Source organism: Stenomitos frigidus ULC18, assembly GCF_003003795.1.
GTDB classification, from domain to species: domain Bacteria; phylum Cyanobacteriota; class Cyanobacteriia; order Leptolyngbyales; family Leptolyngbyaceae; genus Stenomitos; species Stenomitos frigidus_A.
Window position 1 is genome coordinate 1 of record NZ_PVWK01000102.1, and the last position, 46,554, is coordinate 46,554.

At 51.8% G+C, this 46,554-nt stretch carries 40 protein-coding genes; 17 read left to right on the forward strand and 23 right to left on the reverse strand.

Annotation, left to right across the window (positions count from 1 at the left end; all coding sequences use genetic code 11):
• The 3 genes from C7B82_RS19160 to C7B82_RS19170 form a co-directional block, all read right to left on the reverse strand.
• Window positions 1–977, reverse strand: a 977-nt coding sequence (locus C7B82_RS19160; protein WP_146141198.1) for an energy transducer TonB family protein, incomplete at its 3' end; no start/stop codon positions are given.
• On the reverse strand, window positions 974–1,417 hold the full coding sequence (locus C7B82_RS19165) for an ExbD/TolR family protein (protein ID WP_106257884.1): 444 nt from the start codon (window positions 1,415–1,417) through the stop codon (window positions 974–976). The genes C7B82_RS19165 and C7B82_RS19160, both read right to left, overlap by 4 nt.
• Window positions 1,395–2,057: a MotA/TolQ/ExbB proton channel family protein gene (locus C7B82_RS19170; RefSeq protein WP_106257885.1), complete on the reverse strand. Its 663-nt coding sequence runs from the start codon at window positions 2,055–2,057 to the stop codon at window positions 1,395–1,397. The genes C7B82_RS19165 and C7B82_RS19170 overlap by 23 nt, the downstream gene beginning before the upstream one ends.
• A 140-nt stretch (window positions 2,058–2,197) precedes the next feature.
• On the opposite strand from C7B82_RS19170, the gene C7B82_RS19175 reads away from it, so the two are divergent.
• The 5 genes from C7B82_RS19175 to C7B82_RS19195 all read left to right on the forward strand — a co-directional run bounded on the left by C7B82_RS19175 (window position 2,198) and on the right by C7B82_RS19195 (window position 7,669).
• The gene (locus tag C7B82_RS19175; protein ID WP_106257886.1) at window positions 2,198–2,407 is read left to right on the forward strand and encodes a TonB-dependent receptor plug domain-containing protein; all 210 of its coding nucleotides are present in this window, start codon (window positions 2,198–2,200) and stop codon (window positions 2,405–2,407) included.
• Window positions 2,408–2,557: 150 nt separating this feature from the next.
• Window positions 2,558–4,981, forward strand: coding sequence for a TonB-dependent receptor domain-containing protein (locus tag C7B82_RS19180; RefSeq protein ID WP_219904586.1), 2,424 nt, complete (start codon window positions 2,558–2,560; stop codon window positions 4,979–4,981).
• Window positions 4,978–5,589 carry an MptD family putative ECF transporter S component gene (locus tag C7B82_RS19185; RefSeq protein ID WP_219904587.1) on the forward strand — a complete coding sequence of 204 codons (612 nt, stop codon included), beginning with the start codon at window positions 4,978–4,980 and terminating at the stop codon, window positions 5,587–5,589. Before C7B82_RS19180 ends, C7B82_RS19185 begins: the two co-directional genes overlap by 4 nt.
• Complete coding sequence (locus C7B82_RS19190; RefSeq protein WP_106257888.1) at window positions 5,576–6,301, forward strand: energy-coupling factor transporter transmembrane component T family protein; 726 nt, start codon at window positions 5,576–5,578, stop codon at window positions 6,299–6,301. Before C7B82_RS19185 ends, C7B82_RS19190 begins: the two co-directional genes overlap by 14 nt.
• A gap of 9 nt (window positions 6,302–6,310) precedes the next feature.
• Window positions 6,311–7,669 (forward strand): ABC transporter ATP-binding protein, encoded by a 1,359-nt coding sequence (locus C7B82_RS19195; protein WP_106257889.1) that lies wholly within the window; start codon window positions 6,311–6,313, stop codon window positions 7,667–7,669.
• 20 nt (window positions 7,670–7,689) lie between these two features.
• Here the strand turns inward: C7B82_RS19195 and C7B82_RS19200 are convergent, their stop codons facing one another.
• The 11 genes from C7B82_RS19200 to C7B82_RS19240 all read right to left on the reverse strand — a co-directional run bounded on the left by C7B82_RS19200 (window position 7,690) and on the right by C7B82_RS19240 (window position 23,942).
• Window positions 7,690–8,064, reverse strand: a complete 375-nt coding sequence (locus C7B82_RS19200; protein WP_106257890.1) for a VOC family protein — start codon at window positions 8,062–8,064, stop codon at window positions 7,690–7,692.
• Between the two features lie 124 nt (window positions 8,065–8,188).
• The gene (locus C7B82_RS19205) at window positions 8,189–9,100 is read right to left on the reverse strand and encodes an alpha/beta fold hydrolase (protein ID WP_106257891.1); all 912 of its coding nucleotides are present in this window, start codon (window positions 9,098–9,100) and stop codon (window positions 8,189–8,191) included.
• A gap of 3 nt (window positions 9,101–9,103) precedes the next feature.
• Window positions 9,104–10,105 (reverse strand): cobaltochelatase subunit CobN, encoded by a 1,002-nt coding sequence (locus C7B82_RS34355; protein WP_219904588.1) that lies wholly within the window; start codon window positions 10,103–10,105, stop codon window positions 9,104–9,106.
• Complete coding sequence (locus C7B82_RS34360) at window positions 10,102–12,948, reverse strand: cobaltochelatase subunit CobN (RefSeq protein ID WP_219904589.1); 2,847 nt, start codon at window positions 12,946–12,948, stop codon at window positions 10,102–10,104. Before C7B82_RS34360 ends, C7B82_RS34355 begins: the two co-directional genes overlap by 4 nt.
• A gap of 367 nt (window positions 12,949–13,315) precedes the next feature.
• The gene (locus C7B82_RS19215; protein WP_106257892.1) at window positions 13,316–13,660 is read right to left on the reverse strand and encodes a type II toxin-antitoxin system RelE/ParE family toxin; all 345 of its coding nucleotides are present in this window, start codon (window positions 13,658–13,660) and stop codon (window positions 13,316–13,318) included.
• Complete coding sequence (locus C7B82_RS19220; RefSeq protein ID WP_245939990.1) at window positions 13,657–13,977, reverse strand: type II toxin-antitoxin system ParD family antitoxin; 321 nt, start codon at window positions 13,975–13,977, stop codon at window positions 13,657–13,659. The genes C7B82_RS19215 and C7B82_RS19220 overlap by 4 nt, the downstream gene beginning before the upstream one ends.
• A 230-nt stretch (window positions 13,978–14,207) precedes the next feature.
• Window positions 14,208–14,990, reverse strand: a complete 783-nt coding sequence (locus C7B82_RS19225) for a hypothetical protein (RefSeq protein ID WP_106257893.1) — start codon at window positions 14,988–14,990, stop codon at window positions 14,208–14,210.
• Between the two features lie 27 nt (window positions 14,991–15,017).
• Window positions 15,018–15,287 carry a hypothetical protein gene (locus C7B82_RS19230; protein WP_106257894.1) on the reverse strand — a complete coding sequence of 90 codons (270 nt, stop codon included), beginning with the start codon at window positions 15,285–15,287 and terminating at the stop codon, window positions 15,018–15,020.
• Window positions 15,284–15,424 carry a hypothetical protein gene (locus C7B82_RS32495; RefSeq protein WP_181357569.1) on the reverse strand — a complete coding sequence of 47 codons (141 nt, stop codon included), beginning with the start codon at window positions 15,422–15,424 and terminating at the stop codon, window positions 15,284–15,286. The genes C7B82_RS19230 and C7B82_RS32495 overlap by 4 nt, the downstream gene beginning before the upstream one ends.
• Window positions 15,425–15,535: 111 nt before the next feature.
• Window positions 15,536–16,234 carry a hypothetical protein gene (locus C7B82_RS19235; protein ID WP_146141199.1) on the reverse strand — a complete coding sequence of 233 codons (699 nt, stop codon included), beginning with the start codon at window positions 16,232–16,234 and terminating at the stop codon, window positions 15,536–15,538.
• Between the two features lie 94 nt (window positions 16,235–16,328).
• Window positions 16,329–23,942 carry an Ig-like domain-containing protein gene (locus C7B82_RS19240; RefSeq protein WP_106257896.1) on the reverse strand — a complete coding sequence of 2,538 codons (7,614 nt, stop codon included), beginning with the start codon at window positions 23,940–23,942 and terminating at the stop codon, window positions 16,329–16,331.
• A 987-nt stretch (window positions 23,943–24,929) separates the two neighbouring features.
• Between C7B82_RS19240 and C7B82_RS19245 the strand changes: the two genes are divergently transcribed.
• Both C7B82_RS19245 and C7B82_RS19250 read left to right on the forward strand, forming a co-directional pair.
• On the forward strand, window positions 24,930–28,301 hold the full coding sequence (locus C7B82_RS19245; protein ID WP_106257897.1) for an RNA-binding domain-containing protein: 3,372 nt from the start codon (window positions 24,930–24,932) through the stop codon (window positions 28,299–28,301).
• A gap of 299 nt (window positions 28,302–28,600) precedes the next feature.
• A complete protein-coding gene (locus C7B82_RS19250) occupies window positions 28,601–29,143 on the forward strand; it encodes a hypothetical protein (protein WP_106257898.1) in 543 nt (180 codons plus the stop codon).
• A 150-nt stretch (window positions 29,144–29,293) separates the two neighbouring features.
• Here C7B82_RS19250 and C7B82_RS19255 read toward each other — a convergent pair whose 3' ends face one another.
• The 4 genes from C7B82_RS19255 to C7B82_RS19265 all read right to left on the reverse strand — a co-directional run bounded on the left by C7B82_RS19255 (window position 29,294) and on the right by C7B82_RS19265 (window position 34,050).
• Window positions 29,294–32,431 (reverse strand): plasmid replication protein, CyRepA1 family, encoded by a 3,138-nt coding sequence (locus tag C7B82_RS19255; protein ID WP_181357570.1) that lies wholly within the window; start codon window positions 32,429–32,431, stop codon window positions 29,294–29,296.
• Window positions 32,431–32,697, reverse strand: a complete 267-nt coding sequence (locus C7B82_RS31555; RefSeq protein ID WP_146141200.1) for a hypothetical protein — start codon at window positions 32,695–32,697, stop codon at window positions 32,431–32,433. The genes C7B82_RS19255 and C7B82_RS31555 overlap by 1 nt, the downstream gene beginning before the upstream one ends.
• 524 nt (window positions 32,698–33,221) lie before the next feature.
• Window positions 33,222–33,806: a Uma2 family endonuclease gene (locus tag C7B82_RS19260; RefSeq protein WP_106257900.1), complete on the reverse strand. Its 585-nt coding sequence runs from the start codon at window positions 33,804–33,806 to the stop codon at window positions 33,222–33,224.
• A gap of 46 nt (window positions 33,807–33,852) precedes the next feature.
• Entirely contained in the window at window positions 33,853–34,050 is a 198-nt protein-coding gene (locus C7B82_RS19265) for a hypothetical protein (RefSeq protein WP_106257901.1), read from the reverse strand.
• Window positions 34,051–34,273: 223 nt separating this feature from the next.
• Here C7B82_RS19265 and C7B82_RS19270 point away from each other — a divergent pair, with 223 nt between their 5' ends.
• Both C7B82_RS19270 and C7B82_RS19275 read left to right on the forward strand, forming a co-directional pair.
• Window positions 34,274–36,025 (forward strand): RNB domain-containing ribonuclease, encoded by a 1,752-nt coding sequence (locus C7B82_RS19270; protein WP_106257902.1) that lies wholly within the window; start codon window positions 34,274–34,276, stop codon window positions 36,023–36,025.
• A 265-nt stretch (window positions 36,026–36,290) separates the two neighbouring features.
• Window positions 36,291–36,854 carry a hypothetical protein gene (locus C7B82_RS19275; RefSeq protein ID WP_106257903.1) on the forward strand — a complete coding sequence of 188 codons (564 nt, stop codon included), beginning with the start codon at window positions 36,291–36,293 and terminating at the stop codon, window positions 36,852–36,854.
• Here C7B82_RS19275 and C7B82_RS19280 read toward each other — a convergent pair.
• Window positions 36,851–37,435: a hypothetical protein gene (locus tag C7B82_RS19280; protein WP_106257904.1), complete on the reverse strand. Its 585-nt coding sequence runs from the start codon at window positions 37,433–37,435 to the stop codon at window positions 36,851–36,853. The genes C7B82_RS19275 and C7B82_RS19280 overlap by 4 nt on opposite strands.
• Before the next feature lie 133 nt (window positions 37,436–37,568).
• On the opposite strand from C7B82_RS19280, the gene C7B82_RS19285 reads away from it, so the two are divergent.
• On the forward strand, window positions 37,569–38,048 hold the full coding sequence (locus tag C7B82_RS19285) for a plasmid mobilization protein (RefSeq protein WP_106257905.1): 480 nt from the start codon (window positions 37,569–37,571) through the stop codon (window positions 38,046–38,048).
• 143 nt (window positions 38,049–38,191) lie between these two features.
• The gene (locus C7B82_RS19290) at window positions 38,192–39,337 is read left to right on the forward strand and encodes a relaxase/mobilization nuclease domain-containing protein (RefSeq protein WP_106257906.1); all 1,146 of its coding nucleotides are present in this window, start codon (window positions 38,192–38,194) and stop codon (window positions 39,335–39,337) included.
• Window positions 39,338–39,374: 37 nt separating this feature from the next.
• Here C7B82_RS19290 and C7B82_RS19295 read toward each other — a convergent pair whose 3' ends face one another.
• From C7B82_RS19295 to C7B82_RS19310, 4 genes are read right to left on the reverse strand one after another with little or no spacing between them, the layout of a single operon-like run.
• Window positions 39,375–39,683, reverse strand: a complete 309-nt coding sequence (locus C7B82_RS19295) for a hypothetical protein (protein ID WP_106257907.1) — start codon at window positions 39,681–39,683, stop codon at window positions 39,375–39,377.
• Window positions 39,667–39,882 (reverse strand): hypothetical protein, encoded by a 216-nt coding sequence (locus C7B82_RS19300; protein WP_146141201.1) that lies wholly within the window; start codon window positions 39,880–39,882, stop codon window positions 39,667–39,669. Before C7B82_RS19300 ends, C7B82_RS19295 begins: the two co-directional genes overlap by 17 nt.
• Window positions 39,883–39,901: 19 nt before the next feature.
• Entirely contained in the window at window positions 39,902–40,300 is a 399-nt protein-coding gene (locus tag C7B82_RS19305) for a hypothetical protein (protein WP_106257909.1), read from the reverse strand.
• Window positions 40,275–40,658 carry a hypothetical protein gene (locus C7B82_RS19310; protein WP_106257910.1) on the reverse strand — a complete coding sequence of 128 codons (384 nt, stop codon included), beginning with the start codon at window positions 40,656–40,658 and terminating at the stop codon, window positions 40,275–40,277. The genes C7B82_RS19305 and C7B82_RS19310 overlap by 26 nt, the downstream gene beginning before the upstream one ends.
• Before the next feature lie 218 nt (window positions 40,659–40,876).
• Here C7B82_RS19310 and C7B82_RS19315 point away from each other — a divergent pair, with 218 nt between their 5' ends.
• The 6 genes from C7B82_RS19315 to C7B82_RS31560 all read left to right on the forward strand — a co-directional run bounded on the left by C7B82_RS19315 (window position 40,877) and on the right by C7B82_RS31560 (window position 46,497).
• Window positions 40,877–41,752, forward strand: a complete 876-nt coding sequence (locus tag C7B82_RS19315) for a hypothetical protein (protein WP_106257911.1) — start codon at window positions 40,877–40,879, stop codon at window positions 41,750–41,752.
• A 90-nt stretch (window positions 41,753–41,842) separates the two neighbouring features.
• Window positions 41,843–42,805 carry a hypothetical protein gene (locus tag C7B82_RS19320; RefSeq protein WP_106257912.1) on the forward strand — a complete coding sequence of 321 codons (963 nt, stop codon included), beginning with the start codon at window positions 41,843–41,845 and terminating at the stop codon, window positions 42,803–42,805.
• 68 nt (window positions 42,806–42,873) lie between these two features.
• Window positions 42,874–43,416, forward strand: a complete 543-nt coding sequence (locus tag C7B82_RS19325; protein WP_106257913.1) for a hypothetical protein — start codon at window positions 42,874–42,876, stop codon at window positions 43,414–43,416.
• 12 nt (window positions 43,417–43,428) lie between these two features.
• Window positions 43,429–43,680 carry a hypothetical protein gene (locus C7B82_RS19330; protein WP_106257914.1) on the forward strand — a complete coding sequence of 84 codons (252 nt, stop codon included), beginning with the start codon at window positions 43,429–43,431 and terminating at the stop codon, window positions 43,678–43,680.
• 30 nt (window positions 43,681–43,710) lie between these two features.
• The gene (locus tag C7B82_RS19335; RefSeq protein WP_146141202.1) at window positions 43,711–46,104 is read left to right on the forward strand and encodes an ATP-binding protein; all 2,394 of its coding nucleotides are present in this window, start codon (window positions 43,711–43,713) and stop codon (window positions 46,102–46,104) included.
• Window positions 46,105–46,221: 117 nt separating this feature from the next.
• The gene (locus C7B82_RS31560) at window positions 46,222–46,497 is read left to right on the forward strand and encodes a hypothetical protein (protein ID WP_146141203.1); all 276 of its coding nucleotides are present in this window, start codon (window positions 46,222–46,224) and stop codon (window positions 46,495–46,497) included.
• Window positions 46,498–46,554: the final 57 nt, after the last annotated feature.

Consider the following 46,554-nt stretch of genomic DNA (forward strand, 5'->3'; position numbering starts at 1 on the left):
ATTCGGGAACTGCGAAAGCGGGACTGAATGTTGGCCTGACGCCATGTCGCTTTACGTACTTTTGCGTAAAAGAACCCCACTCGCACATTCTGCCGTCCGCCATCGGGAATAGTTTTGGGATCAAAGCGCCATTTGGAAAAGGTTTCTAAGGTTTCTCGATCCAGATCAGAGTTACCACTCGATTGCCGCAGGCGAACATTCGTGACTCTGCCATCGGAACCAATGTCGTAGGTGACGCGCGGACTGCCTTCAGAACCGCGATATTTTGGTTTGGGACATTCTAAGCAAACGGGTTGCGGGGCACGATCGCTCTTAGGTGGAGCCGTTCGCGTGGCGGTTTCGTCCGGTTTGCCCGCCGGATCGCCGTTCACCTGTCCATCCGATTGTCCATTGGGGACTCCCCCCGCTTTACCGTCTTCCTGTTCACCTGGTTGTCCATTTGGTTTACCAGTCGGCTTGCCATTAAGATTAAACCCAGCGCCAAATCCACCGAAGCCAAAGCCAAACCCTTGACCGTCTGGGCTAGTGATGGGACCAGAACCGCCAGATTGGGTAGGGTTTTCACCCGTTTGATTGGTGAGGGGAGTTACAGGATCGTTTGGCGACGCAGGGGCATCTTTACCAGGGGCATCTTGTCCGGCAGGCAGAGGAGCTTGGCTGGATGGGGCAAGCGGCAGAGGAGCAGGCGCAAGCTGAGCCGCGATCGCCACGTCCTGAGCGGTGGCAACGGCAGTAGGGGGTTCGGGTGGGTCAGCGACCATCTTTTCGACGGTGGGTGGGTCAACAGGCGCATCTTCTACCACAACTTCCAAGTCATCCTCGTAGGCTGGAATGGCCGGATTCCAGAAGTTACCAACCTGCACCGTCATGGCGATGGCGTGCGCCATCAACGAACCAAGTACGCTGCATCCCAGAAAGAGCTTGAGTACTCTCTGTTCCTTGTGGCGTTGGTGCAGGATGCGTTCAGAGGGCTTCATGGGCGGGGTGAGGGGTTGGGGGTGAGGGGTTGGGAGGAATGGCGGGTGGCGATCGCGAGTTTAGCTCCAGGAATTTGGCGAATTTGATCCATTACCGCGATGACGTGGTCGTGAGTAACAGAGCCATCTGCATTCAGCACCACCACCAAATCTTGACCAGGTTGAGCAAGTTGCTTGATTGAGTTCGGCAACGATGTTAACCCGATTGCATTCTTGTTGAGAAAGAGATTACCTTGTTTATCTAACGTGACGGTGGCGCGAACTGTTTTTTGTGGTTTCGCCGATTGAGCTTTGGGCAGGTTAACAGTTAAGCCTTCAAAGCGTCCCAAAACCAGTGTAGACATGATGAAAAACGTGAGAATGGCAAAGATCACATCGATCATCGGCACAATGTTAATTTGGGGTGGCACATCAGGTTCAATGGGCATTCGTCGTCGCATAGAATGCCTCCCGTTGTAATTTGAGATGTCGTCGGTGGATTAATTCTAATTCTGCTGCGTATTCTTGAATCAAGGCAAGTTGTCGCAGGTAAAAGCCCCGAAACAGGTTGGCAAAAAACAGGGTGAATACAGCGACGACCAACCCAAAAGCAGTAGATACCAGGGCTTCGCTGATGCCTGAAGTGACTCCGGCAGTTTTGGTGCCGCCAATGTCGCCCAGGTTGAGGGCAGAAAAGGAACGGATTAACCCCAACACAGTTCCCAACAAGCCCAGCAGAGGCGACAGGGTGACGATGGTATCAAAGATGTTGCTGAAGCGTTTGAGCACTGGAACCTCGGCTTGAATAGCACCGTCGATCGCCAGGGCAAATTCTTCGGGTTCAGCATCTTCTAAAGATAGGGCTTTGAAAAAAATGCGGGCGATGGGGAGATCAACGTTACGGTCTAATTTCTCGATTGCCAATTTGGGATCATCTCGATACAACACTAATACATCTTTGATCACCCGTTCTTGACGACGGTTAAGCCGTCCCCAAAACACAATGCGTTCGGCAATCAGCGCGATCGCCGTGATGGAAAACAACAGCAAAGGAATCGCTACAATTCCTGCTGCCATTAAGATTTCGCCCACTCTTTGCATAAATCACTCTGAATTAGCTTGCTCAAACACCCTACTGCAAAACATATTGCACATTAATGTTCTATGGAGTTGAGAGCAAATAACAATCCTACCAGGGGGGATATAACCAGAAATTTATCTGTAGATTTGAGCCAGCCAGTTTGCAATTAAATGACACGGGCTTTGGTGCAGATGTTCATACTGGTTTGTGCTATCGAGGCACTACGCTCAACCAAAACCTGTTCGTGCTAAACGGGCGACCGCTCAATACCATCATCAGCACTTACCACGGTGCCACCGATTTAAACCATATTTTGACCAGTGGCATCGATCGCCCTCAGAAAAATTCTAATAGCGCTGATTTTTGTTGAGCTTATCCCCACCCAGGGCATAGTATCTCCTTGCTTTCATTGATAACATCTACAGAACAATAAAACTGGTGAAAACCTTTTACCAGCTCGCTTCTAGTATTTCAGACTTAATTTGAAGCTGATGAAATCAGCATTTTATATGGCAATGTTTTGGAAATCAAATTGATTTTCAAAGCGCTGACGTTGTTTGATGTGTGTGAGGACTGGGTAATGCAACGGTTAGGAATATATGGGGCGAGTGTTGTCGCGGTCGTCGCGACGGCCGCGCAGCCTGCTTGGGCACAAGTTGTGCAGGTTACGGGTGTAGAAGTTCGAGCTGTGGATCAAGGCATTGAAGTGGTATTGCAAGCGGCAGGTGGAACCCTGGCGACCGCAACTCCAACCCGTGACCAGAATGTGTTTACGGTAGATATGAACAATGCCCAATTACAGTTACCGGGCGGTCAGCCATTTGAGCGAGCTAAGCCATTGGCCGGCATCTCCAATATTTCTGTAACTCAACTGGGTGAATCCACCCTTCGGATTGCGATTACGGGAGAGACGCAAGCACCGAATGTGAAAATAGTCCAGAGCGATCGCGGCTTAGTCCTGGCCGTGACTCCAGGGAGCGCGGTGGAGGAAGAGGAAGAAGAAGTGACCGTAGTGGGAACCCGAAGACGGACGTTGCGTTCAGAAACTCCCGCCACCGTTGAGGTGAAAACAGAGGAAGAAATTCGGCGAGAACAACCCCTCGCCCGCACCATTGCCGAAAACCTGCAAACCCTACCCGGTATTTCTTTGAATCGGTTGGGTTTAGTCACAACGAACCTCAACATCCGAGGCTTGACTGGAGAGCGAATTGGCTTACTGGTAGATGGTCTGCGGGTGCCAAATCGCCAGTTTGGTCCACCCTTCGGCAACTACGATCCATTTCGGATTGAGCGGATTGAAGTTTTGAAAGGTCCGGCTTCGTCAATTTATGGAGCCGATGCCTTTGGGGGAGTGGTTTCTTTGACCACGACTTCTCCCCGCCCCGATCGCCCGTTTCGAGTTCGCACAAATTTGTTTGGCGGTGGGTATGGCGAATTTGTCGCCAATGGAGAAGTGCAAGGACCAAATTTCATTGTGGGTGCTTCTACTCGGCGGGGAGGTGATGCTCGCGATGGCAACGGGAATCGCATTCCCTTAGGCACTACCTATGAAATTTTTGATGTCTACGCTGCCGGACGAGCCGACATTAGCCCGATTGAGCGGCTAGAGGTGCGCTTCGATCGCTACCGCCAAAATGACGTAGACTTGCCCGGATTCGCCAGTGATCCTACCAGTGTCTTCCAAATTACGGCTGCTAGAAACGTCTTTCAGAATAATGATAACTACTCACTGGCGTACATTAACGAGGGCGTACCTGGTGGAACCAACTTCTCCGTTCGCACTTCTTATCAACAGTTCAAAGACCAGACTAACCTCAACAACTTACTCTCAATTCCGGGTCGAGTCGTGAATCGGGGGCCTTTTCTGCCCCCTCTAGTCATTCCGCCACTCCAGATTCCTGGCTTTTCATCCAGCAACTTTCTGACAGAAACCGTTAGCGTTTCGGCGCAGGGCAACACGCCCATCGGCTCTGCTATTCTCACTTATGGCTATGACTTCAGCCGTGATAGTAATGCTTCGCAAGATTTGGTGACGAACCTATCCGGTCCCTTAACGACTCGCACCTTCAACGGGATTTTTCTACAATCGTCTTACACTGTGGTGCCACCTCTCACCCTAGCAGGCGGTATCCGGTTTGATACGTTTGACTCCACCAGTAATCGCAGTCGCGATCGCAATGATAGTGCTGTCACCTTCAACGCTGGAGCAATCTATCGCATCACCAATGAATTCGCCGTTCGCGGTAATTTTGCCCAGGGGTTCCGTCCACCCACACTCCTGACGTTATTTGGCAGTAACATTGATGGCTCCTTCTTCGCGCCCACTCGTGGTCCGATCGTCTCCAATCCCAATTTAGAGCCAGAACGAGCCAACAACTTTGACCTTGGCTTAAACTACTCTTCCGGCTCTTTTCGAGGTGGAGTGACGTACTTCCGCAATGACATTTCTAACTTTTTGGGATTTACCGCGATTAGGTCTCGCCCGACTGCCGCTGGATTCGCCAGCTTCCAAACCGCGAACAAGCGAGTGATTTTGCAAGGCGTGGAAGTGACAGCCGCTTACCTTTTCAGTCCACAATGGGCATTAGAAGGAAACCTCACCTACTTTGATAGCCGCGATACGTCTGGTGTGCCGTTACAGCAACTCGAAGTGCTACCCACCACGGCTCTGGTGCGGTTGCGGTATGATGACGGTCGCTTCAGCGGCTTTTTGCAATCCCGCATTTTCGGCGGACAAGGCACCGTGCTTTTAGCAAACAATGTTTTAGGTAAAGGTAGCCCTGCCGCGACCGTATTTGATTTTCAGGTGGGCTACCGCTTTACTCCTGGCGCTCAAGTCACCCTCAGCATCGAAAATATGTTTAATGCCGATTACGTCTTCCCCACCGTCAACCTATCCGCCCCCGGAATCCGGTCCCTAATTGGTCTCCGCATCGATTTTTGAGTCTTTATGAACGGTTGCAAACGCCCTTACCATCCCTCTACTTCCCCACTCCCTACTCCCTCATGAAACCCTGGACACTCAAAGACTATGTTTTTGCAGCCTTCATGACCATTGGTATTGCCGTTGCCTCTGCGATCGCGGTGCCACTCACCTTAGGCATTCCCTTACCTGGTGTTCGCACGATTGTTTGGGCACCCTTTGGCGGCATTTTTCTCACCCTGGGGATGGCTCGACTACAACGCAGTGGGAGCGTTGCCTTGATGATTGGGACCTTGGCGTTGCTGCTCAGTCGGTTGTCGTGGATCATTACGGCCTTTCTGGTAATTTCCCTGGTGATTACCGAAATTATGATGCTAGTGCGAGGAGGCTACCGCAGCAAGTTTAATCGCTTACTCGGAAATGTAATCTTCTTTGCCAGTACGACGGTAACGGGAGCGCTCATTGGTGCCTACACTGCGTCTCCAGGTCTCACCCAATGGCTATCTCAACCGTGGATTTTGTTGCCGATGACACTCCTCTCTGGTTTAGCTGGGGCGATCGGCTGGTGGTTAGGTGAACTGGTGATTAAGCAACTGCAACGAGCTGGAAAACTGGATGTCGATCGCTAGGGCTTCATCGAAATCTCCAGGTTTTCTAACCAGAGTCAAACCACTGGCAAAAATCATTGTCAGTTTGGTCATCACGGGCATGGCATTCTCGGTGAAAAATGTGTGGGCAATGGGTGTTTTGGCGGCGGTGTTAGTGGTGTTGCTCATGCTGTGTATCACCCGTCAAAACATTCGCCAGATCGGGCAAGGGATGATTGCTGGAACGATCGCGTTGCTGTTGTTTGTGGCGATCGGCACGTTGCTCCTGAACAATGTTCAAGCTGCGTTGCTGTACGGGTTACGTCTGGTTGCAATTTTGCTGCCCACGCCTCTACTTGCCCTCACTACTCCTCCAGCCGATTTAGTTCGGGCACTTCAGGCAGCAAAACTGCCATCGTTTCTCATTTTGAGTTTGATGCTGACCTGGCGATTTTTGCCCATCATTCAACAGGAGTCACAGCGCATTCTGGAGGCAAATCAATTACGGGGAGTCGATATCAGCCGTCAACCGCAGCATTGGTTTGCCGGATTATTTGTGCCACTCATCTTTCGCATTGTTAGCTATGCCGATGATGTCACAATTGGTTTGGAGACGAGGGGATATGATCCCAACGCAACTCGGAGTATGAGTCAACCCTTGGTCTGGCAGCTACGCGATACTCTATTCGTAATCGGTTCTGTATTAGTGGTGGTATTGGTCGGATATTTAGATTCAGTCAATGCAGGAGGATAATTCAATAGAATGCCTTCTCTGCTAACCATTACTGATTTGTCCTTTACCCATATCGGTCGATCTCAACCCACGATCAACCCCATCCACCTCACTCTACAGGTGGGAGAAATTGTATTGATTGCCGGGGCAACGGGAAGTGGTAAAAGCACATTGCTCAACTGCATTGCCGGTATTTCACCGATTCATACAGGCGGCACGCTCACCGGCAATATTCAATACAATCATGAATCGATTTTAGAGTGGTCAGTGCAGCAGCGATCGCGCATTTTAGGCATCGTTCTACAAAATGTGGAAACTCAACTTTTTACCGACCAAGTCACTGAAGAACTAGCATTTGGGCTGGAGAATCTCAATCTTCCGCCCGCTCAGATCGGTCTTTTAACCAACGCGGCTTTGCAGGAATTTGGGCTAGAGTCCCAACGAAATTGGGCAATTACTCAACTCTCTGCCGGACAAAAACAACGCTTGATCCTGGCGTGTGTGCTGGCAATGAACCAACCCCTGCTGTTGCTCGATGAACCCTTTGCCTACCTCGATCGCGCTGGGGCAGAATTATTATTACGCTTGCTCAAGCATCGCGCCACCCAAGGACAATCCATTCTGCTGGTGGAGCATCGATTGGATTTGGTCAAGGACGTGTGCGATCGCGTTTTTCAGTTTGAGGCCGGTCATTTAGTCGAAGGGGGTAGGGCGTTGGCTTCCGTGAGCGTCAACCGAACGGGAGTAGAGAGTGAGGAAGCCATAAAACATGCCCCTTCCGGTTCTCACATTCTCCAGACGCAGAATGTGAGTTGGGGCGGGTATCCTGCCTTTCCTGATCTGGAAATTGGTCAGGGAGAAACGGTTTTACTGAAAGGAGACAATGGCTGTGGCAAAACGACATTGCTCAAACTGCTGTGTGGATTGTTGAAACCATCGACCGGAAAAATTAAACTATTCGGTCGCAATACGAGAAAACAGCGGGTCGTTCATATCGCCAAAACCGCTGGATTTGTTCTCCAAAATCCGAATCATCAGCTATTTGGTGATAGTGTGCGGCAGGAAGTCTTACAACCCGGAGTGACGACTCTGGCAGCGGAACAAATGTTGGAGCAGTTGAGGTTGAGCGATCGCGCTGAACAACATCCCCAATCGCTTTCTCAAGGACAAAAACGCCGATTGGCCCTGGGAGCAGTTCTCGTGCGTCAACCCCAACTCTGTTTGCTGGATGAAATTACCGTTGGACAAGATCCCCAATCCCTCAGCCTGATGCTAGAGGTATTGAGGAATTTCACCCAACAAGGCGGTACCCTGATCCTCACCAGCCACGACCCGCAAGTGGCAGATTGTCTGAATGCCAGAGTGATCCAGATAGGATCTAGGGGCTAGGGGGGCTAGGGGCTAGGGGCTTAGTGCGCTATCCCTGCTCCTGCGGGTTGGGCGGCAGGTTGGAGCAAACTGAGCAAATGACCATCGGGAGTGCGGACGGCGGCAACTTTACCAAAGGAGGGTTCGCGGACTCGACCTTCTAACTTCGCGCCCATTTCTTCCAGTTTGGTCAGCATGGCATAGACATCATCCACATGGAAACTGAGAATGGGCGTATCCCCAGCATTGTAGGTGTGTTCTGCGGAGTGCAGCGCGATCGTGGTGCCGCCTGCATCCAGTTCTGCCCAACCGGGGCTTGCCATTCTGACGGTTAAACCCAACCCTTCGCTGTAAAACTTTAACGTCGCTGGAATGTCTTTCACCATCAACATAATATGCTTGAATTCTGCCGTCATAGATTGCTCCTTATCGTTTCAATTGAGGATTACTAACACTTACCTGCCGATGATTCGTTCAAAAGTTTCGTCAGTTGCTTCTTACCTTAAAGTAACTGTTCTTAGAATTGCAATACGAATGCCCTTAGTTTTGCAAACTAAAGTCTAAGATGTGTTTCGCTGTGACTTGCGGTTGCTCAATGTGGGGAACGTGTTTGCTGTCTCGAATCCAGATGAGTTGACTCCCAGCAATGTCCCGATGAAATTTTTTCGCGTCATCAGTGCCCAACACATCATCTGCTTCACCCCACAAAATTAGTGTGGGGTTGGTAATGTGACCAATGCGATGCCCATGGCTCATGCAGGCATTTTCACCCAAAAAACTGTAGCCTCCACTTTTAGTAAAGGAAACCATTGAATCATGCCAACCAGGCATTTCTGTATGAATGACCGAACAGCGCAGCAGATCTAGCAGATCGGGATCAGCGTTTGTGGACGTACTGAACTCCAACGCTTTGAGTTTGCGCTGTCGCAGATACTCAACGGCCCAATAATCCAGAGGTGGGAACAGAAATTTGACGTAGGGCGGCGGTCCGGTGTAACCTACGCTGTCAATCAACACCAGTTTGGCAAAGATTTCGGGATGGGAGAGAGTGAAATCGATCGCCACCGCTCCGCCCATCGATGCCCCCACCAGAATCATGGGTTGACGAATTTGAGTGTGCCAAAAATGATACAGGTGAGTCTTGATGTAGTCTGGAGTGCAGGCAACGGTAGCGGGACGAGCGGTGAAACCAAACCCCAGCAAATCGAGTAGCCAGGTTGATTGATGTTGCAAAAGCGGGAGCAAATAGCGAAACTCCAGCAAAGAACTATCGAAGCCGTGCAACAGCAGGATAGGAATACCATCGCCTGACTGTTGGACAAAAGCAGTTTCAATGGGTCGAGGACATAAGGGAGTAGCGATCGAGCACCGTTGCATTGCTTGCACTAAACTTACTGACTCTTCTGCGGTTAATTGCGCGATCGAGTCGGGCAAAAAATCGTGTGTTTGCATAAGTTAGCTCAACACCCCAACTTTGTCAGATTCCTGTGCTCCTCGCTTCTGCGCCCCAGTCCCCATTTCAATTTGAGCTTCAATGTCGTGATAAATCTCCTGTAGTTTTTCTCGTTCTGCATCCGTCGGTTGCCAGTAGCCGCGATGGTCTGCCTCACCCAGTTTGCGAATAATTTCCGCTTCAGCATAAGGATTGTTGTCCATTAAACGTTGGCGCATGGCATCATCAAATACAAACCGTTTGGCAACCTTGCTCCAGGTGGCAGTGCCGACACTCTGAGTCAGGGCATCGAGTCCAATCAAATACTCCACTCGATTGGCGATTTCCTGCGCTCCTTTATGGTCATGGTTCAGCATCCCGTCAATCCATTTTGGGTTAAACAACCGACTGGTGACACCCTGGCGCACGGCTTCTTCAATGGTTTTGACTTGAATCCGTTCTTTGGTCGTATCGGCAATGAGGACTTGCGGACGATCGCCGCGCACCATGGTGGTTGCCTGCGCCATGCCTCCAAAGAACTCGTAGTAGTGGTCTACATCGGTGACTTCAAATTCATGGGAGTCGCGCACCTGAGTAATGAATTTCGTACGTCCCAGTGCAGCCGTAAATGCCTCGCGAGATTGTGTTCCGGTGAGGCGATCGCCATAAAGATACTGGGTGCGGTTGATATACAGTTCACCCAGGTCGGTTTCGCTTTCCCAGGCGGCTGTTTCAATCATCGTACTCAAGCCGTTGCCATACTCGCCAGGCGGAGGCCCAAATAACCGAGCAGATGCTAGTCGAAATGCCTGCGGATCATTGCCAAGCTGCGCGGCAAGGGCGATCGCATGACGACGAACCGAATTCGTCTCCAACGGCTCATCTAACTGGGCGACGGTCTGAAACGCCAGATCGATCAGCCGTACCAAGTTGGGAAATAGATCCCGGAAGAACCCGCAAATGTTGACAGTGACATCCACTCTGGGGCGACCCAATTCTTCTAGAGGAATGATCACTGGCTTCATAAAATAACCCTGCCCCGATCGACCTTTACGCCGATGTAGCGCAGAATCTGACCAATCGTTTCACCGTAGGTCTTGCAGGTTTCAAAGCCCCAGAGAATCACGCCCACTGCATCTGGATAAGTTCCGTGTTCCGTGTGGTATCGACGCAGAGTTTCCTCGGCAATACTTGCGCCTCGTTCGTAAGCGCTATCAGTCGGAAGTTTGGTGGGATCAAATTGGAACGTATTGCGTCCGGTGGGATACGTGTGAGGCGATCGCACCGGATCGCCACCCAGTCCCGGTTCCACGTAGCCACCATTCAAAGCATGAAGTAGGGATGCCATCTCATCGGTTGTTTCGACCCACTGAGCGACTTGATGCAGGTAATCTAAGGCGGGTTGGAAGGGGGGGAGAGGGGGAGAGGGGGAGAAGAGTTCTGCAATCATTTCTCGGCTCTGTTGTGCCAACGTTTCAATGCGGGAGTCTGCATTGTCTAATAGCTGATCGTAATCGAGCCCCTGCGTTTGGGCGATGAGGCGAGGTAGAGCAGGGGCTTCGGGGCGATCGTACCGGGCGATCAGGTTCAGGTAATCAACTAAGCTGTCTCCCTGTAAGCGATGACCAAACGTGTGTAGCCCCACTGGAATGGCAACTCGTTTCAGTTCAAATAAATCCTGATGGAGCGTTTCTAACGCATTTTCATACGATGCAAAATCAAATTCTTCAATCGTTTCGATGGTGTCTAACTGATCAATCTGAGCCGATGTTAATTGCAGCGGTACATCGTGCTCTAGACAAACGGCGGCAATCTGCCGTAGAACACTCACCGCACGCGGCAAACTCGCTTGCTTCTGCACTTCATATTCATCGACTAAATCTTCTAAATGATCGAGATACTCATACAATCCGGCAGGAGTAAAGGTGGGGGAGGCATAGCTCACCAATTGGGCATAGCTGCGGCGTTTCGCGATCGTCCCTTCTGACACATTCACCACATGATACACGTAGGTATGCGGCACAGTTCCCAACAATGCATCTGGTGTAGAATCCTGAGCTAAAGCGACCTGCTTTCCAGGTAAAAATTCAAAGGTGCCGTGGGTGCCAATATGCACAATCGCATCTGCATTCCAGCCGCTTGGCTCGTCTAGCCAACGGTAAAACGCATTGTATTGATGGTGGGCGGGGAGACTATCATCATGCTGCAACTTGCTGGGGTCTTCATGTACTCCCCGCGAGGGCTGAATTGCCACGACGACATTGCCAAATTCAATCCCTGCAATCAAAATGTCATCCCCGTCTACCATCAGATCGCCGGGAGGAAGTCCAAAGGTGTTTTCAGTTTGTGTTTGTAATAGTTTAGGTAATTGCTTATACCAGTCTAAATAGATTTTTAAGGGAATGCGAATGGCGTGTTTGGCAGTCAGGTGAACCGAGGTGAAGTCGCCGTTATGCAATAGTCCGCGACTTAACAGCAGTTCCTTCAGGGTGTTGGCTGCGGGTGGCATGACACTGTAGCCTGCTGCCTGCATTTGCACCAGAATGTGTTCAACCGAGGCAAACACATCCAGGAATGAAGCTGTTCCCAAAGTGCCTTCACTGGGCGGATAGTTAAAGATGACGATCGCCACTCGTTTCTCAGCATTTGCTTTACGTTGTAGGGCAGTGCGTTTCAGAATCCGTTGTGCCAACCGTTTGCCGCGTCCAGCAATGGGAGTGGCGATCGCGTCGTCGGATAATCCATAAATAATCACGGGGTCAATCGCCCCATCCAATTCAGGAAATGCCACCGTCGAAAGCGTCTCAATGGGTGGGAGACCTTCCGCCGTTTGTTCCCACTGAGTAATTTCTCGATTATTCGAGGTAATGGCAACGTAATAGGGAATGTCTAGTGCTTTCAGGAGCGCGATCGTTTTTTCGGGATTGCCGCCCAGCGGACCGCCATCCAAGCGGAACCATAGTAGAGAGACGATCGCATCACAAATCCGTTGTCCATTGTGGAAAAAATGCTGCCGCAACGCTTCGGCAGTGCCAATCCCATCAGCAAAGAAGGGAAGTACGTTCGCCCCATTCGCCAATTCTGCAAATAATTCTTGCCCGCCTGCTAAATTTGTCGCCATGCTAGTGCCGCCATAGAACAACACCGCCACTGTCGGACGAGACGCATCGAGGGGATGGTCAGCGATGTAGTCGGTGTAGGAAAGGTAGCGATCGCCTGTTGTCAGATCCATAAAGCCAAAATCTGGATAGGCGATCGGCTCTGCGGCTTCCACCTCAACTCCGGCATACTCCGCCGCCACAAATCTAAGCAGATTGGCTAAATTCTCCACTCCAGAATTTGTCCAGTAGCTGAGGCACTTCGCCCAATTTTTCGCATGATGCATCGCTTCCGGAGACAGCATTCCCGCCATGCGCTCAAGCCCCTGCCCCATCTGTTTGATCTGGCGATAATCAGTGCCCGCAGAAGCGCTAGCTGGAATGCCTGCATTCTCCCGACTTCCCCTTTGCCCTCCCATCGCCGCGCTCGAAAACTTACCCATCCGAGTTAACGCCATGACACTCGGACCACCTCCAAACACGGGGATGAACGCAACATCTTGCCCCTGGGTTTCGACAAAGGCTCGTTGAATGACGGAAATGGCTAAATCAGGATTGCCTCGCAGATCAAATAAAACGGCTTTCGACTCCCGAATAGTCGCTAAAACGCCTTCTATCGATGCTGGGTCATCTTGAATCTGGTGAATCAGAAGCGTTGTCAAGTCAAACTGTTTTCCATCTTTTTCGTGGATGTGTTGTAGAGCACTTGATAAATCGCCCAATGGAGAAGCAGATGAAATCAGCGTCAACCGTGGTAGTGAGTTTGGCATAATGAAGCGCTTCCAGAAGTCTGTTTTCGTTAAAGCAAATATTCCAGCAGAATCACCAAGACCCAGCGTTGATCCGCTCCTTCCTCAGGAAAGGATATCTGCTGTCAGCCAAATATGCAATAGTTCTGCTATTGCTTGCTTTAGCCAGCACTCTGGCACTTCATAACTTTCACTATTTTTCTCTCGTTTAGAGTTTGCTTTCTAAGTAGTCGGACAAGATAATTTACATACCATTTCACGGCAGATTAAGGTTTCCAGCACAGTTCATGAGTAATTAATTCTGTACAACTACTTATAGACGTAGAAAGCAGTGATTGAACCGTGATAAGTCGTGTTATTCACAAACCACCCGCTTTTCCCACTGCCCTTATACGTCGAGATCGCGCTCACGCCCCAAATTGATCACGGAAAATGGCTCCAGATCGCGGGAGCCGTTGATCACTTTGAGGATTTCAACCTGATCGCGGAGAGAACGGTCGAACACGAGATAATCGCTAAACTCCTTCACCTGCCAAGCGCGGAGGTTCGCCAGTTTGGGGTGTTCAAACGGCCAGACTTTGCCGATGTCGGGATCGGTGGCAAGGCGGACGAAGGTGTCATCGCAGGCGGCATAAAACCTGAGACCAGCATCTTGACCCGCATATTCAGCGATGCCAAAGGCTTCCCGATCCACATCGGCGATCGCGGTTGGAAGCATGACCTGCTTTTTCACTGTTGCCGCGCTTGCATCCGGCTGATCAAGGCTTGGCGGCGCTGCTCCCAAAATTCTGGAGTGATGTCCACCGGCTCACCCGATTCCAGACTTTCTAACAGCAGGGCTTCTAGTTTCTGCTCTTGACGGTGCTTCTGGTCTTCGCGCACCAATGTCCGCATATATTCGCTAGGAGTGCTGAAAGCGCCTTTCTGCACCTGGGTTTCAATGTATTCTTTCATCGCCCTGGGAAGGGAAATGTTGAGGGAGGTCATGTCCATAGGGTAATGCCGCTGGAGGTGACAGGATGACTGACAGTTAATGGCAGTTAATGACATTATGCCGCACTCCATGAATTCCAACCCAGACCCGGCACTAAAGCCGCAAATTTTGTCCCCACGTGGGACTTCTGCAGACGGCGCAGAAGCGCGACAAGAGAATGGGGCTTTCAGCCTTGCCGGTGGCTGCTTTTGGCTGCTTTTGGGCCTCTGTACTACTCGGCTTGAGTCCAACTTGAGTCCATTCGAGTAGTACAGCCATTTTTGTGACCGTTTTCGACGGTCGCGATCTACACCTCGCTTTTGCTTTTGAGGCGATCCGATGCCATCGATTTCAAGTTTAAGCTTGTCGCTAAATTGAGGAGAGCATTGCTGCAATAAAGCGGTCTATGTAATTGACATTTCACAAAGGTGCGATCGTGCGCCACAAATAGGGGGGGCATGAGCACTTTGCGACTGTCACTCATCGCCGACTTGAAGAACTTACTGCCGATGTCACCCGGCAAGCGGTCGGCCCAGTTCGTCATTTCTTCCGACACCACGCTGGTAATGCGCTGCTGCTGCCGTAAGGACTGCTGCCAGTCTTCCTCAGTTAACCCAGAGCGGTTGAACTCCTGATAGCGGCGTTCGATTTCGTCGAGGTACCACTTGAGGAAGGCCGCGATCGCGCGGTAGTTCATCCCGGCACCGATATGCCGAATGCCCTGCCATTCGTGGTTGGCAGCGTGAGGGTCGAGCACAACGACCTGGTGCCCCGCGCGCACTTTCTGCATGACCAGATAACGCGCTGTCCAGCTCTTCCCGGCCCCCATGCCACCAAACAACAACCCTGGATATTCCAGGAAGTTTTGCAGGTAAGCGGTGGTATCAGCCGTCGCAGCAGACGCGGGAGTGACAGGACTGGCTGGCGACCCAGAAGCAGCGGCGGCTGGTGGGGACGCTTGTGGCATCGCTGGCGGGGGTGCCGGGGGTACTTCCTGGTACTCAGCGTATTCATCGGGCAGATAGGGGGCCATCTGTGGGTAGAACTTTTCGGCAGTTTGCAGTTGTGCTAACTGACTGTAAACCTGCAAATCAGACTGCTGCTGAATCGCCTGTAGCTAGCTCTGCTGCAGTAATGTTTGGCGCTCCCACTCCTGGTATTGCCGCCGATAATCACGTCGGGTTTGGGTGAGCAGCCAGGCGGATATGCACAGTCCAGTGTCGATCAACGACAGGGGAATTTTACGATAGGCCGCTTGATAGGTGAGCTGGGTGCCCAGAAAACGAAACGTTTCGGGCTGATGCAGGTAGCCGCTGACCGCGAGAGCGGTGCTGGTCACTCCAGCGGCTAAGAGTCCGACAATCTGAGGTAGATAGGGGTCTTTCACCGTAAAACCTCCTGCACCTGTTGCTGCACTTGCTGTTGCACCTGTTGACTGGTGTGGGCGAGTTGGTCAAACCAGCCCGTGAAGATGGCGACGACGAGAGCGATCGCCAGGGCCAGTAACCGGGCACTGCGAGACAAGTATGCGGGCAGAGCCAGGGACAGGAGGCAGGCGATCGCACCACATCAGCACTGTCTAGCATCTCTCCGTCATCTTCGGCACAGTGGTCATAAACGACATGAAGCCGCTGCTTATTTCGGCTTTACAGGGCTACTCTGTGCTTCACCCTCATCTTGAAGGGAAGTTACCAACCGTTGGCGTAAGTCTTGAATTTGCTGGTCACGCGCAGCAGGGCTAGGATCGTTGTTGTAGGGAAGGTTCAGTATCTGAGTAATGAAGTAAGCTGCTAAATCCGACACCCGATAGTGCATGTACATATCGCTAATGGCTCCCCACTCACTGGAGCCATACCGCAACCCATTGTTGTTACTAAGTAAACGAGACAGACAAGGCAGGGCCGCCTGCCCATAACCAATTAGTGTCCTGCCAAAAATCGCCGCTCCATGACCAGGTACTCCCCATAGGTCATAGGAAATTTTGCCTTCAATAGTACTTTGCATAGTCTGGCAGTACGCTCCTACAAGTCTCTGATCTGCTGATTGACCCGCTTTAATAAGGTTTTCTTGAGCATAGACCCGCAGCTTGGGTGGAAGGTACTGCCTTGCTACAATCTTGGCTAACTCTAACTCTGCATTCGGTTGCGCTAAAACGATTTCTATACGCTCAGAGAAGAACGGCGCTATCCCAAAGATAGAGTTTAGGCGATCTCCCAGTAGCCACTTCTCAATCGTGTTGGCATCTGCTTCTGAGATCAACATCGCTGCAACTACAAGATTTGACGAAGGTGGGTGAAAGCGAAACGCCTGATTGTGCTTAAGATCTGCTCCCATAACAGCAAATCCTGTTATGTATCCGAGAAACGGCATCACTACTCCGCCTGTCTGTGCTATTTGAAAAAGCAGCGGCTTATTTCGGTTCATAGGATTATTTCAGTGGCAGAGGGACTGTAGGAGTAAGAATTCCGTTAATCATAAACTTCTGGCTATTCCATTTCTTGGCAGCAGCTAAGAAGTTGGCGGTTGGACGACCTTTAGACACTGAACTTAGAGATTTGTCCAGAAAATTACCTTGCGCGTCAAATTTAAATCCCCAAGATACTGAGCCATAATAAGTGCCTTTGTCCCGCCCATCAATAGCAATAGCGTAAGTCTCAAAGGTAAACTCTAATGTGTTTCCAATAGGAAGATTTTCAGCTCTAGGTGAGTCACCAATTAGAGCATCAACTTTTAAACTACCGGAAGTAAGACTTCCAAAACGAGCGTTTGCAAGAGTTACCCCTGTATTGTTCACTCCATAGTAAGGATAAAGGTAAGGCATTCCTGCTGAGTCGTTTTTTCTATCAATACTCAATCCTTCAGTACCCTCGGTCTTTGACAAAGCCCGTGCTCTCATCTCTAGTGTTGGGTAATTGGGTCTGTTGTTTTCTAGACTAACTATAGTTTGAACCATAGCAATTTTGGTAGAGTTGACTTTGCCATTCGGCGCAAACCTAAGTTGGGCATCATATGCAACGAATAATGTGTTAGCAGTAGGTCCATTTGTTACTATTGGATTAATTCTCTGTATTGAAAATGTACCGAAGTTAGTATTTTGAGGGCTTTGAGGGGAAAGTTGAATGGTACTACTGAAACTGCTAGCCTTTGACTTGCTAGGATCAGTGTCTAGATTGCTTCCACTCTCACCGTTAGAAATCACTCCTGTCGAGACAAAACTGGTATCGTCTCCTATCCAAAACAGGCTATCGATGTAAGAATCGATAGCATCATTACTTTGGACTGATAATTCAGTTCCATATTCAAGAGCATAAGCTCTGACCCAAGCAGATAAACTACTAACATTTACAGCATTATTCTTTTTCTGCTGTAGCTCTGGTGCAAGATTGAGATCTGTCAATGCTTTTCGTTCAAGAGCTAGGAAGTTAATCTGCTGAGTTGGTGTATCAAAGCCATTAAGGAAAACTTCAAGCTCACTTGCCCCATTTTGTAATCCTTGGCTCTGATTTTTGTAAATCGTGTCAAGGAAAAAATCGAAAGGCATTTCGGTGGATGGTGTTGTGGTAGATGGATTCAAAGCAGCATAAGCACTGCCAAGTCCGACGAGTTGGCTAAGGAATTTAGCATCCGTCTTCTGATCGCCGATAGAAGATACCTGTTGAACGGCATCCATCAAATTATCCGCAAAGTCCAATGCCACGATGCGATTGTTCAGCGTATTCAAGCCTGTAAAGAAGGCACTCAGCCCTCCCTGTGCCTGTTTAACATCTGTCTGCTTGCCCTGCAATAGGGTATTGAGAAATGCTGAAACCGCTTCATCACTGTTTGCACTGTCGGCAGCAGTCGGATTCAATTTGGCAAACTCCACGCCAAACTCCATCAGTTCCCGTAAGAACGTCGCATCTTTCACATCCCCCTTCAAACTCGTAACATTACTCGCCGCCTGCACGAGGTTATTAAGAAACTGAATCGCCCGCACCTTATCATCCACTCCTTCTAGCAAGCGTCCCACTGCCGCCACACTCTCTGCCAGCGTTTGAGCAATGGCATTACCATCCTTAAACACCCCATTCGCATCCGGAATCTGCAACCGCCACAGCTCGTCCAGGAAGCCAAAATCCTCCTCCCCTCCCGGCACCGTCGCCTCCGGATTAGGGTTCAACCAGGCATAGGTCTTCGCCAATGCCATCACTGCCGCCGTCAACGCTTTTTGTTGCGCCCCATCCGTCACCCCCGGCGTTGCCTCCGTCACCACCGCCAGCAACGTCGCCTGAAACACCTGCTCCCGCACCGACAACTGATCCGTCACCAGCGCCTGCGCCAGCCATGCTCCACCAGATAGCACATACCCTGGTTCCACGCCCGCTTGACTACCCGCTGGCGCATAAGCATCGGCAAATAGCCCTTCCATTGCCGGACGCAAGCGCTCGATCAACGCCTGGTCTGCTGCCTCCTTAAAGTTACCGTTTGTACCATTGATCAACCCTGACAACCGCTCCCCCAGACCCCGTAGAAGCTCTCTACGATTTGTCAGTGCTGCTTTCTTTGCAATCGTGTTTGGGTCAGTGCTAATGAGGTCGATCGCCTTGTTCACCAGTTGGTTCACACTCTCAGCGTAGGTAAACTCATAGCCACTACCCTCCAGGTTCGTCGGGTCTCCCTTCAGGTCATCGCTCGGTTTCGGGTTTGTGGGACCAAACCCGCCGGGTGTCGAGGTGAAGGCACCCGGTCCACCGCCATTCGGATAACTCCAGAACCCCCAACCACTACTGCCGACATAGCCCCAGCTACCCACATTGCCCACCGTTGCAGTAGCGGGGTCTGGTGGCGTGGGATCACCCGTATTGCTAGAACCACCCGGCAACGTGTCATCATCACTAACATGGCGATCGCTGGGGATGAAGAACTGGAAGCCACTGCGTTGGGTATTACCCGCGCGATCGGTGCTGGTCAGCACTAAGTTATAGGGAGTCTCTTCGGTGAGCGTCGCGGTATTCAGTACCTGGTCAAACGCCTGGTCGGTCACTGGCAGCGTGCGCGACGACCCTACGGCGACACCATTCACCGTTTCAAGCTGATAAGTGACATTGACATTCTCTGAGGCTTCCACCACCGTCCCTTGCAGATGGGTGCCCCGCTCCCAGGCAATCCCATCAATCAGGTTGGGTAAGGTTGTCACCGGAGCCGTCCGGTCGAGCGTAAAGTTCACCACTTGCTCGGCGATCTGGTTGGTATCAGCCTGCACGCGCAGGCGCAGCGTATAGGCACCATCCGCCAAGTCACCGCCTGCCAATGCCGCCAGGGTCTCCTCGTCCAGCGCAAACGTCCCATCGGGTTGCAGCAAGGACGAAAGATCCTGGAAGACAGCATTCGTCGCCGTGTCAAACGTTGCCAACAGTGCTGTGATCACACCGGGTGCAGACGCGACACCCGCAATACCAGGTATATACGTCCAGCCATCGGACGCATCACTCCCTGTATCCTGTAGCAATTGTGCCACTAACACAGGTGCCTCGCCCCCACCGTCATTGGTGGCAGAGACATTCACCAGGAACGGTGCCAACGTCGTCGTATTTCCCGCCACATCCGTCAGCGTGACGCTCAACGTTTGATTGTCCCCGCTATTGCTACCCGTGAAAGCCAGACGGTAGTTAAACAGCCCATTTGCCGCCACAGGTACCGTCACTGCTGGATTGGTGCCCAGTTGGTATTGCAGCGACGCCACGGCAGACGTGGTGCCATGCACCTGCCCCAGGAGCCTTGTGCCCGTCGTCAGCGTCACACCATTCGCCAAGGCAGTCGCCGTTGTGCTACCCGTCGCCAGCACACTCAACTGTGTGGTCGTCGGTGCCACCGTATCGATCGTCGTCAATAGAGTGGCTGTTTGACTGTCCCCGATCGCATTGTGCGCCACCACACTCAGACTTTGCTCACCCTCTGGCAGTGCCGTCGTCAGCGCGATGCTCCAGGCACCCGTAGTGATATCCGCCGTGGTTTCGCCTAACAATTGCTGCTCCCGGAACAGCCGCACCGTGGCACCTGCTTCGGTCGTGCCGACGATCGTCGGGGTGGCATTGTTCGTAATGTTGTCCGTCTGGCTCTGTCCACCGTCTGTCAATGCCGTGAGCCGTAACCCTTGCGGAACCGATGGCACCAGCGTCGTAATCGTCACGTCCGTCGCGGTGGTCGCCAGACTGGTATTGCCAGCAACATCACTCGCTGTCGCCGTCAGGCTGTGAGTGCCGTTACGCAGTTGGCTCGTCGTCACCCGCCAGCTACCTGCCGCATTCGCCAGCGCTTCGCCAATCAACGTCGTCCCTTCAAACAGTTGCACTTGAGCACCCGCCGCCGCGTTGCCCGTGATTGCCACGGCATACATGCCAGCGGGAGTCAGACTGAGGTTCGTTGGCGCTGTCGGTGCCTGGGTATCGAGGTCAAACGTGATCGCTAAAGGACTTGTCACCGTGCCCACGGTATCCACCGCTTGCAGCGATAGCGTGTAGTGAGCGTCCAGGAGTGGTCCCCCGTAAAGGGTTTCTAACTGCGTCCGATTGAGTGTAAAGCTGCCATCAGCTTGCAGTTGCGGCGTGATATCCACATAGTTCACGCTCGCCCCAGTGCCAAAGCCTGCCCGCAAGACCGCTGGCGCATTGGTCACCTGTCCGCTGATCGTGGGGTTACTGGTCACACCATCGTCATTCGTAAACCCATTGGGTGCCGTATCCTGATCTAACGCGGCTGTGACTACCGGAGCACCCCCTAGCGCCACCGTGACAGGGGTTTGCAGCGTCTTAACATTCCCCGCTGTATCCGTGGTCGTGATGGTGAGCGTGTGGGTATTGCTCGTCATGCCAGTGAAGTCGAGTGCTTGATCAAAGATACCTGTCGCCGGATCAAACGCCAGCGCAATCGCCGGACGGTCATCAAAGTGGTAATTGGCGGCGGCGATCGCCGAGCCAGTCCCAGCCACTGTTCCGGTTAAGCGTGTACTGCTCCCCAGCGGTGTCGTGAGCGGTGTGGTCACGGTCAGGGTGGGTAGGGTCGTATCCACCACCAGGCTCAGTGGTGCCGAGTTGACACTCACGTTGCCTGCCACATCGGTGGCGGTGGTTGTGAAGGTATGGACACCCTCGGTGAGTGTGGGTGCGGTGATTTGCCAAGCCCCCGTCTCATCCGCGATCATCTGTCCGATCACCTGCCCTTGGTCGAGGAGTTGCACCAGCGCATAGGCAGCGGACTGCCCCACCACGGTCGGAGTCGGGTTGGCAGTCACACCATCACTGGCACTGCTGCCCGTGTCACTGATCGCGCTCAGAGGCAGCAGGGTCGGTGCCGTTGGTGCCTGCGTGTCGATGATGAGTACTAAGGCGGGGGAGGCAAGGCTGCGATTCCCTGCCAGATCGAGGGCAAAGGCAGAGAGGACGTAACCCCCATCCGCCAGGGTGGGTGTCTGGATCTGCCAGTTGCCGTTCGCGTCTGACGTTTGCTGTCCCAGGAGTTGCCCCTCGCCCCAAAGCTGCACCAGCGTGTGGGGTGCGGCAGTCCCCGTCACAATCGGGGTGTTCACGTTCGTCTGCCCATCCGTGCTGCTGCGTCCCTTGTCTATGCCAGCGGCAAACCGCACATTGCCAGGGGCGGCTGGTGCTACCGTATCCACGGTCAAGAGCAGCGGGGTGGAAGCGGCACTCACATTCCCCGCCTGATCCGTCGCCGTCGCACGCAGGGTGGCGAGACCCTGCGGCAACGACAGCGTGGTGAGTTGCCAGAACCCACTCGCGTCCGTGCGCGTTTGACCGACGACTTGAGCGTTGTTCCAGAGGGTAATGTCCGTCCCGGCTTCCGCGTGTCCGGTGAGGGTCGGGGTCGGGTTGCGCGTGATGCCATCACTGTGACTCTCACCCGTATCCGCCGTGGAGTCTAACGGTAAGAAGCTCGGTGCACTGGGCGCTTGGGTATCCACCACCAGGCTGAGCACGGTCGAAGCGGCACTGACATTGCCCGCCACATCGGTGGCGATCGCCGTCAGCGTGGTGGTGCCTGCCACCAATGGCTGTACTGTGATCTGCCACACGCCATTCCCAGCCGCCGTCCCCTGCCCAATGACTTGCCCCTGGCTGTAAAGCTGGATGAGCGCTCCGGCTTCTGCCGTCCCTGTCACAGTGGGAGTAGTCACATTGGTCACGTTGTCACTGGCACTCTGTCCACTATCGCTCCCCGCCGTTAACTGCAAATTACTCGGTGCTGCGGTGGTGCGGTCCAGTGTCAAGGTGAAATCCGTGGTCGTGACGAGGACATCCTCTACCCCTGTAGCGCGGAGATGCAGCACATAACTGCCGTCCGTGAGCGGCAGACCGCCGTTGATGGACTGGAGCTGCGCGGGCGTGAGGGTTACGCTGCCTGCTTGGAGTGGCACGGCAATGTCCGTGTAGTTGGCAACCAGGGTGTTGTTGAAGCCCGCGCGGAGGTGCCCCAGGGGGCGCTCTGTACTAAGCTGCACGCTGATGGTGGGGTCGGCAGTGCGCCGATCCGTATTCGTGCCATTGAGCGCGGTATCGTTGACCAGCGCGACGGTGACCGTGGGTGGAGCCGCATCGAAGACCGTGCTGAGCGTGTAGTTGGCACTCACACTGCTGGTGGCAGGCAAGACGCGCAGGTAATAGGTGCCTGCCGTTAACGCACGTTGCATGAGTTCGGCAGTGGTACCGCTATTGCTAGCGGTTTGCAGGGTATTGCTACTGCCATCCAGGAGTTGCAGATTGGCATCCCCACTCAGTCCCTTGAGTGCAAGCGTGAAGTTGGGAGCCGCTGTAGACAACGTGAACCGATAGTAATCATTCACATCGCTGCCGTTCACGGTCCCTGTGTACGTTGCTTGCCCAGTGAGCGTACCCACATCAAACGCTGTAGCTGGCGTATTTCCCGCCGTATCCAAGCTACCCGGATCGCCGTAATGGACAAACGAGGCGGCAATTTGCCAGTTCAAGTCACCGATGGGGTTAAAGTACACCCCACCGTTCGATAGCAGCGTCGTCCCGTTCATGAGCCAGATGACATCTTCACCCGTGCTGTAACGCCGCCACAGAATGTCAGTCTGACCATCGTGGTTAAAATCCCCTGTCCCACTGATGCGCCAGTTCGGATCGCCCACTGCTTGCAAATTAACTGCTGTACTGAAGGTGGTGCCGTTCATGAACCAGACCACAGTTTCACCCGTGCCGTCGTAACGCCGCCACAGCAAATCGGTCTGCCCATCGTTGTTGAAATCACCCGTCCCGTTAATTTGCCAACTTGGATCGCCCACGGCTTGCAAATTAACCGTTGTACTGAAGGTGGTGCCATTCAGCAGCCAGACCACATCTTCACCCGTACTATAGTTGCGCCAGACCAGATCGGTCTTGCCATCGCTGTTGAAATCACCCGTGCCGCTGATGTGCCAGTTCGTGCCCACGGCTTGCAGATTCACTTCAGACAGAGAGGTCGTGCCGTTCATGAGCCAGATCACATTCTGCCCCGTGCTGTAATTACGCCAGACTAAATCCGCTTGTCCATCCCCAGAGAAATCGGCTGACCCTTCCAGTCGCCAGTTCACGTCGCTGATCGGCTTGAGGTCGGTGCTGGACACCCGCGTCGTGCCGTTCATCGCCCAGGCAGTGTTTTGACCCGTGCTGTAGTTGCGCCACAGAATGTCTGTCTGCGCGTTGTTAATGGCTTGACGCGTGAATGTATAGGGCGCGTTGGTGGTGCCACTGGCGGCAAAGACCCGCACGTAGTAGACTCCCGCGCTCAGATCCGTCAGGTTCACGTCCTCGGCGGCGGTGCCTGGATTGGTGGACTGTTGCAGGACTGTACCCGCGCCATTGAGCACCTGTAAGTCAGCGTTGCCGCTCAAGCCTGTCAGTGTCAGGTTGATACTGCTGCGCCCACTCAACGTGAAGCGGTAGTAGTCGTCTGGGTCAGCCGTACTGACGGCATCCGAGTAGGTTTGACTCCCCGCATTGATGGCGATTAACTGGGCTGTGGCAAGGGTGTTACCTGGGTCTGACATCACAAACTCGACGGAAGGACATCCCGTGAGCTTAAGAATTGTGACGCGGCTCCGCCTAGAGCACGAGGCGCTTTTTTACCGTAAATTCACGTATTAATTTATACTTAACCTGAGCAGGTTGGGTACGGAGAAACTTGGTGAAGTTTGGGCAGCGACAGCCCACTACTGCTTCCAAGCCCGTGTTGGAATGCGGAGCGCGGCACGGACGCAAAAAGCTTCATTAATAGTATATAAAGTAGCTTCAAAACTAAGTGCAAATACTTAAACGCTGGAACCAGAGGCGGGCAGCGCTACTGGACGAGGCACCCTTAATCGCTTTGGCGGCACGGGCTCCAACGGCAGGCGTGCAGCAAGGTTGACGCACTCAAACCACAACGTGCGCTCAAGCAGAAATCGGCTCGACGGCAAAAGTTTTACAGTGGAGCGTGTGGCAGGACCGCTGCGGTCAACAGACTCGCTCGCATGACTGGAAACGGCGCTCAATTCCAAGCAGGCGATGCGTCACCACGGTGTGACGCATCGCCAAGTCGTGTAAACAGCACTCACAGCAGTCAAGGCAAGCCAAAGCTTTGATCAGCATGAACTTTAGTCAAAACGTAAAAGTGCTAGACCTGTGTCGATCGCCACCGTTTTAATCAGCTTTAAATGAGGAAGTGCCTTTAGCCAACGGGTGACGGTTTCTTGCTCTACTTGGCGCTCTTCGCCAGTCGCTTTGGCTCAACCTCTATTAGCTTCAGCAAGGCGATTCAGTTACAGTTTAGTGAGAGCTGCCTTCACAGCGACGCATCCCCGCTGGGCTACGCCGAAACATAGCGCACGCCTAAGTAAAGTGCTGGCGCATGTTGGCACTAAAACTGACAGTCGCATCACAGCTGTTCCAGGGCTGGGGAATAGCTGTTGTCGAGCTTCATGTTAATACCAATTAATCGCTACACTGAATCCAGTCAACTTTGGCTTTAGAGATAGTCTAAAACTTGTAAGCAAACAATGCCTGACTCTAGGGAAGTTTTTGAGCATCCTATAGAACACTGGGATTTTCTGACAGCCTCAGACGATACAGAGTTTGAAGGTCAATGTTTGGATCGCAAAGAAGCTGGGCGAGTTAGGCAGAATGACTGCATTAGCTCCAAAGAACTAGATGCCGTCCTGGAAAAAATAACTACTTGTATCTCTGCATTTGCTAACACAAATAAATCAGGTAGCTTGCTAGTTATTGGGATCTCTTCACAGGGTGAAGTAAAAGGAATTAGCCACTTGTCAGATACTCAAAGAAGTAGACTGACAGCGTTTAACTCACTATTGCTTGATCAAGCGGCTCAGGCGAAATTTTTTGAATGTACCAACGACTTTGGTAAGAAAGATCTCATCTGTCTAGTCTACGTCCCTTACACGTCACGGCGAATTTGTCAGACTGTGGGTAATCATCCTCGTGCCTGGGTGAGGCAAGGTTCGCAAAATATCTGTCTCAACCAAGCACAACTTGAGCAATTGCAGCGAGATAAACGAGTTGTAGACTACGAGCAAGCAGATTGCTGCCCTTATGATTCTAGAGATTTAGACCGAGCAGCTTTTCAAGAATTTTGTAAGGCGTTTTTATCAGATGCTTCTTATGATGACTACAGTGATGAAAAGATCCTCTACGACGTAGGTGCAATAAATAGGGACGGTGTAGAATATACCTTCACAAATGCAGGTTTACTATTTTTTGCATTAAATCCTCAAAGAGTTCTGCCTGCCTCTTTTATTCGTCTAGTTAGATTTGAAACCGATGTAGAAAACATTGATAATCGAGGCTTGCCAACATTTGACAGAAAATTCACAGGATCAATTACAAAGCAAATTCGTGATGTAAGAACTTTTTTTAGAGAATCAGGATTCTTCAAGCTTTACCAAAAAAGAAAAGCCGGGGGGGGCTTTATTGAAGAGCCAGAATATCCTTTTGATGCCATTGATGAAGCAATCGTTAATGCGGTAGCTCACCGTGAATATGCAATTGGATTGCCTATTGAATGCGAATCTTATAGGAATGCCTTTGTTGTCCGTAATTCAGGACGACTTCAGCAAAGAGATAGGGATGTTCCCGAACAGTTTTCTCTTGAGACTACACGGTTAATTCCATCTCCACGTAATCCGAAACTTATAGAATGGCTAAAAATGATGCGTGATGAGCGCGGTGCTGAGTTTGTTAGAGCGCTCAGTGAAGGCACCAGGCGTATGCGCGACGAGATGAAATCTCTAGGTTTGCCAGCGCCCATCTATAGGGTAAGCGAATCTCAGACAACAGTTGTTTTATTCAATAATTCTCAAGAAAGAGAATCTGCTCTTCGATTATTTGCTACATCCGAATCGACCGAATTTTCCAATTTGTTCCCTTTGACTTTTGTATCTGAGAGCAACGAAATTTTTAGTGCTGATGAAGTGTCTAATCACTATAGAGAGATTATGGCTGGCTTAAGAGACGCTCTTGCAAATCACGATTGGTATATAGATAGTTTTAAATTCAGTAAATTAATAGCTCATAGACAGGGAATACACATTCCTTTATCTTCCTCGGTCAATGAGTTAGTTAGATTTTATCCTGCCTATACGTTTCAATTACGCCAGTACTTAGGAAATTATTATTTATGCGTTGACTATACGTTGGAAGTGAAAAATATTAGAACAGCTAAAGATTCTCTAGCCTATTTCTCTCCAGATGAACTAATTGGTAGATCAGCAGTTGTTAGATGGGATGGGTGGGAGCGCGGAAAAATCATTTCTGTTGATCATGAATGGACTGGCGTATACCTATTTGATTTTAAGCAAGAAATTCAGATTGCCAGTAACAAGGTTATTCCAAATTTATCGAGAGCAAAAATTGAACGTTTACTCAAGCAGCACAAAATTAGATTTGATTTAGCTAGAGCAATAAAGGAGCATAGCTTGTCATTAGAGCCAAATTCTTCAAGAATTCGTGCTGAGAAAACTCAAACAACGGCTACAGATCTCGCTCAGGAAATATTTCCATTGAAGGTTAATGGATATTGGTGCCACCTGAAGCCTGAGACGACTCCTTTACACAGGCAAAGCGATTCTTTAAGTGGTTTGCAAGTCCGTAGTGTGCCAGAACCAGATGTTGAATTTAGCCATCATCGTGAATCTAAAGATATTCGTGATGGTATTACGAAGTTTGGAGCTTATAGCAATGTTGAAAAAATCATTGAAATTATTCCTATTTGTGTATCAGACTTACGTAGTAATATGGCTGCTCTCATTGAGCGCCTGAAAACAGGAAAGTATAAATACCGTGGTTCAGAACGTACCTTTAAAACACGATTTCATTATTCTTCTATTATTACACCTACATCAGCTGAAGACACTTTAACTGAATGTAGAAGGCTGCTTCAAGAGCATCCGAAATGGATTGGAGACCAAAGTCTTGAGCGGATATTTCTTGTTAGTGTTCCTAAGGGAAGTTACTCAATTGATGATGAGGGATCTCCCTACTATATCGTTAAAAAATTCTTGCTTGAGAACGGTATTCCCTGTCAGATGATTGACACACCTACGCTTATCAATCCCGACTGGAAAGATCTGAACCTATCATTAAATATAGTTTCAAAATGTGGCGTTACCCCCTGGGTCTTACCAGGAGCAATACCTGATGCTGATTTTTTCATTGGTCTTTCGTACACACAGAGTACTCGTGGCAATTTTGAGCGTTTAATGGGATATGCAAATGTTTTTGATCAATACGGTAAATGGCAGTTTTATTCTGGAAATATAGATACTTTTCCTTATAGCGAAAAGATTAGATCTTTTAGTTTATTAATAGAGCAAACTTTAACTAGACTTCCATTATCTGAAACCCCAAGCATCTATTTTCATTATTCTGCAAAATTCTCGCGTGAAGACAGGGCAGCAATTCTCGAAGCGGCTCGACGGATTAGACCACAAGGAAAGTACTCATTTGTTTGGATAAATTCACATCACAATGTAAGACTTTATGATGGGCGTTCTGAGACTGATGGAAGTTTAAGTCGAGGCAGTTATGTCATTACCTCTCCTAATCAAATCTATCTTTCAACAACAGGGTACAATTCCTACCGTAAAGCTCTCGGAACACCCGTTATGCTTGAGATAAACGTAAGAGTAGAGTATTCAAAGGGAACACCCAACTCTCCTCCAGATTTAAGAGCAGTAGCTGCACAAATTCTGAGCTTAACTAAACTTAATTGGGGTTCTACTGATTCATTATGTGGTGAACCAATCACAACTAAATATGCAGGAGACATTGCTTATTTGACATCTGCCTTTATGAGACAGGGTAATACTTTCCATTTGCACTCTGTTTTAGAGAGAACACCCTGGTTTATTTGATTTAGCCACCATAATCCACCTTTAAATTCAATCGTCAGCTTTAAGTTCTAAAAAGCAGGCATAGTGAAGCCAAGAACACTTAAAGGGTCAATGCAGCATCGTCAAGGGTTGATAGCTCGTGCGTCAAGGCAAGGCGTTTCTCTCTCTAGGTCGGTACTACTGACACAAAGGCGTTAATGCAGCAGCAGATGTAGTTTTAGTCGGTGTTCACCATACTTTAGCCCAATCTGTCCAGCTTTTCTAACTGACTAAGGGCACTCTATGGAAGATGACCTACTCTCTGATGGCACGGGGTCGCTATGGAACCAATACTCCTATTTTTAGACATTGATGGCGTGTTAAGCGTCTCTGATACCGCTATCGTAGACCAGGAGATGCCTTTAGATGGGTCGCTTGTCTATCCATTGCCGGGAGCCAGAGCCTTTCTTCAAGCGATCAACCGCTCTCCTTGGATTCAACCGCTTTGGCTCTCTTCTTGGGGAGAGCGCTCTTACTGTTGGAACGATTGGGCTGCTACAGAGCATTGGATCCATGCTCATCCACTGCCATGCACACAGCGTCAATTGGCACAGACCCAATTTCAAGCTCAGAATCCCGAAGCAAAATATCTCTCTGTGCGTTGGCATAGCCGCCATTGGAATCATGCGATTGTCTGGATTGAAGACGGTTTCACGCAAGAAAGTAAAATTTGGGCAGACCAAAACCCCAAAGTGCGGCTAATCGATACTGATCCTCTCTTTAAGCGTCACCTGAGAGACGCGAAGAGAGGTCTGCGTCAGTGGAATATTGCTTTGATTTGCAGTACGCTCGGAATTGAGGAGAGTATTGCGGTCTCGCTCTAAGCCGTCGTTGTAATCGCTCAACCAGCAACACTCATCAAGATCACAGGAGATCGACACGACTACAGCGATTACCAAAGCAGCACAAGCCACCCCACGTTAGTAGAGCGATGCCTATTAGTAGTAAAAAGCAGTGGGTATCGCTAACTCTAGCTACCCAATGACACCCAGATGCCTCAAAACGTACTCTGGAATCGCCCGTCGCAGACTTGCCAAGACTTCTGGATCGTCGCCTGCCTGCAACACCAGGTTTTGCACATCTGCCAAAACTGCTGGCAGCAACCATGCAACCACATCTTCAGGCGGATCACCCACGTCTTTAACCAACTCAAAAACAACAGGTGATCCAACTACGTCCCCCTCGACCAATTTGGCTTGCAGACGTTGCCGCTTCGCCTCCCGACGCTCTAGTACCGCTGACAGCTTGCCCCAATGCTCGGTATCGAGCGTGTAGGTCCGCAGCTTTTGCCCTTCATAGCCAACAAACGAGCGTGACCAACACATCGTGAGCTTAATCCCTAATTGGGAGAGTAGCTGATGGATGACCTGGGTATCGCTCATACTCTCCCGGATGGTGAAGTGGAGCGCCACCTTGACTTGGGCGGCTAACGCCCTGGCGCGATCGGCATAGGGTTTGAGATCGTACCGGCACCACTGCCAGCCGTCACGCAGCCTTGCCAGGAGCTTGTCAATGCCAATTTCGACGAGCAACCAACGTCGGAGGGGAGCATGGGCGATGTCCCACGGACAAAATCCCTGGTTCCACGTTGCCTGCTTCTCTAGCGCTCTAGCGGTACGGTCAAACGCAACAGTCGGAAACAGCAACGCCTCCAGTCCGAGTAATTCGCCCCGTCTGCGTCCGTTGCTGTCCCAAAGGCAGTCATCGACGGTCAGCGTCTCTAAGTCGTAGAAGTCCAGTAAGTGCCACTTAGCGATCGCTAAATGTTCTTCAGGACTCAGGCTTTCTTTTTGTTCCAGTGCCACGACTTCTGTATAGGTCAGGGTTTCCGTGGTCACCAGTGCCTCCGCCTCTAACAGTTGCAGCTCGGCTCTGGTTTGAGCAAGCAAGGCTCTGAGCGCCGGGTCACTGCCTCTGTCCTCGATCGTCAGTGTATTGCCCTCAAAGCGCAGGCGTGTCAGCAACGCCTCCCGTAAGCAACGCATGGAGTAGTTCTGTGCCGCTGCCAGCTGACAGTACAGCCCTAAATGGGGATCAGAGCGCCAATCGATCGCGTCCACGCCTGCCAGAATGTCTTCTTTGAGACTGGAACGCAGCAGTTGGATCGTGGCGGTCGTTTGTGACTGGAGGTGGGAGCGGACTTCTAAGGGGTTGACCGAGAGACTCACCTTCGCATAGTTGGAACCAGTTTTGGCACACCACACGACTCGCTCTACAGGTTCCCGTACCCGACTAAGGGACTGGCTCATATCGGCATCCGTGGCACTCACGCCCGTAAAGATGCCATAGACCGCTGCAATCACACCCCGGCATTCGATCGACACACCTGTAGCGACAGACGGGGAGCAAAGGATGAGGTCATAGTCGCCCCGTTCCAGCACTGTGTCCGGCGTTTGCAGAAACTCACGCTCACACTCGCCCCCTGTGGTCTCGCTATTTAACAGTAAGACCCGCTTTTTGGGCTGCTGCTGCGTGATGAGTCGATGTAAGGCTTTGCTGGTGGCTTTGCTGTCAGTTGCCACAAACAAGACTTTTCCGGGCGGCAACTGAGCGATCTCCCCTAGCAATGCACCGGTAATGGCGGTGCGGTCTGGTGCTGCTAGCAAGCGGCAAGCGTAGGGTGCTGGCTCAAAGTCGTTTTTGACCAGAAAAACAGGCGCATTGTCCCCACGCAACGACTGCAAATAGTGCAGGGTCGCGTTATCTAAGTCCGCATCGGCAAGGAGTACCCGTTTGGCGTTTTTGACCAGCGCTCGGAACCGTGCCAGTAGCGCCGGACGTTTCCCGTCACGGGCACAGGTCGAGCTGGTCAGCAAATGCCGGACGAGCTGCACGGCTTCATCCAGCACCAGGTCGCCCCCAGCAAACTGGTTGGGGTCGAGACTCAGCAAGCCATCGACACAAGAGCCGATTCGTAAGGTGTAGCCGGAGGCATGGATATATTGCCCCTTTAATTTATCCAAATCGCCCCGGTAGTAGAGTCCCGTGCGGGTACAGAGGTTGCGTCCTAAAGCAATGCGGTGGGTCAGTGACAGGACGCGCTCTTGGTGGGCTAAGAGAGCGGCAATGAGTTTAGTTTTCCCCGTCCCTTTGGGTGAACACAGGGCAATCATGCCCTCAGAAGGCAGTTGAGCGGGGTCTAGCTGGGCTAAATCGCCCAAGTTGACCCGCAGGTTGATGGGGACGGTGAGTTGCCGTTCGAGCCGTTGCAGGATTTGCCATTGGTTGAAGGGGAGAGCGTTCGCAGCAGCGGCTTCCCAGGCGGTAGCACCTGCGTTGACGATCAGGTCATCCAGTCCTTTCCCTTGCTGGCTGTGCCAACGAGCGATCGCTACGTCACAACCCTTAGCAGCTAACAAGGACCCGAAGCGTGCCTGAGCGATCGTGACCTGCCGCCGCGTCTTCTCGGTGTCGTCTTCGTCAAAGGCAAGGATGATAGGACGACCAGAGACGGCAAACCGAGCGAGGTCAGGAATCAGTGTGGGAGCGATCGGCTGACCCAAGACATCTTTAGTGCGATACCCGCCGTTGCAGCCGTAGAGCGCAATGGTCACAAAACCTTGACTGAAACCCGCCAAACCCTTTTTACCGCCTTCGGTCACGGTGAGCGGGATTTCGGGGTGTTGCTCAAACCAAGTCCAGAAGTCACCGTCCAAGGGGACGTAGATACCGTAGCGCTCCGCAAGGCGTTGCCGGATGTCCGGTGGCACAGGTGGCAGATACGCTTTCGCCCCGTTGCCCACGGGCGTTTCGTATTTCTGTGCTTTGCCTTTTGCGTCTGCCCGTGGCTGACTCAGTTTGGCTTGCCAGGTGGAGCCATCCTCGTTTAAGAAGAGCGCGGCGTACAGCGTCTCTCGTGCCTGATAGCCAAAGCGGGTCACATGCCAGTTGAGTGCTTCGTGGATCGGGTAGGCAACGTCCCCACCCGCAAAGGTTTCGGTATCGCTGACAAGGGCGATCGCTGCTTGGAAAAGTTCTGGAGCGATCGCGCTGCCATGAGTGCACTCGGACTCAAGCTGCTGGCGGAAAGCACTGAAGTCGACAATCGTGATCGCCGCCGAGCGAGGGGTGCTCGCAGGGCGTGCAAAGCCTAGGAGTTGGGAGGGTGTCATCAGGCGGCACCTCCCATAGGCTTGACTCCGTGCCATCGTCGATCAGGCGCTGCTGTCCGCACTAACGTGTCCAGTGTCCAGCGACACTGCCACCAGCGGTAGGGCGATCGCACCCGGTTCCGGGTGTCACTGTAAGTTTTTACAGTGACACGGTTTGGGTGGAAGGCTGCGAGCGTGGGAGCAGGCTGCGGCGATCCCCAAAAGACGCGCCGCTGACAGTGGCTACCGCGCCGCTGGTAGCAACTCTTTGGACAAACTTTATACATGACTAACACCCTTGCTGTGTGTGGTTTGAGCAGGAGAAAGCCATGCAGCAGCTAGGGGTCAAAATCGCAAAAAGTTGCATCTTTCGCGAACTTGCCCCTAAAATAAGACATGAAAAGCCGTGCTACATGGCAACCGCCTTGTAACTGGTTTCCCCGGTCGGTCTCTAACAACGTTGCCGCCAAGCTAAGGAGTTAGAGCCGTAACCTATTCAAAATTAGCTATCCTTAAAAGCCCCTTCTGATTTGCGGTCAGGTGGGGTTTTTAATTGGTTGCTTGATTCGTTAGTCCGTCCTCCTGCTTTTACAAACGTGGAAACTTGTGGTCTCATCTGCGTGCAGCGCTAGTACAGACGCTTTCTTCAGAGAGCTTACCTGATCTAACCTCAGATCGCGCTCTTCGCCGCATTTTTTGTTGAGATGAGGCAGCCGTCTGCAACCTGTCTCTCCGTGGAAAGCGTTGATCGTCTCATCCTCGCAGTAGCGGTTCACAGATTGCACCATACGTGTGGTCAGCGGTAGCAGCGTCAAAAGTTAGTTGGCTCTATGGCTTGGCGAAACGCTTTGATTGCCGCCAGTTTTGACGGCATCGTCATGCATTGACAGAGCAGCGTTAGATCAATGCCTGGCAAGGCTTCGCTTGCCTCCACCTGGACGTAGTGCTCGCCTTGCAGGCAATGCAAGGTAAACTTGCCCTTTTTCCAAAACCAGACTTCTGGTACGCCCATGCGCTTGTATTTCCGAAGCTTTTTAGTGCTACCACTGGAAATAATGATCTCAATACAGAGATCAGGGCGATCTTTATCGGTGCCCAGGCAGTAAGACAGATCTGATTGATACTCAGTGATGCCCTCGACGATTTGAGAATAGCTGCCGCTAGGGAAGAACTCAAGCTCCATCGTTTCAAAATAAGCACCGAGCAGTAGAGCCAGAGTACTCGCGATCGCTTCATGCGGTTTTGAGATCCCCAAGATTTCCAGCTCTCCCTCACAGTAAGTCAACCGCACGTTGGGAATGTGCTCAAAGCTGTGTTGTATCGCTTTGAACTGCGCCCATGTCACGCCTGTTTGCACAAAGATTTGTTTTGGCTGCTCTAGAACTTGTGTAGTCATGGCGATCGCCTTCTTTGCTTTGATGCTGGTGCCAGCGATGAGCTAGCTAATTTTGCTCTGGCGGATTATAACCATTTTGTTTAGCCATATCTTCAAGCATTTTCTCAATGAAGTTTGAGAGGGAACGCTTTTCAGCACCTGCCTGCTTTTCTAGAAAGTCTCGCAGTTCGAGATCGCACACAAAAGTGATTCGCTCCCGTTTGGTAGGCACGTCTGGAAGAAAGGATGAGTTAGTTACATCCATCGTATCGCCTGTGTCGAACTTCCTTGATCTTACCCGAAAAAGTTCAGAACTTAATTGACACAGTTCCGAACTAAATCTAGCATCATGCGTAGGCAGTGGGTAAGAGCCAGTTGCTTCCCATGCCTTCGACCGAAGAACTCGCTTTAGCCTCAGATGTGCAGCCTCAAAAGACTGGTTTTATAATTTCATCTCTTGCCAAAAGACACGATGGGGCACCAAAAGCATGGAAACAGTCACAGGCTTTACGATCGACGATGCCTCATCACAAGACTTAGATGATGCGATTTGGGTCGAAGCAGAAGGGGCGCAGACGCGGCTACAGGTGCATATTGCCGATGTGTCACGGGTAATTGAAAAGGGAGCTTTCCTTGACCAGCAAGCACTCAAGCGGGGTGAAACGCTGTACCTGCCGCAGTCGATTAAACCCATGTTCCCCCAGAGTGTTGAGGCATCACTAAGCCTCCTACCCTTTGTCGAGCGTCCAGTCGTGACGGTCACCATGTTGCTTGATGCGGTCGGAGAACTGCTTAACGTTGAAATAGCTGAAAATAGCCTCGTCAGTCAGGAAAAGTTCAGCTACGAGGCAGTGGCAGGGATACTGAGTGGTGCACCTCATCACCTCCAGCCACAGTTAAAGCTGCTAGAGCAAGTGACACAGGCACTCATGCACCAGCGACAGCAGCAGGGAGCCATCTACGGGCGTACCTTTGGTAGCGTTTATGTGGATGAAGAGGGGCGGCTCATCACACAGTCAGTCAAAGCGCAACCGATCATCGCTGAACTCATGATCTTAACCAATCGGGTTGTGTCCCAGTACATGCACGACCAGCAGCAGCCTTGGATCTACCGCACCCACAATTACAGAGATTTGAGTGCACTGCCCGCAGCGCGACAACGGTTCATCCGATCACTGGAGGCGATGAACGATGATGAACAACTACAACGGGCACTAGCGAATCACTATGATCGTGCCGCCTATAGTGCTGTTCCCGGTCGTCATGTGGGCTTGGGCTTGGATGCGTATACGCACTTTACCTCACCGATTCGCCGCTATGTGGATGTCGTCAATCATCGGCTGCTCAAAGCTGCGATCGCGGGTAGTCCGGCTCCCTATACCCAGGTTGAACTGGAAACTATTGCTGACAGTCTGACCGCACGGCAACGAGCCATTCGAGACAAGAAAAATGAGCACCATCGAGCACTGCGGCATCAGGACAGAGACAAGCTAATGGCAACTGGCAAGCTTGATCAGCTAGAGGCACTGGCACCCGCTGAGTTTACGCGTGTACTCAAAACAGCCGTGAGCCAGCAGCAAATGGCAGCACTAGAGTCTGTCATCTTGCAGCGCTTAGAAGCTGAAACATTACAACCGCTAGATTTCTACCAAGTGTTAATAGCACTGCCAACCACTGCCGAGAACATTCAGTTTAAGCTGCAACTGTGGCAGGCGATCGCTGCTAAACCGCTTACGCTCCAGGTGATCAACCTATGCCGCGATAACTGGAAACCAGGCACAAAGGTTGAGTTCCGTGAACAAGGAGAAATGAACGCCTGGGCATCGCTCTGCGTTGTGACCAGTGAAGGGCTAGAGCAGTGCCCACCGCTCTGGTCAGTGGCACAGTCAAAAGCGACTGCACGGGTACAGTCCGCCCACCAGTGGCTAGAGTCCTGGCTGTGGGAAGAACTTACAACGCCTGAGCAAGCTCAGATGCCAGCGCCAGAACCAGCAGCACCCCACGCTCAAACGCCGAAGCAAAACAGACTTGATTCAGAAGCTAAAACAGATTACATCACCACCATCAATCTCTATGCTCAGAAGCATGGAGAGCCTCAAGCAGAGTACGAGTTTGAAACAGTGAGCAGCACTCATTTTAAGTGCAAATGCTATTTCCTTGAACTGGTCGGCGAGGGTGAAGGGAGTAATAAGAAAACAGCTAAGAGTGCTGCCGCAGGACATCTCTGGAAGCAGCTTTAAGGTCAGGGCAACGGCATCCGAAGGATGAGCCACAGCGTATAAGAGGCGCTAGTTATAAGCGAAACAGCACTGCTGCCTGATGTCACTGTAAAAGACTTGCACTCAGGTTTGGAATCAAGAAAGCATGATCGAGAATATCGGTTTCAGGCAAGGCGTGGCTAGAAGCTGAGTCCAAACTGAGCGAGCACCGATCGCGTTCCTTTTTACAGGCAGAGGGTCACTCTAGAGGTGAAAGCCATGACGCGCCAAAGCGCTCTAGTCCACCATGACTTTTCTAGAGCCACCAGACCATAAGGACGCAGTTGCTGCCGATCAGCTGACGCGGGCGGCCTATGCGCTTGCCGACTTTTTTAACGGTATCGTGATGGACGAGCACTACAACCGCGTGCCATGTCCATCACTTTTGCCGGACCATTACTCCGACCACTTTCGACTACAGCCAGAGCCAACGTTCATTGGTGACGTAGAGCTTTGCCCGTATGCTGCCGAGCCAGCAGACGCACAGGGGCGCGTTCAACTGAACGTCTTTGCCAATGCTGCACGCTCTGGTCCCGTGCCAATTTCCCTCAAGCAGATTCGAGCCTGGTACACGCTGGCGAAAGCGTTGCATCGTCCTGAAGGCTATTTGGCTCGGATTGCCGCACTCGGTCAGCTTTTTAAGCAGCAGTATGGTGAGGCTCAGCCGGACATGATACAGCCGTTCACTGGATGGACTGCCGAAGATGTTGAGCACTGGCTATGGGATTTGGCTGTGCAGGAGCAACGGTCATTGAGCGCGGACTCAACACCAACCACTGATCCTGCCAAACAAATGGATTTATTCGGTTAGGTTGGGGTCTGCATTCTTCCCAGGCTTGGGGTCGCTAGAGGCAACATCGCTTTTGGTCGTTGTGGGTTTGCTTCTACAAGCGTTTCTGGTTTAGTTTGAGCGACGGTTTGCGTCTCAGCCTCATTTTTGCCGTTCCTTGTACTGGGTCTGTCTGCTAGGCTCCGGTCAACGGCACTCGTTGTGGCAGTCACAGTGCTTACAGTGGGAGCCATTGGCACTGTTTTTAGCGTTTGTTCGGTCGTTTCCACCACCGGATCAGTTTTAGCGGTGACAGCATCATCACCAGCTCTGAGATATTGCCGCAACGTCACCAGCGAGATCTGAATATCGATCGTCTTTAGCAACTCCGCCACATCTTGCTGTGTATAGCCCTGCTGTAAGGCGAGGAGAATCTTCGGGCGCATTTTTTCAATCGCTTGCTGAAGCGTGAGGCACTTCGGTTTTTTTGCCATCTCAGTCAGAGCCACGAGCGCCTTGTTTGTCTGCTCTTCTGAAACGTATTGTTTGCGCTTTGCCACAACGACACCCTTACCGCTGACATCATTCCCTAAGATGCCCTTCAGGCGGTCTGAATGCGTCACGTGCCTTCATAGAAGTTTGACTTCTCTTTGGGCATCCTAGCTTACGGAGTGCACTGCTCACTTTGGTGTCAGCCCTGTAACTTTCTTTGGCGAGTTGTGCCTTCGGGGTCTATGAACAAGATGAAAAACGGCTATGGAAGATGAAAGACTGCGGCAATTGCAGCAATTATTGCAGCCAGAATTGGCAGCGATCGCGGCTATGGGTGTGCAAACGGGGGAGAAGCGCACCGAGTATATTCGTGTTTATCTCACCCCTTCAGAGAAGGCAAAGCTGGATGAAAGCTGTGAGGGTATTGGCACCTCAAAGTTCATCCGCTCGCTGCTCTTGCGCTTGCGTCCGCTTGTCCGTCGCCGGCCTGTGCCTCAAGTGAACCGCGATGTTTACGTTGAGCTTTTGCGCGTTGGTCGCAACATCAATCAGCAGACACGGGCACTGCATGAAGCGCTGCAACGAACGCAAAGTTTGCCCGCTCTCGATGTGCGGATCGTCCAAGACTACCAGAGTCAACTAGAGGCATTAGCGCTGCTACTGCACCAAACCCGCAAAGCGCTTTTGCCCCTCGATCACGAGGAAGCGGATGCGATCAGCGATCGCAAAACGAATGAAAATTGAGGCCCAAAGCAATGAAGACGGAGCCACAAACCCGCAAAGCGCTTTTGCCCCTCGATCACGATGAAGCGGATGCGATCAGCGATCGCAAAACGGATGAAAATTGAGGCTCAAAGCAATGAAGATGAAGCCATGAGTGAGGCAACATGATTGGTAAAGTGAGGCAAAACGACTCCTTTCGCGCTACAGCGGGGTATGTGCTAGGCAAGCCTGGGGCACGGATCATTGGTGGCAATATGGTGGGTTCTAGCCTGGATGAATTAGCCGCAGAGTTCTGTTTGTCCCGCGACCTCAAGCCGATGCTAAAGCGTCCCGTGGGCCACCTTATGCTGTCGCTGCCGCACCATGAATCGTTGTTAGATGAGCCACTGGTAGACCTGGGCGATCGTTATCTTCAGGGGATGGGCTTTGACTTGGATGAGCACCAATATGTGATGGTACGCCACATCGATCGACAACATGAACATGTCCATATCATTGCCAGTCGGATTAATGTCCTTTCAGGCTTAGTGGCGGATGACTCCTTTGAGCGGTATCGCTCACAAGCGGTGGTGCGCGGTCTGGAACGTGACTTTAATTTGACTCCAGTGTTGAGTAGCTGGGAAGTCGGACGGCGATCGCCCACCAGAGGTCAGCGAGAGACATTGACAAAAACTGGTGTCGAAGCGGTGCAAACCAGGCTGCAAAACTTGATCGAAAAGAGTGCTCAACGTGATGCTCCTGTGATGCAGTTTTTACAAGCAATGTCTGAAGCAGGAGTTGATTTGGCAGTCTATAGTGATGCTCAGACGAACGAAATCGCGGGTATCAGCTACAGCCTGGACGGTGTCAACATGAGTGGGAGTGATCTGGGGAACCGCTATACTTTCCCTGGTTTGCAACGCACCTTTAACCTGCAATATGAGCCAGAGCGAGACAACGCACAGATCCAAAACTTCTTTGCTCAGACGGACAGAGTGAACGCGATCGCGATGGCTTTGCTTGATACAGCACGGCTGTTACATCGCTATCACCTCAACTTATTAGACGGTAAACAGTACCGTCTGACCATCCGCAATCAACCTCAAAGAGAACTCGTTTTACAGCGTAAACGGCAGGCTTCAGAGGGCGTAGAGGTTGAGAAAATAGCCTCAATTATGCTTGAAAAGCCACTACGGGCGATCGGGTATAGCTTAAGTCAATCCGATGTGGAGCATTTTGAGCAGCAACAAGAGCCATTGAAACGACTGCTGGCGTTGTCCGATCAAGGTAAGCTTCAAATCAATAAGATTGTGGAAGCGATGCAGTTATAGCACTTGTACCTGATCTTTGGCAGACGATGCCACTGTCTTAAGCGGTTTGTTGCGTCCAGCCGCCTCGGACAGACCGAATCGCCTTAGTATCGATCCGATCGGCGAGAGCATCCACCCGCTCATCGAAATCAGCCGCTGCCTCTGTCATCATGCCTTCCCAGAGCAGCGCATGGACTTCAGTGCCGGAGCGCTGGTGGATTTGCACCACTTCAGTTTTGAACCCTAGTGCTTGAGCCACCGTCACCAGTTCGGGCAAGCTCACTAGCGCCAAGTTGACCGAGAGATATTGCTCTCCTTGCCTGGGAATGGTTGGGATCGTTTTGATGCCTTCAAGTGTTGCTGCCATCATTTGTTATCTCCGCTTTGAACCAACAGATAAATTTATATTCGCCCTGCTTGGTCGGCTTTTTAGTGACTTGGGTGACATTGATCACTTCTGTCAAATCACCTGCGATCGCCTCACACATTGACTGGGCTGTATGAAGGTTTGGTGCCCAAACATCTGCCTCCCACGACTCGCTAAGTTTTTCAGGGTCAGTTAACACGCGAACACCCACCTCGGTTTTAATCTTTTTCGCTTAGAAAAACTCGAAGCTCTTTCCTTAGAAGCGCTTGAACCCGTCGTGCTTTCGCCTCCGCATTGGCTTGAATGATGTATTTCCCAGCATCGCGCACTCCAGAAATGGCAGCCGCTTGAGGATTTCGCAGGGCTGACATGATCTGGCTGACCGCATCAGCGAGTGGAGAGCCAATGAGTTTGGCACATTCTTCTTTGAGGTCAGTCCAGTCCTCGCGGGAAAATTCTTCCCCAGCCTTCGCCCGCTCCAGCATGGCGATCGCCCGGTCAACTAAAGCTACTTCGTCAGGGTCATCGGCGATGTGCTGTAGTCCGAATTGTGGATGTGTGAGGAATACGAATGCCAGTTCATGCAGGTTGTTAAGTTTCTCCAGTACCGATGTCATCGCTTTTCTCCTTTAAATCAGTTTTTGGGGGGTTGGCTGTGACTTCACAGCCAAAGTTTGTACCTTGTTCCTCTAGTAGTGCGAGTGGCGGTTGTTCTCTTGCCCACGCAAAATCCTCGTCTTTGTAAGGCGGATCGCGTGAGACAAGGAGGATATAGGCTGCTTCCCAGGAAAGCTCGTATTTTCGGGCAAAATACCCAACACGCTTGACGTATAGCGGTTTGAAGCGGACAAAATGACCGCTAATAATTTCTCCCACTTTTGCTCTAAGGGCGACCCCCCGCAGATTGCACACGACTTTCATCCAATCTGCGTCGTCGTCAGGTAAGTCAACGTTTCCTGTGTTGATTCTTGGCACGTCGGAGGGGCTGTACGGCTCACACTTCAGAAGAATTTTACTTTTAATTACCTGTAGTTATCTGCCTTTGTTAACGAAAGATAACCAATACGCCATTTTTAATTACCTGTATGTTGTCTGTAATTAAAAATATGTTATTTTTCTTGTAAGCGAACTTCCTGGTAGCCCCCATGCAACGCCAGAAGCGATCGCAAAACTTTGCATGGAGACGAATAAAAATGCCCAAACCCCTTATCAGCAATGACTTTGACCCAATCGCCCCAGCTTTGAGAGTCGTTCCAGGAAATTTGCGCGAAATTCCCGCAAACGTTGCGCGAAATTCCCGCAACGCATCCGCGAAATGGGGCAGCCCTAAATCGTCTCGTGAGATCGCTGAAATGCTGGTGCCCAACCCTGAGACTGCTAACAGCGTCGAAAACTTTCGGCGCAACGTCGCTAATTGGTATCCCGTGATCCGGCAGGCTTATTGCTGGATGCCTGAGCAAGAACTCAGAATTGGCTCTGGTAAAGGGACTCGCTATACACCCTTCTGCTGTGAACAGATGGAAGCCTTGATGAATGCAACCGCTCAAGGTAGCTACGGGGATTGGATTGCCTCTGTCCACCAGGATCATGCGGAGGACTATGCAACGTATCAGGCTCAAGCTGTCCAAGCGGCTGAGCCTGTCCAAACGCCTGTGCAGCCAGCGATAACGGCTCTTGATGGTGAACTGATTGACACTGTATCCACTGTTCCGGCATCCACTATTCCGGCTAGTCAATTAGTGACCTTTAATGAAACCTCTTATCGGGTTGGCGGTTCGCTTGTGAATGTCAACGTTGGCGCACTCAACATCACTGTGCAAGCGGCTGATGCGTCTCCGATTCAGGCACAGACGCAGTTTTACGAGGATTTAGCTGCTCAAGCTGCTTCGGTCTTGAATCAAGGCTTTACCGCTGAGGCTCAAGCTGAGTATGTCGAGGCGAAGGCTCAGGTTGGCAACGCGATCGCAGGCATGAAGGCGAATGCTCTACTCAATCTTGTCCGGCAGCAGCAAACCGAACCAGCGCCGGGAAAGCCATCCGAAAGCGAAAACTCTGGCTCTGTGTCGTAGCGGTTGCTGCCCTTATGACAGTTCTTGCCTCTCAACGCCTGACTGTCACTGTCAAACTTGCCAGTCCTCCACCCTCTATCGGAGTCCCCCATGAGTGAATTTCTGCAATTTCTCATCCCGGATCGTGATTATGGTTACTTGTTCCCTCATAGCCGCTCTGTTGCCGCCTTTGGAGCCATGAGCGAGTACCACATTACGAAGCATCGCCCTCACTTAACCGAAAGAGTCCACTTTATCAAAAGTGCTGGCAATGGTGCCGATCACGTCATGCGCGTTTTTTATACCTTCAGCGGTTTGTTGCTCCTATCTGATCTGGTCGGATCGGCTCAAGCCGTGCAACTCAAACAAGCGCTACTTGACCATGCCCAACGTCAAGCACAGGCACCGGGAGCGCTAGTGCCCGCTCATGGTAGCGGGATGAGCTATACACAGCCACAAGTCCAGCCTACTGGACATTACGACTCGACCTACGCACAACCTGGACAGTCTCAGCAATGGGGACAGCCTGCGATCCACCAGCCGGGACAGCTTGTGCCCAACGCCCACGGTTATTTGCCCGTGCAACAACCCTATGGACAGCCACAGCCTTATGGACAGTCTGGACAGACTGATCCAGCACACCAGGTGGCAGCAGCCTTAGCACCGTATGTCGATCGCAGCGTTGATCGTACTGTCTCTCGGCATCTGGGCGCGGTTCAAAGCCAGCAAGAGCAAGCATTACAGCTAGTAGACGGCGTAGCAAACACCATGCTCAGAGTCCAAGAGCAAACGGCTACCCACATCTCACGGGCATACGAGCAAGCGGCCGGCAATCCCAACGTAGAGCGATCGACACCGGATGTCTTGCTGTTGCAGCAGCGATCACGGTCAGGGTGGTGGCAAGAAAATGATCCCTGGTTCGCCCTGCTAGTCGGTGTCAGCCTTGCCACGGTGATCGGCGTGGGCACCTGGCTCATTGCCAGCACTGTGCTGCGTGGAGGGCAGTCACAGCCAAACTCACAGCCCGTCAGACTGGCACCTGCATACCCGTCTTCTGCCATACCGCTTAATTAGTTTCAATTAGCTTCATCAGTCTTTTTGCACAAATTAACCACAAACTCATCACAACCTACAAGGTCACAATGCCAGAACTCATCAGATACTCGAAACAGCCCGATACGACGGTCACAAACATTGTTCCGCACGATCGCGAGTCCGTCACACCCGAACTTTCAGCCCTGGAGTTTGAAACCCAGCTTGAGGGGGTCAAGCGCCAGCAGCGTGGGGTCAAATTGGCGATCGCCCAAGCCGAACTTGCCAAAGACCGACACGTCTTACGCGCCAAGCTGATTGAAGTGGGCACGGCTGAAATTGGGGTGGAGCTTGCCAGACAAGCCTTCCACACGCAAGCGTACAAACTGATTGAAGCCCGTGCTACAGCTGCGATCGCGCAGGATAACGCTGGCGCAAAAGTCAAAGAGTGGGCATTTAACCAGGACGGGATTCGCAACAGGCTGGAAGCGCTGGATCTGGGCATCAAGCAGTCCCAGGCAGAGCTAGAGGTGAAAAACAGTGCCTTCAGCTTCAAAGGTCTGTCAGGCTTGGCAGCAAAGGTAACAAACGCCGTCAGCGCAGCCGTGACGACTGACTCCAGCACCAGTCGTTCACGCAAGCAAGCCAGTTAAGGAGGTCTAAACATGCCACGACTCGCGTATGCCGCAGCCAGTCTACTCAGCGCCAACCTCCTGGCTGAAGCCATCCGTGCGCTCTGGCGTTCAGGTGTGCTGCCACCGTTTAACCTTCTCCTGCTGGTGCTAGTTGTCCTGGGCATGGTTGCTCTGGTCTGGTTTGCCACGCTGGAGGCTTCACCCCGTTGGTATGAGTACGAACGGGAAGCCAAAGTCTGTGCCATCGCAGGTTTAGTCGGTGCTTTGTTGGTTTTTGTTTGAGTCTGATAGACAAAACAGGAGGTCTAAACGATGGTCGCCCCTTCCCCCTTCCAGCTACGTCCATCTTGTCACGATCGCCAACCTGCCCATCTCGCAGCGACACCGCATCTCCTAACAGGCATTGCTTGCTTGAGCCTGTTCAGCTTTGCTATGACTGGAAACAGCGGTGTGAGTGGCTCTCGTTGGTTCTGGAATGGCGTGAAGCTGCTGGGAGCAGGGGCAGCGATCGAAGCTGCTATCCTCTATCGAAAAAAGGAACGTGAGGAGGCTTTCACCCTGGAGAGCCAGCATATTTCCCATGTGACGGGTGATCTCCGCTATGGCTATGAGACGCAGCTAGACGCGCAACGTTACCACTATGAGCAAACCATGCAACAACTCGTGGCACAGTCTCAAGCGGATGTGCAGGCGTTGCGGCAGCAGTTAGAACAAGCTGAGTTACGCAAGCTACAGGCAGTTGAAACCGAGCGCGAACGGCTGTCGCTGGAGTGGCAGCGATTGCAGCGTGAACTGGAAAGAGTGCAGTCGGAACGTGCCCTACTCGACCAATGGCATGAGCAGCAGCAGGTTGCTTTGGCTGAGTGGGAAGTGTCGCTCACGGAGAAGGAGCAGACCTTTGAAGCGGCTCTAGAAGCCCAAATCCAGGAGGCTCAAGACCACTACGATGCGAAACACGCTGAATTAGAGTCCCGGCATGAAAAGCTACTGGCAGCGATCGAAGCTGAAATGCAGGAGCAAAAGACCTTCTATACCGAGCTTGTGGGCGAAGCGCTCAGTGAAGCGCACAAGCTCAAGAAGCCTGATCTGCCTGCGGGTGGCTCACCCTATGAACTGCTGGCGCGGGATGCCATCCGCACGTTGTATGAATATGGCGTGATTGTGAAGCAACCCGTCGTCAAACCGCTGACCAAGAGCCGTTTTGAACTGAGTTTTGCCATTCTGCCGATCGAGCCAGCCCCCACAACTGGTAATAACAAGGCGACGAAAGTCCATTTTGTCCGTAATCTCGCTGAGGCGTACAAGCTCATCGAGCGCGACCTTCTAAAGCCCTTGAGAGCCGCTGTCCCTGGTTGCAATAGCGATCCAAGTGTGGAACCGATCAGCGTCCCGTTTGCAGGCGTGAAGCTGACCTTTGATGTCTCTGGCATCGACTGGGTGGAGCATGAAAAACTGGAGAGAGCCAACCCTGCCTTACTCCTCAAAGAGCCGTCACCAGAACACTTTCAGACGTTTATCCAACGGGCATCACACATTGGTTTGTTTGGCGGGACACGGGTCGGTAAAACAGTGGCGATGAACAACATCATTGCCGTCCAGCAGCAACTTCTGGGCGGCGATGCCAAGCTCATTGTCGGGGATGCCAAGCTCTCAGTCGAAATCCGCGCACTGCGACCGGCTTACTTGGGTGCTGAAGAATGTCTACTCATGCTCCGAGATGCCTCGGACGAGGTACAGAAGCGGATTGACTTGCGGGCTGAGGATTATCGCCAGAATCGTCCTCTGCGGCTGTTTGATGCCGATAAACGCATTTATTTGTTAGATGAAATCAATGAGGTCATTTCACGCTTTAACAACCCGCTAGACCCCAAAGACATCGAGTTTCTGGACGCGCACGAAATGCCCAAACGCTTTGCCGTCAGCATCTACCTGCTGCGAATCTGGCGGATGGGAGCGGAGTTAGGACTGTTGAGCCTGATTGCGGGACAGAACCTCATGGCAAACGTCCTCAAGATGAACATCGTCGATCTGGAGAACCTCGGCATTCTCTTTGTCGGGGGTGCGATCAGCGTCGGCATTGGCTATCGCTGTAAAGGCACTGAGAAAACAGCGATGGAGCAGGAGTTTCAGCAGCGACGTGCCCTCCGTGAACAGTTCCCCGACGATCCAGCGTTCAAATACTACGCCATGTTTGCTCTTGCCAATGAAAAACCCTATATGGCAAAGATGCCTGGGGTGGGCGAGTATGCTGTGACGCTGGATGCGGACGGGCAGAAGGCACAGGAAGCCTTTAACGCAGCGATCGAGACAGCAAGGGGTTTAAGTGATGCTGAGGAAGAGTCGGTAGCGGATGAGTCGGTAGCGGGGAGTGGGTCCGATCGTGTGCTGGAGCAATTGGAAAGCCTTTACAACCTGCCCGCGATCGCGCCGGAGAATCTGCATACTAATGCCCCAGATTTCGACGCGCTCACACCGGAAGCCGTTGAGTTTCTGGCGTATCTGGAGGGCAAAGAGTGGCTGGATGTCTTTCAGGGAGTCCGTCATTATCGCCGCTATTGGGGTGAGCGCAATGGCTTCAATGCTGAGGCATTTCTGCAATTCCTGACGGCGATTAATCTGGCTGGCTTTGGTGCCTTTGATGATGACGCAACCAAATGGCGATCGCGCCACTATCCGCAATTGCCTGACGAAAGCCACTTTGAGTGACGACACGCTGACGACTGACGACTGACGCTGGTTTGAAGCGGTCAGTGCTGACCACTGTAAAAGTTTGGCAGTCAGAGGCGTTGAGAGTCGTCAACAGACCACAGGGACGGTTGAGCAATGGAACCAAGCGTTTCGTCAGTCGTCATTCCTGGCTCTGCCAGTACGTCACCCCCAAAAACGGTAGGGATTAGCTTTTTACAGAAGCCAATGGCGATCGCCTTCTTTAGTCACAAGCCTTACAGCGAGACCGATCAGCTCATGTCTAGTAGAAAATGCCTCGACTGCACAGGCTTTGCCATTGAGAGACTGGTTAACGGCTGTCTTCACAGCGAAGCACCACGGCAAAAGAAGCCAAAGGGGTTCTCTAGATGTAAGGGACTAGCAAACAAATAAGGTACCGATTAGGTTGGGGCAATTGAAATATCCCATTTAGGTAAGCTTTCAGAACGC

What these genes read in the sequence shown, in the direction of transcription:
- C7B82_RS19165 (WP_106257884.1), bottom strand. Translation starts at nt 1,417, where the DNA reads ATGCGACGACGAATGCCCATTGAACCTGATGTGCCACCCCAAATTAAC.
- C7B82_RS34355 (WP_219904588.1), bottom strand. Translation starts at nt 10,105, where the DNA reads ATGAAGCCAGTGATCATTCCTCTAGAAGAATTGGGTCGCCCCAGAGTG.
- C7B82_RS31555 (WP_146141200.1), bottom strand. Translation starts at nt 32,697, where the DNA reads ATGTATAAAGTTTGTCCAAAGAGTTGCTACCAGCGGCGCGGTAGCCAC.
- C7B82_RS19235 (WP_146141199.1), bottom strand. Translation starts at nt 16,234, where the DNA reads ATGGGAGCAGATCTTAAGCACAATCAGGCGTTTCGCTTTCACCCACCT.
- C7B82_RS19265 (WP_106257901.1), bottom strand. Translation starts at nt 34,050, where the DNA reads ATGGATGTAACTAACTCATCCTTTCTTCCAGACGTGCCTACCAAACGG.
- C7B82_RS19335 (WP_146141202.1), top strand. Translation starts at nt 43,711, where the DNA reads ATGGTCGCCCCTTCCCCCTTCCAGCTACGTCCATCTTGTCACGATCGC.
- C7B82_RS19305 (WP_106257909.1), bottom strand. Translation starts at nt 40,300, where the DNA reads ATGACATCGGTACTGGAGAAACTTAACAACCTGCATGAACTGGCATTC.
- C7B82_RS19315 (WP_106257911.1), top strand. Translation starts at nt 40,877, where the DNA reads ATGCCCAAACCCCTTATCAGCAATGACTTTGACCCAATCGCCCCAGCT.
- C7B82_RS19270 (WP_106257902.1), top strand. Translation starts at nt 34,274, where the DNA reads ATGGAAACAGTCACAGGCTTTACGATCGACGATGCCTCATCACAAGAC.
- C7B82_RS19325 (WP_106257913.1), top strand. Translation starts at nt 42,874, where the DNA reads ATGCCAGAACTCATCAGATACTCGAAACAGCCCGATACGACGGTCACA.
- C7B82_RS19260 (WP_106257900.1), bottom strand. Translation starts at nt 33,806, where the DNA reads ATGACTACACAAGTTCTAGAGCAGCCAAAACAAATCTTTGTGCAAACA.
- C7B82_RS19170 (WP_106257885.1), bottom strand. Translation starts at nt 2,057, where the DNA reads ATGCAAAGAGTGGGCGAAATCTTAATGGCAGCAGGAATTGTAGCGATT.
- C7B82_RS19200 (WP_106257890.1), bottom strand. Translation starts at nt 8,064, where the DNA reads ATGACGGCAGAATTCAAGCATATTATGTTGATGGTGAAAGACATTCCA.
- C7B82_RS19195 (WP_106257889.1), top strand. Translation starts at nt 6,311, where the DNA reads ATGCCTTCTCTGCTAACCATTACTGATTTGTCCTTTACCCATATCGGT.
- C7B82_RS19285 (WP_106257905.1), top strand. Translation starts at nt 37,569, where the DNA reads ATGGAAGATGAAAGACTGCGGCAATTGCAGCAATTATTGCAGCCAGAA.
- C7B82_RS19205 (WP_106257891.1), bottom strand. Translation starts at nt 9,100, where the DNA reads ATGCAAACACACGATTTTTTGCCCGACTCGATCGCGCAATTAACCGCA.
- C7B82_RS19290 (WP_106257906.1), top strand. Translation starts at nt 38,192, where the DNA reads ATGATTGGTAAAGTGAGGCAAAACGACTCCTTTCGCGCTACAGCGGGG.
- C7B82_RS19295 (WP_106257907.1), bottom strand. Translation starts at nt 39,683, where the DNA reads ATGGCAGCAACACTTGAAGGCATCAAAACGATCCCAACCATTCCCAGG.
- C7B82_RS19245 (WP_106257897.1), top strand. Translation starts at nt 24,930, where the DNA reads ATGCCTGACTCTAGGGAAGTTTTTGAGCATCCTATAGAACACTGGGAT.
- C7B82_RS19220 (WP_245939990.1), bottom strand. Translation starts at nt 13,977, where the DNA reads ATGTCATTAACTGCCATTAACTGTCAGTCATCCTGTCACCTCCAGCGG.
- C7B82_RS19250 (WP_106257898.1), top strand. Translation starts at nt 28,601, where the DNA reads ATGGAACCAATACTCCTATTTTTAGACATTGATGGCGTGTTAAGCGTC.
- C7B82_RS19330 (WP_106257914.1), top strand. Translation starts at nt 43,429, where the DNA reads ATGCCACGACTCGCGTATGCCGCAGCCAGTCTACTCAGCGCCAACCTC.
- C7B82_RS19320 (WP_106257912.1), top strand. Translation starts at nt 41,843, where the DNA reads ATGAGTGAATTTCTGCAATTTCTCATCCCGGATCGTGATTATGGTTAC.
- C7B82_RS19190 (WP_106257888.1), top strand. Translation starts at nt 5,576, where the DNA reads ATGTCGATCGCTAGGGCTTCATCGAAATCTCCAGGTTTTCTAACCAGA.
- C7B82_RS19255 (WP_181357570.1), bottom strand. Translation starts at nt 32,431, where the DNA reads ATGACACCCTCCCAACTCCTAGGCTTTGCACGCCCTGCGAGCACCCCT.
- C7B82_RS34360 (WP_219904589.1), bottom strand. Translation starts at nt 12,948, where the DNA reads ATGCCAAACTCACTACCACGGTTGACGCTGATTTCATCTGCTTCTCCA.
- C7B82_RS19275 (WP_106257903.1), top strand. Translation starts at nt 36,291, where the DNA reads ATGACTTTTCTAGAGCCACCAGACCATAAGGACGCAGTTGCTGCCGAT.
- C7B82_RS31560 (WP_146141203.1), top strand. Translation starts at nt 46,222, where the DNA reads ATGGAACCAAGCGTTTCGTCAGTCGTCATTCCTGGCTCTGCCAGTACG.
- C7B82_RS19240 (WP_106257896.1), bottom strand. Translation starts at nt 23,942, where the DNA reads ATGTCAGACCCAGGTAACACCCTTGCCACAGCCCAGTTAATCGCCATC.